This window comes from Mesorhizobium sp. EU05-FHT14A09 (assembly GCF_058790995.1).
Map to the genome: position 1 here is coordinate 510,843 of NZ_JBYTDF010000004.1, position 54,465 is coordinate 565,307.

Here is a 54,465-nt window from a genome sequence, read left to right on the forward strand (position 1 = left end):
GGACGGGGATCGGTGCTTCCGGCGAGATGCGTTCGATCACGCCGCTGACGAAACGGTCGAGGATCAGGTCACCGACCACCAGGACGGTGACATCGGCAAACCGGGCGATCGCGCGGTGAAGGATTTCGGGAGAAGACAGGTGCAACTCGCTCATGGGCCAAGCGGATATACCGCAAACCTGGGCAGCGCAACTGCGGCAATGCTCCTTGCCGATCACAGGACGCCTCTTGTCGACACGCCCTCTCGCCTCTCCTATAAGGACCGCGATCCGCTCAACAATCCGAGGTCCCGATGATCATCGTAACCGGCGGCGCCGGCATGATCGGCTCCAACATCGTCGCCGCGCTGAATGCCGAAGGCCATGACGACATCCTCGTGGTCGACGACCTGACCGACGGCCACAAGATCGTCAACCTGGCCGACCTCAGGATCGCCGACTACCTCGACATGAACGAGTTCCCGGCCGCTTTCGAGGCAGGCAAGCTCGGGCGGATCGAAGCCGTTTTCCACCAAGGCGCCTGCTCGACCACCACCGAGTGGAACGGCAAATTCATGATGGACGTGAATTTCGCCTATTCGAAGCGCCTGCTGCACGCCTGTCTGGAGCAGCGTGTTCCGTTCCTCTATGCGTCATCGGCCTCCGTCTATGGCGGCGGTTCCGTGTTTCGCGAAGAGCAGGACTTCGAGCGGCCGCTCAACGTCTATGCCTGGTCGAAAAAGCTGTTCGACGACTATGTTCGCCGCGTGGTCGGCCCCGGCCACTCGCAGGTCGCCGGCTTGCGCTATTTCAACGTCTATGGCCCGCGCGAGCAGCACAAGGGCACCATGGCCTCGGTCGCCTTCCATCTGTTCAACCAGGTTGGACGCGGCGAAAACCCCAAGCTTTTCGGTGCCTATGACGGTTTCGGTCCGGGCGAGCAGAGCCGCGATTTCATCCATGTCGGCGATGTCGCCGATGTCAATCTGTGGCTCTGGAAGCGCGGCGCCAGCGGCATCTTCAACTGCGGCACCGGCCGCGCCCAGCCTTTCCGTGCCATCGCCGAGACCGTCATCACTTCGCTCGGCAAGGGCAGCGTCGAATACATCGACTTCCCCGACCATCTGAAGGGCAGCTACCAGAGTTTCACCCAAGCTGATATGTCCCGCCTGCGTGCTGCCGGTTACAACGGCGAGTTCCGCAATGTGGAAACCGGCGTGAAAGACTATGTCGAATGGCTGAAAGCCCGACGATCCTCGTGATCGGCCCCCGCTGGGTGGGCGACATGGTCATGGCGCAATGCCTGTTTTCGGCATTGAAAGAGCTCTATCCAAATGCCGGCATCGACGTCATGGCGCCGGCATGGGCCGCCCCATTGGTCGGGCGTATGCCTGAGGTTCGCCAGCAGATCGAAATGCCGGTGCCGTCCGGCAAGCTGGAACTCGGCGTACGGCGCAGATACGGCCGCATGCTGAAGGGCCGCTACGACATGGCCTATGTGCTGCCGGGCAGCTTGAAATCGGCCTTGATCCCGTTCTTTGCCCGGATCCCGAAGCGGGTCGGACATCTGCGCGAAATGCGCTACGGCTTGCTCACCGACATCGTCGGGCAACCCAAGAAGGAAAAGCGCCGCACCGCATACGGTTTCTTTTCTCTGGCGCGTGGCGGCGCCTTCCAGGCGCCGAAGCTGACCGTCGACAAGGCGAACCAGGCAGAACTGCTTGCACGCTACGACCTTGAGGCCGGCAGGTTCGTGGCGATGATGCCGGGGGCGGAATTCGGCCCGGCCAAACGCTGGCCAAGCGCATCCTATGCCGGCTTTGCCCGCGCCATGATGGCAAAGGGTTTCAAGGTCGTGCTGTTCGGCTCGAAGAACGACAGCCCGGTCACGGCGGAAATCGCGACACTGGCACCTGGCTGTGTCGACCTTGCCGGCAAGACCCGCCTGGAAGATGCCATCGATCTCATCGCGGCAGCCAGACTGGCGGTCTCCAACGACAGCGGCCTGATGCATGTCGCGGCAGCCGTCGGCACGCCGATCGTCGCCGTCTACGGGTCGACATCACCGGAAAACACGCCACCGCTCGCCGAGAAACGTGAACTGGTGTGGCTGCAGCTTTCCTGCTCGCCCTGCCACAAGAAGATCTGTCCGCTCGGCCACATGAACTGCCTCAACACGCTCGACGTCGAACGTGTCGTCCAGGCTGCGGATCGCCTGATGGAACAGCCGGCGGCAGCATGAAGGTCCTGATAGTCAAGACCTCGTCGATGGGTGATGTCATCCACACCTTCCCGGCCGTTCAGGATGCCTTGCGCGCCCGGCCGAACATCCGCTTCGACTGGTGTGTCGAGGAGCCGTTCGCCAGCATTGTCGCGTTGCATCCGGCGATCGGCACCGTTCACAAGGTCGCGCTGCGGCGTTGGCGCAGGCAGCTTGCCTCGCCGGCAACATGGCGCGAGGGCCGCGCCCTGCGCGATGCCTTGCGTGCTGCGCACTACGACCTGGTGCTGGATGCGCAGGGCCTGCTGAAATCGGCCTTCGTCGCGAAATTCGCCGGTGCTCCGATCGCCGGCTTCGACAAGACTAGCGCGCGTGAGCCTTCCGCCGCACTTTTCTACAATCAGCGTTATGGCGTCCCGCGCGATCTGCACGCAATTGAGCGTACGCGACGCCTGTTCGCACTGGCTCTCGGCTACGAACCGGATCTGTCGACACTCGATTCCGGTATCGCCGTTCCGCCCGCCAACGCGCCGATCCCGGCTGGACGGGTCGCGACCCTGCTGCACGGCACCAGCCGCGAGGACAAGAAGTGGCCGGCACAGGAATGGATCGCCGCTGCCGAATTGCTGGTCAGGCGAGGATTTACGCCGGTCACGACCTGGTCGAACGACAAGGAGCGGTCCGTGGCCGAGGCGATCGGCAAGGCCGTCCCGGCAACATTGGTGGTGCCGAAATCGCCGTTGTCGGAAGTCGCAGGCCTGATCGGCCGCTCAACGCTGGTGATTGGCGCCGATACCGGCCTTACCCATCTGGCGGCCGCATTCGGCCTGCCCACCGTTGCGATTTTCCTGACGACGGAACCAGGCCTTACCGGCCCACGCGGGCAATATGCCTCGACCCTCGTGGCTCACGGCGACGAGCCGGTAACACCACAGGCTGCGGTCGCCGAGGCGCTGGATTTGCTGAGGCTCAAGGAAAGATAGCCGACGGCGCATGGTCCCAGGAGAACCAAAGACAGCCCTCGGTTCGCCCTGAATACCGGCAGATCCTAGAGCAATTCCAGGAGAAGTGCGTAGCGGTTTTCCGTCTGGAATTGCGCAAAAACAAAGAGTTAGAGCGTTTCCGCGCTTCCGTTAAAACGGAAACCCTCTAGACGAACTGGACCTTGACGATTTCGTAGCCGCGAGCCCCGCCGGGCGCATTGACTTCGATGGCATCGCCGACGCCTTTGCCGATCAACGCACGCGCGATCGGCGAGGAGATCGAAATGCGGCCAGCCTTGACGTCAGCTTCCTGATCGCCAACGATCTGATAAGTCTTCTTTTCTTCCGTATCCTCGTCGACCAGGACAACGGTGGCACCGAACTTGATGGTGCTGCCGGAAAGCTTGGAAACATCGATGACTTCGGCGCGCGCCACCAGATCCTCGAGCTCGCTGACGCGGCCCTCATTGAGGCTCTGCTGTTCCTTGGCAGCGTGATATTCGGCGTTTTCCGAAAGGTCGCCATGCGAACGTGCCTCGGAAATCGCTTCGATGATGCGCGGCCGCTCTTCCTGCTGGCGCCAGCGCAGCTCTTCCTTGAGAGACTCGAAACCTCCGCCTGTCATCGGCACTTTGTTCATCATCACACCTTTTCCTGCCGGCCCCTGAATCGGGACCAACCCTGTCGCTGGGTACAAAAAGAAAACGGTCCGGCAGCTTCTGGCTGACGGAACCGTCTCACCTCAGATTCCCATAATATAGCAAGCTCCAACCGATTTTCATCTCAAAAAAGCGGCTTGGATGCTCCCGTATCGGCAGGTTTATTGCTGCGCCACGCTGTCGAAACGACCAAGGCAAAGCCGAAACCCGCTCAGCTCCTGTCGTAGTGGTCGATCTGCTCGGACAGCATGCCGTACTCGCGCGATTGTTTGCCTGCGCGCTTTTCGATCTCGCCCAGTTGCTCGCGTGCGCCGACGACATCTCCCATCTGCAGGCGTGCCTCGCCCAGATACTCGCGCACCAGCGTGTAGTCCGGGTTCTGCCGCAATGCCTCTTCATAATAACCGAGGCCTACGACGATGCGGCCGGACTTGCGGTGTGAATAGCCGAGATAGTTGAGAATGCGCGGATCCTTCTTGTTGGCCGCAAGCGTCAGCACCGCGATCGCCTCGTCATAGCGACCGGCCATCGCCAGATCGTGCCCGGCCTCGTAGATGTTGCCGTCGTCAAGCATGCCTTGCTTGGGCGCGGCGCATTTCTTGGACTTGGTGTCGTAGACCTCGCCCTTCTTGCATTTGGTGACGGTCGGGCTGGGTGTGTCACTTCCGCCGCCACCGCCGGCGGCTTGAACTTGAATGGTGACGAACGGCATGGCGACAAGAATGGCCGCCGCATGGAACAGAAGTCGCGTGCGCATGGGGAATTCCTCCTGGCCTATCGATGGCAGGATAACGCTGCGCGCGTTCGATTTCATCCCATCACAGCTGAAATCTATCCCTTGAAGATGAACGCCGCGCCACCGGCGATCATCGCGAAACCGATGGCGTGGTTCCAGGTCAGCGATTCCTTGAGATAGAGCACCGAGAACACAGCGAAGACGGTGAGCGTGATCACCTCCTGCATCGTCTTCAGCTCAGCAGCCGAATAGACCTGATTGCCGATGCGGTTCGCCGGCACGGCCAGCCAGTATTCGAAAAAGGCTATCAGCCAGCTGCCCATGACGGCAATCCAGATCGGCGAGCTTTTGAATTTGAGATGCCCGTACCAGGCGAAGGTCATGAAGACATTCGATGCGATGAGCATGAGGATCGGCAGGACACGAGGCGAGAGAATCAGCGACATCGAGGACATCCGGTGAAAGGCTGGAAGCTCATTTCAGGCTAGGCGCCCTGCCAGTCAACCGCCTTGGTGGGGCGCTGGGACGGGTCTTCTGCAACAAGGCCGTAACCCATTGTGAACGAAGACTTCTCGGCGCCAGGCAACCAACATGGCCGGTCACCGTTTGCGTTTCATGACGCTGTTGAAACAACCGCTGGCGGCAATCGGGTTCATACTTCTGGGTGTCGCCACCTTCTTTGACGGCAGCCTTGCCTCAGCAAAGTCCCCGAGACTGCCCGCGACGGCGCCGATCCCTGAAGCCCATCGCCGGGACATGGGCGAAATCACGCCAAAGGCTCCAGAGAGCCGTTCCGACGCGCCGCTGCCGCAGTCGCGCCCCGATGACTCTCCCGACGAGGTCGCGAGCGAGCCGAACGGCCGCAAACCGTTCCAAGGCCCAAAACTGCCTCCGGACTGGAAAAAACCCGCAGCAAAGCAGATGCCCGATCCTCGTTCCGGCATCATACCCGCCGACAAGATGCCAGCGGAGGAAACGGCCTGCCGCGAACGTCTGAAAGCACTGGGCGCCGAGTTCGAGGAGGCAAAAGCAAAACGCGATGACACGCTTGGCTGCTCGCTCCCCTACCCGTTGGTGCTCAGGAAGCTGGGAAACTCAGTCGAGATCACCCCGGATGCCGAACTCGACTGCGCCATGGCCGAAACCATGTCCCGCTTCGTCAAGGATGTGATTGGCCCGGCCGCGAAGGGCGGACTTGGCCAGGAGTTGAAATCCATTTCACAGGCGTCCGGCTATGTCTGCCGTCCCCGCAATGGCAGTTCCAAGCTTTCGGAACATGCCTTTGGCAACGCCCTGGATATCGCCGCGTTCACGCTCGCGGACGACACCGTCGTTGAAGTCGGCAAGACCACCTCGCCGCCGCAGGCGAAATTGATCGAGCAAATCCGCAAGGTGGCCTGCGGCCCTTTCAAGACGGTGCTGGGGCCCGGCAGCGACGCCGATCATACGCTTCACCTGCATCTTGATCTCGCCCCGCGCAGGAATGGCGGCACCTTCTGCCAATAGCCTTTCCGCCGCATTTCCAACACAGCTGTAAACCGCACTGCTGAGCTTTCCTTTACCCTTGAGGCGTAAAACGGCCTTGGCTCGAGGGGCTTGCCCGAGGGACGGGAAGAACGATGGCCGGAGTAACTTTTATCGCCGGGCGACCCAGGCGCGAGCCATGGGCCGCGACAAGACGGCTTGCTGCACTGAGCATTCTGGCGACGGTCGCCGCCTGCACGACCGGCGATGTCTTCGAACTGAAGCCCGCCGTCGATGTCGGCACGACGACGTCTGCGGTACCGAGAATGGCGCCTGCCGCACCAGAATTGTCCGGCATGCAAACCCTGGTGCCGTCCAACCCCTACATGACGGCAGCCTATCCGCGCATGGACGAACCGATGTCGCCCGTGGAGCAGCTGTCCTCGGAAGAAATAGACTGCCGCAACGAACTGAAGCGGCTCGATGTCGCCTACGCCGATCTTTCCCCGATCCGTGAGGGACAGTGCGGCATTGCACATCCGGTCAAGGTCACCGCGATCGGCAGCGTCCAGATGAAGCCGGCGGCAACGCTGACCTGCAACATGGCCGCGACGTTTGCCGCCTGGACCAGGCGAGAACTGGTACCGACCGCACGCTGGCGTTATCTCTCGGGCGTGAAGACGATCCGCCAGGGATCGAGCTATTCCTGCCGCAGGATCGCCGGCGAAGGCGTACTATCCGAACACGGCAAGGGCAACGCGCTCGATGTGATGAGCATCGAGCTCAACAACGGTGAGGACATCGACGTACGCAAGCCCGGCTGGTTCGCCTTCCGCACCAGCGGTTTCCTTGATTCGGTACGATCGGACGGCTGCGACTACTTCACCACCGTGCTCGGCCCCGGCTATAACTACGATCACCGCAACCACTTCCATTTCGACATCAAGAACCGCAGGAACGGCTATCGCGCCTGCCGTTAGAGCAGCGCATGCACCATCAAAGTTCAATACGCCTTGGACAAAACGCCTGCCGCCGCTTTTCGAAGTGGCAGGCGCAATGCTATTGAGCGCGCATGCTTTACGCTGAAATCGCTATCGTGGTCGCTCTCATCTGCGTGAACGGCCTTTTGGCAATGTCCGAACTCGCCATTGTCTCTGCCCGTCCGGCAAGGCTCAAGGCGATGATCGACCGCAATGTCAGTGGTGCAGCGCGTGCGCTGGAACTCGGCGCCAATCCAGGCAAATTCCTGTCTTCGGTGCAGATCGGCATCACGCTGGTCGGCATTCTTTCCGGCGCCTTTTCGGGCGCCACACTGGGCGAACGGCTCGCGGATTTCCTGGCCGATTCCGGTGTCGGCCCGCGTTTCGCCAATCCTGTCGGCGTTGGCATCGTGGTGGCGATCATCACCTACGCATCGCTGATCGTCGGCGAATTGGTGCCAAAGCAGATCGCGCTGCGCGATCCCGAGCGCGTCGCTTCGCGCGCAGCGCCTTTCATGGCGGTGCTTGCCAAGATCGCGGCGCCGATCGTCTTCGTCCTCGATATTTCCGGCCGCGCCGTCCTGTGGCTGCTCGGTTTCCGCGGTGAAAGCGAGGAAAAGGTCACCGACGAAGAGATCAAGATGCTTGTCGCCGAAGCCGAGCACCATGGCACGATCGAGTCGGACGAGCGCCGCATGATCGCCGGCGTGATGCGCCTTGGCGACCGCGCCGTGCGCGCCGTCATGACGCCGCGCACCGATGTCGACTGGATCAACCTGCAGGTTGATGACGCCGCGATCCGCAAGCTGCTGATGGAAACCCAGCATTCGCGCCTGCCGGCGGGCGAAAGTGTCGATGCGATGATTGGCGTCGTGCAGACGAGAGATGTCCTGGCGGCCTTGCTCGCGGGCCGCGCGCTCGACCCACGCAAACACGTCAAGACCGCGCCCATCGTGCACGATCAGGCCGACGCTCTGGACGTGCTTGCAACCTTGCGTGAATCCGAAGTGCCGATGGCGCTCGTCCATGACGAGTACGGCCATTTCGAGGGCATCGTCACGCCGGCTGATATTCTGGAAGCGATCACCGGCGTGTTCCGATCCGACCTCGATGCCGGTGACGAGGAAGAGAGCGCCGTCCAGCGTGAGGACGGCTCCTGGCTGCTCGCTGGCTATATGCCTGCCGACGAGATGGCCGATCTGCTCGGCTTCGGCCTGCCCGAAGACCGCGACTACGAAACCGTTGCCGGTTACCTCCTGTCGCATCTTGCGCATCTGCCCACCACCGGCGAGACCGTCGATGCGCAAGGCTGGCGCTTCGAAGTGGTCGACCTCGATGGCCGCCGCATCGACAAAGTCATCGCGACGCGGCTTGGCGGCGGACAGCAGGGGATGGCTCGCTGATCCAAGCCGCGGGACGAAAGGCAGCAGGCTGCCTTTCGTCGATAAGTTGTCTCAGGCAGCTTCCACGTCGGCCGTCGCGAGATCGGCATCGCGGGCTGCCTTCAGTGCATGCGTATACCAGGACAGCTGATTGAGCATGTCTTCCGCTGCCTGGTTGATGTGCTCGAGTTCCGACAGCTTGGTGCCGCCCTTGATGGCCATGTAGTCAGCCCAAACGATATGAACCGCGGTGCGCACAGGCACCATCTGCAGTTCGATGGCATGCAGGCGCAACTGTTCGATCGCACGGGCTCCGCCGACGCCACCGTAGCCGACGAAACCGACCGGCTTCTTGTTCCATTCGGTGTAGGCGTAATCGAGCGCGTTTTTCAGGACGGCACTCGGTCCATGCGTGTACTCGCTGGCCGTGAAGATGAAGGCATCGAATTCATCGACCTTCTTCTGCCAGCGCTGGGCGATCTCGTTCCTGGACGGCGCCCACAGCGAGGATGCGGCTTCATCGAAGAACGGCATCGGGAAATCGCGCAGGTCGACAAGTTCGACTTCCCACTCGCTGTGCTTGGCGGCAAGTTTGGCAATCCACTCCGCCGGCACATCGGCGAAGCGGGTTGCGCGCGTCGAACCGATCACGACGGCGATCTTGGGTTTTGACATCGGAGGCTCCTTGTAAGGGCAAACTTGGAGTATCATTTGGATACCGACGCTATATCTGATACTGTCAACTCGCTTGGCAAGGAGGCACTTTTTTGAAACCGAGGCACCCGCATGTCACTGGCGACTGCCTGGCAGTCAGCGATATCCTGCAACGCATCGGCGACAAATGGTCGTTGCTGGTCGTGCAGAATCTGGGCGAAGGCCCGCAGCGCTTCAACGAGCTGAAGCATTGCATCGGCAACATCTCCCAGAAGATGCTGACGACGACGTTGCGCAGCCTCGAGCGCGACGGCTTCGTCACACGCACCGTGTTTCCGACCATTCCCCCTCGGGTCGACTACGAGCTGACCGATCTCGGCCGCGAGTTGCTGATTCCAGTCAAGGGACTGGCTGAGTGGGCCATCGCCAATGCAGGCCGGGTCAGCGCAGCCCGCGCCCGTTTCGACGGCGTCAAGGCAGCGGCCTGACGCATTATCTTTTTGTTTTTACGCAATTCCGGACGGAAACCGCTACACGCTTTTCCTGGAATTGCACCACGGGATCATTCGGCAGGCACGGCCTTCGGCTTGCCTTCACCGTCAAGCGCGACCATGACGAAGTCGGCATGCGTAACCATCTCCATCAGGTCCGAGAGGTAGCGCTGCGCCCAGGCTTCGACCTTCAGCGTCATCGAGGTACGGCCGACGCGCTCCACGACCGTATAGATGCAAAGCGTGTCGCCGATCTTCATCGGTTTGGCAAAGGACATCTCCTTCACGGCGGCGGTCACCACCCTGCCCTTGGCCCGCTCGGCTGCACGGATACCGCAGGCCAAGTCCATCTGCGCCATGACCCAGCCTCCGAAAATATCGCCGGCCGCATTGGCATCCGAAGGCATCGCCAGTGTCCGCAGCGTCAGGTCGCCATTCGGTTTTCCATCTGCGTAGTGCACCATGCGAAGATCCCTTGAGCCAGAATGTCATGATGCCGTAGCCGCGCGACGGGAAAGCGTCAACGCCGACGCTCAGACACACCGCCCTTGCGGGAAACGAACAGCCTGCCGCTGTGGTCGTTTTTCTCACACCGCATGCCGGAAGTGCCGGTGATGGCGACGAATGCGACAGCTAGTCTTGGTCAAAAGCAGACTGGGTACCGCCATTCGCCATGCAGACTTATGATTTTATCGTCGTCGGATCCGGCTCGGCCGGCTCGGTCGTGGCGGAGAAACTTTCGGCGTCCGGACGTTTTTCCGTGCTCGTGCTGGAAGCTGGCGGCGGCGACAATCGCTTCTTCGTGCAGATGCCGCTGGGTTACGGCAAGACCTTTTTCGACCCTGCCGTGAACTGGAACTACAAGACCGAGCCTGACCCCGGTCTTGCCGGCAATGTCGATCATTGGCCTCGCGGCAAGATTCTGGGTGGATCGAGCTCGATCAACGCCATGGTCTGGATCCGCGGCGCCCGCGAAGATTTCGACGCCTGGGCAGCCGCCGGCAACCCGGGCTGGGGTTATGACGACGTGCTTCCGGTCTTCAAGGCAATCGAGGATAATGAGGCAGGTGCCGATCAATGGCGCGGTCGCGGCGGCCCGATCCACATTACCGACAATCGGGCGCGGGTCCATCGGCTGACGATCCGCTTCCTGGAGGCTGCCGAACAGGCCGGCCTGCACGCCAATGACGACTTCAACGGCGCAAGCCAGGAAGGCGCCGGCATCTACCAGATCACGACCAAGAACGGTCGCCGCATGTCGACGGCGCGAGGTTTTCTTCGCCCGGCGATGAAACGCGATAATGTCCGTGTCGAAATGAGAGCCCTGGCGACGAAAATCCTCTTCGAAGGCAGGCGTGCGACCGGCATCGAATATGTCCAGAACGGCGAGACCAGAACGGCACGCGCCGGCCGCGAGGTGATCCTGTCCGGCGGCTCGATCAACTCGCCGCAGCTGCTGCAGCTTTCCGGCGTAGGGCCAGCCGACCTGTTGTCCGACCTCGATATTCCGCTCGTTCAGCAGTCGGACAATGTCGGTCGCAATCTGCAGGACCACCAAGGCATCAACTACACCTGGAAGGCCAGATGGCCGACCCTCAATCAGGTCCTGCGGCCATGGTGGGGCAAGCTTCTGGTCGGCCTGCATTACCTCGTACTGCGCTCCGGACCGCTGTCGATGTCGATGAACCAGGGCGGTGGTTTCTTCCGCACGGATCCCGGCCAGCCCCGCCCGAACATGCAGCTCTACTTCCAGGCCTTTTCCACCGTGCTGCCGAAACCCGGCGAGCGGCCGATCCTTTCGCCTGACCCATGGCCAGGCTTTTCCATCGGCCTGTCCAACTGCCGCCCCTCCAGCCGCGGCGAAATCATGATCCGCTCGAAGGATGCGCTCGATCATCCCAGGATCAGCCCCAACGCCTTCTCGACCAACGAAGACGTGTCGGAGATGCTCGACGCCGTGAAGTTCCTGCGTCGGATCGCGGCACAGCCGGCGCTCGCCGACGTGATCGCGGAAGAGGTTTTGCCTGGGCCTTCAATCGCTTCCGACGCTGACCTGATTCAGGATTTCAGGAAGCGCTCCGGCACGGTCTATCACCCCGTATCAACATGCCGCATGGGGTCGGACCCTGCTCGCGCGGTCGTCGACCCACGCCTCAAGGTCCATGGCCTTGGCGGTCTGCGCGTCATCGACGCGTCGATCTTTCCCGACAACATCGCCGGCAACACCAACGCCGCCTCGATCATGACGGGGTGGAAGGGCGCTGAAATGGTTCTGGAGGACAATCGATGAAAATCACCGATGTGAAGACCTGGGTCGTCGGCAATCCGCCACCTGGCATCGGCGGCAAGTATTTCATCTTCGTCAAGCTGACGACCGATGCCAATGTGGTCGGCTATGGCGAGGCCTACAACGCCACCTTCTCCGGGCACGTCACGGCCCGCATGATTGAGGACATGGCCGAACGTTATCTGGTCGGCCGCGACCCACACGATATCGAGAGTTTCTTCCGCCGCTGCTATTCCTCGGGTTTCACCCAAAGACCCGACGTGTCCGGCATGGGCTGTTTCTCGGCTCTTGAAATGGCCTGCTGGGACATCATCGGCAAGGAAGCCGGCCAACCGGTCTACAAGCTGCTCGGCGGCCAAGTGCATGAAAAGCTGCGTTCCTACACCTACCTCTACCCGCATGAAGGCAGCGTCCATTCGGAGGACGCTCGCGGACGCAACGTCTACAACGATCCCGACCTCGCCGCCGAATGCGCCGCACTTTATGTCGAGCAAGGCTTCAATGCCGTGAAGCTCGATCCTGCCGGCCCCTACACCGCCTTTGACGGTCATCAGCCACGTCTTGTCGACATCGACCTCTCAGCCCGCATGATCAAGGCGATCCGCGAAGCGGTCGGCACCCGGGCCGACATCCTGTTTGGCACGCACGGCCAATTCACCGCTTCGGGTGCCCTGCGTATAGCCCGCGCCATCGAGCCCTATGACCCGCTGTGGTTCGAGGAGCCGGTACCGCCGGACATGCCGGAAGTGATGGCGCAGGTGGCGCGTGGCACCTCGATCCCAATCGCCACCGGCGAACGCCTGACCACCAAGTTCGAATTCGCGCGTGTCATCGAGAACCGCGCCGCTACCATCCTGCAGCCGGACCTCGGCCGCTCCGGTGGCATCCTCGAAACCAAGAAGATCGCGGCGATGGCGGAGGCCTATCACATCCAGATCGCACCGCATTGCTATTGCGGTCCGATCGTAGGCGCTGCCAACATCCAGATCGCCGCGACGCTGCCGAACTTCCTCATCCTGGAATCCCTGAAGCAATGGGACGGTTTCCACGCCACCCTGCTCAAGAAAAAGATCGAATGGCAGGACGGCTGGGTCATCCCATCGAAAGAACCCGGCCTCGGCGTCGAACTCGACGAAGCAGTCTGCGAGGCACACCCCTGGAGTGGCAAGCAGCTGCATCTCGAAATGGCACAAGACCCGTTGTTTCCGTAAGATCGACACAGCATCCAACAGAGAACCCAATCATTTCAGCAGCTTGCTGAAGTCTCTGGAATCGGCTCGACAGGCTGCTGACTCAAGACGCGAAGCGCTTTAATCAGCACTTCAGCTTCAAGGCGCCGGGCATGATCTCGAACTCGGCGGGAGCGCGGCCCGGCGCTTCGCCGTCTATATCGATCAACGCACTGTTTTCGAACGCACCACCCGCCGGCTCGACCAGGACCTTCCTGCCACGCAGGATAGTGACCGCCGGGTGGTTGCGATGGCCTCCGGTGTAGAGCAGGCGGATGTCACGCATGAGGGCGATCTTGCCCCCGGCGTGCAGGATGACGATGTCGAACTGTCCGTCGTCCAGCGAGGCGTCCGGTGCAATCATCATGCCGCCACCGAAGAAGGGACCGTTGGCAATCGCTACCAACGCGACGCGTCCCGCGATCGGTTCGCCGTCGTCGATTGTGATCACGACATCGTCGAAGTGGTAGTTGAAGAACTCCGTGACCGTTCGCCACAAAAACAGGGCTTTTGCGGGGATGCGTCCTTTGCGCCTGTCCGCATTCACAGCGCGATCGACATGACCGGACAGGCCGAGGCTGGCGATGTTGATGAAATGCCGGCTGGCTAGGGCGCCGTGATCGTTGATGTAGGAGATGCGCCCGACATCGATCATTCGTATCTCGCAAGCGGCGATCCGCTCGAGCACGCCGTCGACATCGTCCGGCAAGCCGAGCCCGCGCGCGAAATCCGATCCTGTACCGCATGCAAGCAGACCGAGTGCGGCACGATCATACCCCTCCCGTGCCGCCTGAAGCAGGCCATCGGCAGTTTCGGAAGCAGTTCCATCGCCGCCAGCGGCGATGAGCAGATCATACCCCTCGACCGCAAACTCGATTGCCAAGCGCTCTGCATCGCCTTCCGCCTGCGTTTCACGCATTTCGAAACGACCGAGATGTCGTTCGAGCGCGCTGGCGACATCTGCCCAGTCGCGCTTCAGCCGACCGTCACCGGCAATGGGATTGAGAATGATGCCGACCTTCACCCGCCTCTCCCTTTGCGGTGGTCCTATCCGTATGAAAACGCCGCACGCAGAACTCGGCAAGCACGGAGGCGGTTGCACGCAAATTCGCGACTTGGGCAAAACCGTCCCGTTTACCCGAAAAAACCCCTTTTACCACACGTTATTCCCGATAACCCCGGTATTCACAGGCCGACCATGGTTCCGCACACCGATGATCGGGCGTATGGTTAAATCATCTCAGGCGGCCACGGATTGAACGGTCGAAAGACAACGGCAACCACGCGGAACTCCTGAGGCCTGCACTGCGCAGATCAGCAACGGGCTTGCTCGTTGCGAAGTCGAGAGCCGCGATGTGCGGGGCCGCGGAAAGCGTGCGAACGCCAACGGCGGACCGATGCGAGCCATGAAGGCCGGGCAAGACCTTCGATGGCACGTCGACCGAAACCCGCAAGGGCGAGACCGACGTGATCCGGAATGGACGCAGTCCTTTGGGGAGGCGGACGGACGGGTCGTCAAAATCAAGGCCGACAGGTGCAATCTTCTTCGGATATTGCCGCCGCTGAACGGTCCTGGTCTGACAGGGAGGCGCTGGGAGAGATCCCGGCGCCAACTGTTTTTGCCCCTCCGCGTTGGTTACCTCACGCCGTCGTTGCACCGCCCGACAAGCCATGGCTGCACATGGAAACGGAATCGGCTATCGTCCCCCTGTCATTCGAGGAGAGGGACCTTCCATGACGCTGATCCAGAAACTCGCCCTGGCCTATGCCGTGCTGTTCTTCGCCGTCGTGGCGATCGGTTATGTTCCTGCCTTCAACGACGCCAATGGCTATCTTTTCGGTCTCTTCTCCCTGCAGTGGTATGATGACCTGCTGCACGGCTTCTCGGGCGTCTGGGCCGCGGTTGCAGCCTTCATCTCGCATCGCCAGTCGGTGTTTTACTTCAAGCTGTTCGGCTCGGTTTACCTGTTCGATGGCCTCCTCGGCCTCGTCACCGGCTCCGGCTGCCTCGACGGCGGCATCTTCATCAACGGCTTCCGTTCCCTCAACGACATCGAATTCCCGGCGCGCTTCTTCGCCAACCTGCCGCATATCGTGATCGGCGGCATTGCCGTCTATATCGGCTTCCGGCTTGCCAGGCGGGTACATGATCATTTCGCGACAGCTTGACCCATGATCGTGCTGCGTTGGTTGAAACGCATCCTGAAGACGATCGTCTGGCTGATCGTCATCATCCTGCTCATCCCGATCCTCGGCCTCACCTATGGCTGGCTGACCACTTCGAACCTCGACACCGCGCCGCTGCCCGGCATTGCCGAAGGCGCGCCGACCGGGGAACAGGCCAACAGGATCCGCGCCGAGATTCCCGGCTACCAGCGGCCCGAAGAATCGACCTTCCTCACCTACCCGGAATGGGCGATCGTCTATGCCGCTCGCGAATATGCCGGCTATGTGAAAGAGAACCCGCCGAGCGGCTTTCCATATTGGTCCTATATCGGCCGCTTCTGGCAGGATTACGCGATGGTGATCCGCGCCAGTTCCGCCTACCCGTTCAACTGGCAGAACCACCAGATGCTGGCCGTCATCGGTACCAGCCACACGATCGAGCACGGAATCCAGTGGGTCTATGAGAACACCGTTGGCCGCGTCACGGAAGTGGTCGGCGGCCACCGCACGGCGGCCGACAACTATCAGGCCAAGGTCGCGGCAGAGTATGCCGCCTTCCTCGACCAGGTGCCGTGGTACCAGTTTCCCTATGCGGAAAAACGCGCGGGTCTGTTTGACGTCGAGCCTGCCGCAAATGACGGCGTAGTGCGACCAGCCGAACGCAAGCTTGCCTTCGGTCTCGCCGACACCATCAAGCAGAGCTATGCGGATCTGATCAAGCAGGCGCTCGCCGCAACCTCGGATCCAGCCCTGCTCGACATCCATGTCTGGGCCAAAGGACCTGTCGGCGAAGCGACACGCGGTGAGGCTGACACCTTGCTGGAGCGCGATCATGGCGCCGACGGTGCCGTCTTCGTCACCAAGCGCTACCAGGTTTTCACGGAGATGATCCCGCGTCTGATCGAAAAGGGCGTTTCCTTCGTCGAGATCGGCGGCAATGACGAGATCATGGCCACGGTCCTGTCAAACAGCCCGGTTGCCGCCCCAGAAGGCGCGCGCGAGCTCTTCGCCTATCCACTGCCGGCCGCCCCCGCCTTGCGCCGCACCGGCTTCACCGTTGCGGTGCGCAAGCTCCACACGGTCATTCCGGCGCTCATCAAGAATGGCGCCAGGCTGGAGCACGTCTACGATTATTGATCCGTTCGCCACGCTGATTTCACAATCGCAGCGAAATCCTGCCGTGATGCTGAGCGATCTTGCCTCTGATTTCGAGGGGCCAGACCGTGATCAAGACCGCACTTGTCGCCATGACCATCGTGGGATGCGACTGCGACGCCAAGCTTTGCGAGTATATCGGCGAAACGCCGGCCAAATGGTCGAACATCGCCGATTGCGAAGCTGCGATGAAGGACCAGATGCTGCGCCATCGCAAGGGTTTCAGTTACCCGGTGGTCTCCGGCATATGCCGCACCGTCCAACCGCAAACCGCCATGACTGTCTCGACGGCACCGCCGCAGGCGGCATTGGCCCCGCTCGACGATGAAATCGCAGCGCTTGGCCTGCAGCGGCCTGAAAAGCCGGTCGGTCCGCGTCCAGTCCCGGTCGCTGAAATCACCGCGGGTGGCGACGCAATTCTCTACCGGACAGAGAGTGGTTACACGCTGGTCAAGACCAGTCTGGACCGGACTCTTTCGAACACTGCCATGGTCTTGAAACGCTCCGCCGGCTGGCTTTCGGCGCAACTGCAAGGCGGCTGGTAAGGCCTTCGCCTACTCTCCCATGCGAAGCTTCAGACTCTGCCAGAACCGATCGATCATCGGCCGGTCGGCGGCGGCGTTGTCGTCGTCCAGGCTGGTGATCACGACCACTCCCTGGTCCGGCGTTCCATAGCTCATCACTTCATAGGCAACCCGATCGCTACGGGACGTCACCGTCGCTGTCAGCCCCTTCAGCACCTTGCCGTCGGTGAGCTTTCGTGAACCGGCCTTTTGCAGGAGCTTTCCGCCAGCGCGCACCGGCTCCTTGGTGATCTCCTGCAGCATGAGCTGGTTAAGCATCACCGGGTTCATGTCGGAATATTCCTGCACGATGACCATCGAGCCGACCGCAGAGGCCATCAGATGCTGGTCGATCCCCTTGGAGAGATTGGTCTTCGTCACCGTCACGGCGCTCGGATGCACGAAGGAGAAGCTGTTGCTGCTGAAGGTCGCAAATGCGTTGCGCTCCAGCCTGACGCGGACCTTGTCGCCATTCGGCAAGGTCACTGTCGCATCCTCACTCGGATCAATATCGACGGAGACGCCGTCGACGGTGAGTTTGAAGGCCTTGAGATCCTCCGAACTCGCGGGCAGAGAAAAAAGCGTGACAGCAACGAGCACTGCCATCGTCACGCCGTATCGCATCCCGTTCCTCCACTTCATCAGGTTGTTGGGCTGGAGCGCCGCGCGTCCTTTTGGACGCGCAAAGGACGCTCTAACACTTTGATTTGGCGCATGATCCTTTCCGAAATCGATTCCGATTTTCGGGGTCATGCGCTGAGTGCCTTCAAAGCCCGGTAGAAGGTCGAAGAGAACAGTTCTTCCGGATCGTAGCTGCGCTTGCGCGCCAAAAAGAGCGGTAGTTCCGGATAGGAAGCCAGCAATTGCGCGCCGGTATAGTGCAGTTGGTAAGGCAGGAAGAAACGACCACCATATCGGATGGTCACGTCGATCAGTGCGCGCGTCAGTTGCCGCATGAGTGCGTTGCCCTCTTCGGAGGTCGGCTGGTTGATGTAGAGCACCAGCGAGAACGCAGCCTGCGGCGCATAATTCAATGCAATGTCTTCCCTGTGCACCACGCGCACCGACGCGTTCAACACCGGCAGGGGCTGGTTACGCAGGATCGTACGGACCTCGGCGACATAGTCGTTGTAGGCAGCGCGCGGCACGAAATATTCGTGCAGGATGTCAGTTTCGCCGGCCAGATCGTTGAACAGATATGGCACGGAATCATGCATTGGGTTGTTGCGGGTCACCAGGCAGGCTTCGCCCTCGCCCATCGCCGCCGTCCGTGTCACCGTGCAGCTTTCGAAGCGAGGCTCCAGCGTTTTTTCAGTGAACCATTTCAACTCCTGGAACGGGGCGCCTTTTTTCGCCAGGTTCATGATCAGGCGTTTGACACCGACCGCACCGGGTTCGCCGATCGGCGGCTGATCGCCAGGTGCCTGTTCAGCCACCTTCTCGTAGCGATAGACGATCATGTCTTCGAGGAAATTTCCCGGCGCTGTCGAAAGATGGCCGTAGAACAGCCCGATCTCGCGGTTAGGTTTGAGGACTTCGCTGAAAAAGCGCGGAAATTCCTCCGATTTTATGATCTCGCGCGCCGTCCGGTAGATGGCGTTGTCGACGATGTCGAGTGTTGCCTCCAGCATCACTCCGAACAGCCCATAGCCGCCGACGACATGGCGGAACAGGTCGACATTTTCCGAAGCCGAGCACGTCAGCACCGAGCCGTCGGCCAGCATGACGCGCAATGAGCGGATCGAGCCGGCAACCGAGCCGGCCTGATGGTCCATGCCATGCGCATTGACCGATATCGACCCGCCGACGGAAAAGATGTCGGTCGATTGCATGGCCTTCACCGCAAACCGCGGATGCAGGATATTCTGGATGTCATGCCAGGTGGCGCCGGGTTGCACGGTCATCGTCTTTGCCCCGGCGTCGACCGAGACAGCATTGAACTTGCGCATGTCGAGGACGAGCGCGTTATCGTCGAAGGCATGACCGCCCATCGAGTGCCGCACCGCCGCCATCGAAACCTTCAAGCCGTTGGCACGCGCAAAGCTCAGAGCCTGCGCAACATCCTCTTCGTCGCGCACGTCGACGACGCCATAGACGGGTGTGCGCGACAGCCCACTGGCGTCGTTCATCGTACCGCCCTTGCTCAGCCAGGTCAGGCTGGCATCCTGGGTGGGCGCATTTTCCAGCGGCTTGAGGGCCAGCGTGTGACCATCTGCGTCGGCGATACGCCCGGCGTCTTTTGCCGAGGAAGGGTTGCGCATCAGCCGTGCGACCGTGTTCCCACCCCATGCGACGGCACCACCGAGCACCGCAGCTCCGAGCAGCAAGCGCCGCGTCGGTCGCCAGCCGCCCTGCCGATTTCCCATGCCTTGCTCGGCCATGCCGCCCCCCTCATTTCGAAATCGATAGCGCGGGCCTCGTGCAAAGGCCATAGGACGCTCAAGAGGTCAGTCGTCGCCCCGACGCGGGAAAGCCGGCCTGCCGGCCGGCTCTCCTTCAATGGTTCGCGAATTGAAAAGGGGCGTCTATCGTCGCGGTTCAGGACGACTTGACGATCGATGTGACAATGCCTGTCTTGTCGTCGACAGTCACCGCCACCTTGATGCCGACGTGAAGCTTGTCGACCGTCGACTCGGCCGGAAGCTGATAGATCTTGCCATCGTCCAGCGTGAACGACTTGGTGTCCGGGTCGATCGACTTGATCGTGCCCTGCACCGTCGCCGCATAGGCTGAACCGACTAGCCCGAACAAGGCGACTGAGGCCGCCGCAAGGATCGTCTTGGTGGTTTTATTCATGGGTCAAAGCTCCGTTTTTGGGATCGGAAGCGTCCCGGGCAATTGCGCAGGCCCCCAGCGCAAACGGCGGAACATCCAAAACTAAGGAGCTCAAGACGCGGCGACCAAATCACATTGAATGACTTTGTTAAATGAAATCATAGGCTTGTTTCAGCCACAATTGCGCCTTCGAGCGCGCTTCGCCCTCTCCCGCAACAAGATCCAGCCGATTTTTCGTAATGAAAGGAAGCGCTTCGCATCCTGGATGGAAAACGTCCGTAGCATCACAGCCCGGTATCGCCGACGGTTCCCAAAAACCTGCAGCTGAGCGATGAGATGCCGATTTCTGTTTTCTTTCAGCCTGTTAAGACAAAAGGCCGGCATCGAGGAGATTTTTACCTCGATACACCGCCATGAGGTCCAATTCTTCTTTGGTCCAGTTCGCGCCACTCTTCCCAAGAATCGCGCATTCTGGCATATTGGACCGGTTCAATCGGCGCTCCCAGCCGACCTTTCTGAAAGTTGACGTCTTGCACCCCTCGATCGAAATCATCGGCGCGGTCGCTGCCTTCATCACGACGGTTGGCTGGATTCCGCAAGTCGCCAAGATCGCCCGCGAGCGCCGCGCCGGCGATATCTCGCTCGCCACCACCGGCTTCCTTGCCTTCGGCATTCTGCTGTGGGCGCTCTACGGTCTCCTGATCGGCTCCTGGCCGGTTATCCTGGCCAACGCCTTCACATTCATGCTGGTCGGCGCCATCGTCGCCATGAAGTTGCGTTACGGCTGAGCCGACACGCAATCAGGCACTGCATTTCCCAACCGGCGAGGGTTGCCCATGGCCTTGTTCCAACGTCTGGCTCTGCTGCTGTTGCTTGTCGCGATCCCACTGAGCGCCAGTGCCGAGGGCGACGACAAGGTTGTCAATGTCGCGCGCGACGATCCCGATATGACCGCCGCTATCAAACAGGCACGCGCCGGCCTCGATGATTTCCTGAAACTGGCCGAGGCGCCAGCGGCAGGCACGGATGGCTATAAGCTGAAGGTCATGGTTCGCGACGGTGATGCGGTCGAGCATTTCTGGGTCATCCCCTTCCGCCGTACCGAGAAGGGCTTCGAAGGCACGCTGGCGAATGAGCCGCAAGCCGTCAGCAACGTGGTCGCCGGCCAGACCATCCAGTTCGGGCGCGAAGACATCTCCGACTGGGGATACACCCGAGACGGTCATCAGGTCGGCAGCTTCACGGTCTGTGCCATGTTCAAGCAGATGCCGAAGGAAGACGTCGCGTTCTACCGCACCAATTACGGTTTCGACTGCTGATCAGTCCGGCTGATGCCGAGGACTCGCTCGAGCCGCGCTTCGACACGCCCACGCAGCGGCCCAGCAAGGTCCGCCACTGCCATCAGACGCTCGCGATCGCCGTCACGCAGGCGCATGAACGGATGCATCCGGTACGCAGCGACCTTGCCAAGGCTCGCTGGTTCGATGCTTATATCGACGATGAAAATCCCGCCGATGCGCCCCGGCCAGGGCTGACGCGCCAGCGCTGTGCCCAGGAAGTCGCCCAATCCATAAGCAACAGGTACCTGGCCGATGAGATCCACCGGCTGCAGGACATGGGCATGATGTCCGACAATCAGGCCGAAACCGTATTCAACCAGCCGCCGCGCCTGCGCGACCGTTTCCGACTGCGGGAAATGCCGGAATTCCCAGCCCCAGTGCGGCACCGCGCATAAAAGATCCACATCTCCCAAGCTACCGGGGGGCCAGCGTTCCGGGTCGGCTTCAAGCGACACACGACCAGAGAACAGTTGCTCGGCTGCGTTTCGCCATGCGGTGAAGGCGGCGAAGCCGATGGTGAGGCCACCTGCGGTGACCCGCTGCACGGGGCCGCCATGCGCGGTACCGATGGTTTGGATGCCGAGACGTCGCAGCGTGTCGACCGTTTCCTCGAACCCTTCGACGCCCTGGTCGAGCATGTGGTTGTTGGCGAGCGACAGCACCAGCCGGTCATGCCGGATGCCGAGCGCTGACAGGGCATCGACGAGGAAAGCCTCTTCCATCGCGTGATGTGTTCCGATCCACGTGCCGAACCTGGCTCGCACCCGCCTGACGATCGGGCTCTCGCAATTGCCGACCACGAGATCGGCGGATCCCAGCAGCGCCATCAGTGCGGCATCGCACAGCGGAGCACGTCTGGAAGCGACGGCCGAGATATCGCCGATAAAGGCGAGCCGCACATTTCTGTCCAATCGAGGGGATAGTATGTCGGCTGCTGCGGGCCCGAAATGCCCCGCATCACCTTCCAGCGACGGCTTCAGGAATCGCGGCAGCCAGGAGAGCTTATAGGAGAGCGGATAGTTCGACACGCGCAGCCCGGATTTGTTTGCCCCGGTTTATACACTCCACCGCGACGGGTGAAGTGGCGCTGAGGCGCTAGGCGGCCTGGCCGAAGAACTCCCGCCTTGCCCCGTTGTCGATCAGCCGAAGCTTGCCCACGTTGCGCAGCAGGCGCCGTGGCCGCCTCAGCGCTTCCCAGCTCAGGAAATACTTGACCAACAGGCTGGGGGCCTTGCTGTGCGAGCCGGCGTGCCCCACACGATAGACGGCACCGCGGAACGGCAGCGGCGCCAGCGGCGTGCCATTTCCGGCCAGGATGTCGGCAATACGGACGTGGCTGCCAAGCATCGATTTGATCCAGTCCAGTGACGCGTCCTCGAAACGCTCGGGCAGGCCGTAGAGTGCCGCACGGATGATGAGCGAGGTTCCGCACAGATGGCTGAAGTCGTCATATCCGAGCAGGATCTTGCCGCCATCGTCCCAGATGTAGCCTTTGTCGATTGTCCAGCCGTTGGCGTCCTGGTTTTCAGCCACATGTTCGACGATGCGGGCGCTGACGAAATCATCGTCATCGACAATCATGAAGAAGCCGCTGTCGCGCGCGGCCAGCATGCCCATCAACACCCGTCGCCCCTTGTCCGCGCGGAAGGCGTCATAGACATCCTCTCGGTTGGCCTTGTCGATCTCGTGCAGGACGTTTGGCGGGAAGGTCACGCGCACGACGCTGAAGCCTTGCGGCAGATCCGGCAGATCCGCCCCTTCATTGGCCACGATGATCCCTCGCCAGTCACCATGGCTCTGGTTGGAGATCGACGCGACGGTCTGGGTGAGATTTGCCTTGAGCTGCGCCCAGTCGCGGGCGTTGTCTTGGTGACGGACGGGAATGATGAAAGTGACGAGGCTCATTGCAGCGCGCCTCCTTGCGAAACCGGCGACCTCATGCGGCGATCCTCTGCCCGGCCCGGCTGCGCGCCCACGCGATGCCATCGTCGAGCGACGTTGCCTTGTAGGAGAGATCGGTTCCACCCGAGAAGGCGTTCATGAAACGCCGCACCTTGCCATAGCTGTTGTCCAGCACCGCGTGCGGGCGGCCGATCAGCAGCGAGCAGATATGGACATGCAGGCGGTCGGTGACGATCGCCTGCCCACGCGAGATCTGGCGGATGCCACGCTGGAAGCGGTTGTGCGCCGCCGCGTCGAGCTTGCGCAGTCGCACCTCGCCGGGTTTCAGCGTCAGCAAGCCGGATGCCGCGCCGAGCGCCTTGGAAACGCGCACGCTTCGTGCGGATTCGCTTGTCCAGTCCTCGACCGGAATATCGCCATAGGCCGAGAGATCGGCATCGCCGGCCTTCTCCTTGTCGGAGCGCAGCATGGCCAGGACTGGAAACTCGGCGGCAGCCGGTTTTATGGCGCCAATGGCGAAAGCCATGTCCGGGCAGAGGCGAACCTGGCAGTCGAAATGTTTTTCGGCGAACTCCCTGGACTCTTCATCACGCACCAGCAGCACGAAATTCCGGTGCCGCGCGATGGCGCGCGCGCTCTCCGCGATACGCTCGGGCGATGCGTAGTGGATCGACTGCGGAAACTGGATGATCTGGCGGTTCGGAAAACGCTCGAGGATCCGCTCGCGGAAATCCTGGTGCGCAACCCAGATATCGCCGAAATTGCCACCGCCATGGATGAAGATCGGTCCGCTCGGCATCGCCTGCTCCAGCTCTTCCGCCGAAAAATCATCGATGCGCGAGACATAGGCCGGCCGCTTGCCGCCGTAGCGATCCTTCAAATAGGCCATCTCACCCAGCCAGATCGCGGAATCACCGCAGTTGCGGATGTCCGGAAAGTCGAGGATCGCCATCGGCGCGTCCACCGACAGATAGTCCTTGAGGCAATCATGAATCCTGTCCTGCAATTCCTTGATCAGGACCAGGTTTGATTTCGGTGTCATGGATGTCTCCATCTGGCTTGTTGGCCGGCCGCATTCAGCCGCCGTGTTTTGTCAGGCGGGGCGGACTTTCGAATAGATCTTGCCCAGGATTTTCTGGATCTCCGTCTCAGGCCCTTCGGGCCGTCCCATCAGGATCCAGAGCACAAATGTGGAAGCGCAGTACAAAAGGCCCCCAAGGCTCACCAGAACCGCCAGTTGCTTGGCAAGCTCGACCTTGTCCGAGGTGTAGCCCAGATAGTGTGACGCCACAGCGACGCCGGCGGCCATCAATGCGATGCTGGCAAGCGCTCGTACGTTCGCCCAAAGCTGCTTCGACACGCTGACCCCGATGAAACGGCGCACCAGGATCATGTTGACCAGCGCACTGAACAGCCCGGTGAAAACGCGGCCGATGATGACGCCTGGCAGGCCGGCCATGACCAGCCCGAGCACCATCACCGGGACACGCACCAGCAGCATCTGGGTGTCGCGAATGAACAGAAGCCGCGTCTCACCCTTGGCCATGCCGAGCGGCTGCACCAGCGAACCAAGGGTCTGCAAGGCAAAGACCGAGGCAAGCGCCTGGATGATGAAGATCACCGGCGCCCATTTCTCGCCGAGCGTCAGCCGAACCAGCGGGTCTGCGATCACCGCAACGCCGATGCCGGCGGGAAGCGCGATCGCCGCGACCAGCGCCTGCACACGCTGGTAGGCGGCAGCAAGCCGTGCTGGATCCTGGCGGATGCTGGCGAAACCCGGATAAATGGTCTGCGTGAGCGGCATGGTCGCCTCACGCGTCGGCATCATCGCCAGATTGCTGCCCAGCGAATAGTAACCGAGCGCAGAGCCACCGAGCATCTTGCCGACGAGCAGGTAATCGAAGCGCCAATTGAGCGTGTTCACGATCTGGCCAGCGGTGAGCCAGGCCGAAAAGGAGAAGAACTCCTTCATATGCTGGAAGGTGACCCGCGGCCGGAACGGCAGCACCATGTAGGAAACCACCACATTGGTGGCCTGGCTCACCAGCGTTCCGATCACCAGCGCCCAGTAGCTGTGATAGATGATGGCGATCGCCACCGCGGCGACAAACCCCGTGAGCTTCTGCGAGACAGCGAGCACGAATTCCTGCCAGAAGATCAGGTCGCGCTGCAACATGATCCGGCGCGGGTTGACGAGTCCGCCGAGGAAGATGCTAGCGCCAAGCGCCAGCATGACGCCGGTCAGCCGAGGCTCGTTGAACAGCAGCGCTGCCGGATAGGCGAAACCCGCGAACAGCAGCCCAAGCAGCAGGCCGCGCGAGGCGTTCAGCGTCCATGCCGCGCTGAAATGCGATTCACCCGGAGCCTTGTGTCGGATGAGCGCTTCGGAGAGGGAAATCTGCGTGACCGTGTCGACGATCAACAGCATCGTCGTGGCCAGCGCGACGAGGCCGAAATCGGCCGGCGTCAGATACCAGGCCAACACGAAGGTCGAGAGCGTCGCCAAGCCGTTGACGATCGCTCTGGACAGGCTGAGCCACATGCTTCCTTTGACGAGGCGTCCAGTGATGCTGCTCATGCGACGGCGCTCGCTGCATCCGAGGGGGATGTGCGGATCGCCGCGACAGCGTTTCCATTTTTCACGGAAACGCGGAACCGCTCCAACTCTCTATTCTTCCACAATTCCGGGCACAACGACGCTGCGCACCTCTGCCGGAATTGCTCCAGAGCGATCTCCGCCGGTACCAAACCGTACTCCAATCGGAACCGGTCACGGCGGCAATCCAAGATGGATTTCCACACGCGCCTGTCTTTGTTCGCCCCTGCCGCTCACCAAGACGGTCGCAAATTAGGTTCCGCTATGTTGCACCGCAATAGGAACCTGATCACGGTTCATTTCAGGCTTTCGTTATATAACCGCACCAGCGGTTTAACCCTACCGGACAGCCGTCAGCGAGGTCCGAACCTAGGTCGGAAATGTGTCAGGAATGGAGCTTTTGCCGATCGCGACGATTCCCGTAGCTTACGCACGGAGTGGTTCCGGTTCTAATAGCCGATCGTGAACCGCCGCTGGATATGTCGTGGCAACTCGATCTCGTCCAGAATGGCCACTGCCGTATCCTCGAAGGAAATTCGACTTTGTCCGTCTGCGTCCAGCACGGGCTGATCACCGCCAACGCGAAACCGTCCAGTGCGCTCGCCTGGGAAAATCTGTTCGGCCGGGCTGAGATAAGTCCATAGCCGGTTGGACAGACGATAGACGTTCAAGGCATCTCGGTGACCACGCACAGCAACTTCATAGGCTTCCGGCAACCCAAGTTCCGCCAGGCTTGCGCGCAGTTCTGCTGGTGAATCGGCACGCGTTACGCCCGGGTAGATTTCAAGGCTGCCCGCGCCACCCACCACAATCAGACGCAAGCGCAGACGCACCTCCATTGCCTTAAGCAAGGAGCGGGCCGCGGCAGCGTAAACACTCGGATCGCTGATCGAACGTTGCACTGTATCGTTGAAATCTCGCGCAGCGTTTCCCGGCTGATAGGTGCTGACCACGACATCCAGCCCTTGCATCGCCTTGGCAAGCTCGCTCGTGTCGAAGACATCGATCGTCTTCCACACCACACCCTTGGTATCGCTCGGAAAACGGGAGGCGTCACGGGTGAAAGCCGTCACCCGATGACCGCGCTCCAGGGCTTCCGCAACGACTCTCTGGCCGATCCCGCCGGTAGCACCGATAACTCCTATGTCCATTTCCGTTTCCTCTTTCTGGTGATCCGTAATGGATAGTCAGGCTTGATAATCGCAACAATCATGTCAATTTGAGAATGGTATTTTCAATGGTGGGATAATGTCACTCGGTTATGACGATATCGCCGTCTTTCTCGGTGTTGCAGGGGAAGGCAGCTTCGTGTCGGCCGCCAGGAAACTGCAGATGCCGGTCAGCACCGTTAGCCGACGGGTCAGTGCTCTTGAGGGACGCCTTGGTGTTCAGCTCTTGCGCCGGACGACACGGACTGTGCAGTTGACCGATGACGGCCGGGCGTTTGCCGACCGCTGCAGTGCCGCCGTTGCCGAAATCGAGACGGCTACGAACATTCTGTCCGCGAGCAGTGACAGGCTGCGTGGCTCACTGCGCGTGACGGCACCATTTTTCGCCTGCTCGGAAATGTTCGGTCCCTATCTTCTCGAGTTCGCCGCCACCCACCCCGAACTCATGCTCGATCTGAGGCTCACCAACACGATGCCGGACCTGGTCGAGGACGGAATCGATCTGGCCTTCCAGTTCGGCCCTCTTCCCGACAGTCCTCATAAGGCGCGCAAGCTTTGGCCGGTGCGCTATGTCTTGTGCACGAGCCGGTCCTTCTTCGAACGGCACCCCGAAGTGATGGATCTGGATCATCCAGCACGGCTGGCGGATATCCCCTGCGTAATCACGCCGTCGCTGGCGATCTGGAATTTCGAGCGGAACGGTGAAACCATTGAATTCACCCCGCGCCTTCGCGGTGCCACCATCGAAGACCTGCCGCTTGCTGCTATCGCGGTACAACGCGGACTGGGTGTTGGCTACATGCCGGAGAGCCTGTTCTTGCGCGAACAAGCGAATCTGCAACTCCTGACCCCTGGCGGCTGGTCGCCACAAGCGCGCGACCTGTTTGCGATCTACCCGGCGACCCGCCAGCTTTCGCCCAAAGTGCGCGCAGCGATCGACCACGCTGTCGCGGGGCTCGATTGGTACAAGGCGCAACCGCCTCGCGCGTCATCGAACCGCGCCACGTCTTGATGATGCCGTGTCGTCTCAGGCGCTGATCGGCGGGCGCTTGTCCTTCCACGGCATTGCCTGTTCGAGCTGGCTTGAGACCGCGAGCACTGCCGCCTCATCACCATAGCGGCCGACAAGCTGCACACCGATCGGAATGCCTTCCTGCGACCAGCCGAGCGGCAGCGAGATCGCCGGCAGGCCGGAAATGTTGAACGGGTAGGCAAAGCCGGCGTCCGCCCATTTTGCGTTGTAACGGTCGAGATCCGTCATCGACATGTCGTAGTAGCCCATCGGCCGAGGCAGCTGGGTCAAAGTCGGCGTGACATAGATGTCGTAGGGTGAGAGGTCCTGCGCGATCGCGCGGCTGAGCAGGCGCAGCTTCTCGACATCACGCACATGCTCGACGCCGCTGATCGACCGGCCGCGCTCGATAATCGCCCAGGTGATCGGCTCGACATCGTCCCGGGTCACGGTCCGGCCGATGGCTTCGGCCAGATTTTCGAACATCGCTGCCGTCTCGACCGGCCCCATATGGCAATAGGTGCGCCACGCATCATTGCCGTCGAGCGCCATATCGTGCTCTTCGACATCATGCCCGAGACTTTCCAGAGCCTTGGCCGTGGCCAGCACCGCGGCTCTCACCTGGGGATCGACAGGCGTTCCATTGTTGGAGGTGACCGTGTAGCCGACGCGCAGCCGCTTCGGCGCACGACGCGACAGTTCCAGCCAGCTTTCCGTCGCCCTGGGTGGCACATAGGCGTCACCCGGAAGCGCCCCCGCCACCGCGTCGAGATAGGCTGCGGTGTCGCGCACCGTGCGCGAATGGCACAGGAAATAGGCGCCGCCATACCAGAAGTCGCCATCAGGAGCGAGCGTGACGCGACCGCGCGAAGGTTTCAGGCCGACGATGCCGCAGCAGGAAGCGGGAACACGAATGGAACCGGCCCCGTCGCTGGCTTCGCTGATCTGCACCATGCGGGATGCCACCGCCGCGGCGGTGCCGCCGCTGGAGCCACCGGCGGTGATGCCCTCCTTCCAGGGATTGATGGTGGCGCCATGAAGCTTCGGCTCGGTCGAGATCGACCAGCCATTTTCAGGCGCGTTCGACTTGCCGACCAGGACGAGACCCGCCGCCTTGGCGCGCCCCACCGTCACGGAATCGGCCTCTGCGACGAGGTTCTTCATATAGGAGGACGCGTTTGTTCGCGGCGCGCCCTGCCACGCGCTGCCAAGCTCCTTGGCCAGGAACGGAACACCGGCGAACGGCGCCTTGCGGTCGACCTTGGCGGCCGTCGCCCGTCCCATGTCGTAGAGCCGATGGATGACCGCGTTGAGTCTGGGATTGAGCTGCTCGATCAGCGTGATCGCAGTCTCGACGACTTCCAGTGCAGAGACTTCGCCACGCTGCACCAGCTCGGCCACACCGAGCGCATCGGATTGCACATAGACGTCCTGCAGGTTTGTCACGATGTTCTTCCTCCCAGAAGAATGAAGCTGACCGCCCCCAGCCAAATTGGGTTGGGTCCAGCCCCTCACCGTCCCCGATGGAAACAAGATAGGGTCGCTTCACGCCTATCGAATGGAGCAGATGAAGCATCTGTGCCGGGCCAGGCTGCCTTGGCGGTAGGAGAGGCCAGTTCGTGCGGAAAGCTGCACCCCCGGTTTTCCCCTGCGCGCTACCTCCTGACAACCTCATGTCAGGAGCGCCGCGACCACCGCCATCGAAAGGCCGACCGAAGTGTTTCGGCTCTTCCCATTTGCAAGGACTCCTCCCATATTCGGGACATGGCCAAATCCCCTGAAAAGAACCAGCCGCGCAAGCGAGGCAACGGCGTCACCGATTTCCTCGACGCTTCGGAACCGTTGCATCGCGGCGGCGGCTTCGAGGAAACGCAGCAGGCCGAGTTCACCGGCGCACCGCTGAGCGGTTCGATTGCGGATTGGGCCGAGCAGATCTCCAAGGAAGCCGAGAAGGCTGCCCCCAAGCCGAAGAAGGTGCCGGAAAAGAGTTCCGCCCCAACCCGCACCGCGCGCGGCACCTCCATGGGCGGCGCCGCTTCCGCCAAGGAACGGGCCGCCGCCGGTCTCAACCCGGTCGCCGGCCTTGATATCAGTCTCGAAGACGCTGCCTTCCTGTCCAATTCCGGCGTCACAGCGACCGTCCAGGCGCTGGCCGACCTGATCGAGAGCGGCAACCCGCTGCACAAGAACGGCGTGCTGTGGACACCGCACCGCCCCGAACGTCCGGAGAAATCCGAAGGCGGCATCGCCATCAAGATGGAGACTGATTTCACGCCGTCCGGCGACCAGCCGACGGCCATCAAGGATCTGGTCGAGGGCGTTGCCAACGAGGATCGCACCCAGGTGCTGCTCGGCGTCACCGGCTCGGGCAAGACCTTCACCATGGCCAAGGTCATCGAGGAGACGCAGCGCCCTGCCCTGATCCTGGCACCGAACAAGACGCTGGCGGCGCAGCTCTATGCCGAATTCAAGAAATTCTTCCCCGAGAACGCGGTCGAGTATTTCGTTTCCTACTACGATTACTATCAGCCCGAGGCTTACGTTCCGCGCACGGACACCTTTATCGAGAAGGAAAGCTCCATCAACGAGCAGATCGACCGCATGCGCCACTCGGCCACGCGTTCGCTGCTCGAGCGCGACGACGTCATCATCGTAGCGTCGGTGTCCTGCATCTACGGTATCGGTTCGGTCGAAACCTATACGGCGATGACCTTCCAGATGACGATCGGCGACCGCCTCGACCAGCGGCAGCTGCTTGCCGACCTCGTCGCACAGCAATACAAACGCCAGGACGCCAATTTCGTGCGCGGCTCGTTCCGCGTGCGCGGCGACACGATCGAGATCTTCCCCGCCCACCTTGAGGATCGTGCCTGGCGCATCTCCATGTTCGGCGACGAGATCGAGTCGATCACCGAATTCGACCCGTTGACCGGCACCAAGACCGGCGACCTGAAGAGCGTGAAGATTTACGCCAATTCGCACTATGTGACGCCGCGGCCGACGCTCAACCAGGCCATCAAGTCGATCAAGGAAGAATTGCAGCATCGCCTCGTCGAACTCGAGAAGGCCGGGCGCCTGCTGGAAGCCCAGCGGCTGGAGCAGCGCACACGCTTTGACCTCGAAATGCTGGAGGCGACGGGCTCCTGCGCCGGCATCGAGAACTATTCGCGTTACCTTACCGGCCGCAATCCCGGCGATCCGCCGCCGACGCTGTTCGAATACATCCCGGACAACGCGCTGGTCTTTATCGACGAAAGCCACGTCACCGTGCCTCAGATCGGCGGCATGTATCGCGGCGACTTTCGGCGTAAGGCGACGCTGGCCGAATACGGTTTCCGCCTGCCCTCCTGCATGGACAACCGGCCGCTGCGCTTTGAGGAGTGGGACGCCATGCGCCCGCTTACCGTCGGCGTCTCGGCCACGCCCGGTTCCTGGGAGTTGGAGCAGTCGGGCGGTGTCTTCGCGGAGCAGGTCATTCGCCCGACCGGCCTGATCGACCCGCCGGTCGAAGTGCGACCGGCAAAGAGCCAGGTCGACGATGTCGTCGGCGAAATCCGCGAAACTACGGCCAAGGGCTACCGCACGCTGGTGACGGTGTTGACCAAGCGCATGGCCGAGGATTTGACCGAATATCTGCACGAGAACGGCATCCGCGTCCGCTACATGCATTCCGACATCGACACGCTGGAGCGCATCGAGATCCTGCGCGACCTGCGCCTCGGTGCCTTCGACGTGCTGGTCGGCATCAACCTGCTGCGTGAAGGTCTCGACATCCCGGAATGCGGTTTCGTCGCCATCCTCGACGCCGACAAGGAAGGTTTCCTGCGTTCGGAAACCTCGCTGATCCAGACCATCGGCCGCGCCGCGCGCAACGTCGACGGCAAGGTCATCCTGTATGCCGACAACGTCACCGGCTCGATGGAACGTGCGATGGCGGAGACCAATCGCCGCCGCGAAAAGCAGATGGAATACAACACCGCCAATGGCATCACTCCGGAAAGCGTGAAGTCGCGCATCGCCGACATCCTGGACTCGGTCTACGAGAAGGATCACGTCCGCGCCGACATCTCGCAGTTCACAGACAATGCCGGCGCCATGATGGGCAACAACCTCAAGGCCCATCTGGAAGCGCTCGACAAGCAGATGCGCGACGCCGCCGCCAATCTCGACTTCGAAAAGGCCGCCCGAGTCCGCGACGAGATCAAGCGGTTGCGTGAAATGGAACTCGCCATTTCCGACGATCCGCTGGCGCGCGAAGTGGAGGGCCAAAGCCCCGCCTCAGGCCGCGAGAAAGGCAAGCACAACAAAGGTGTCGCCAAGCATCGCACGACCGAGGAACAGGAGCGCTTTCGCAAGCTCGACGAAGCGCGGGCCGCCGAAGAAGCTGCAAAGGCAGCCCGGCCCAATCTGTTCCGCAAGCCGCATCTCGACGAGATGGGCGCCGATGGCGCGGTGCCGGTGAAGAAGCCGCTGTTCCAGAAACCCTCCATCGACGACATGGGCCCGGGCACAGACCAGGAGACCCCGGCCGGCGCGATCTCGCGTTCACTGTTCAAGAAGCAGACCGCTGCTGAAGCCCACGGCTCGGACTACGGCACGCCGGACGATGGCAAATCCCTGTTCCGCAAGAACGCGCTCGACGAGATGACGGTGCGGCGTACGGAAAAACCCGTCGAAGGTACACGTCCAGCCAAGCCGGAAGACGTCAAACCAATCGTGCGCGAACGCGCAGGCATCGGCTCCTACGAGGATCCGGCCGACAAGGCCAGGCAGAAGCGCCGCCCAGGCAAGACGGGCCGGCCCGGGCACTGATTGCCGGGCGGCTACAAGCTCGGCAAAAAATTTTCGCCCCCTTGTCGGGACGCGGTCGCGCCATTCGTTCCTTGGGTGTCGGCACAATGATGTCGCCGCCAACAAAGGGAGAATGCACCATGTCGATCCTGTCATCCATTGGTCGCATCGCGACCGAATACTCGGCGGCACGCTCGCGCGCCCGGACCGAGCGCGTGCTTCGTTCGCTGCCGATCGAGCTGCGCAAGGACATCGGCTGGCCCGAGACCACCGATGGCTGGGCGAACCGGCCATTCGGCCTGCTCGCCCGGGCGAATGCGCTGAACCCGTAAGCTTGAACGAAAAAACGAGAGGAGCCCCCTATGAACGACACAACCGCACAGACCGAGTACCCTCGCCCGAAAGTGCTCGGCGGATTGATCGCCTATCTTCAGGTGGACGGCGCCGCGAAGGCAGCCGAATTCTACAAGCATGCCTTCGGCGCGGAGGAAGTGTTTGCCTATCCGCCGGACGAGCAAGGCCGCACCATGCACATCCATCTCTACATCAACGGTTCTTCGCTGATGTTGTGCGACGCTTATCCCGACCACGGCCATCCGCACCAGCCGGCGCAAGGCTACACGATGCAGCTCATCCTCCAGGCCGACAACATCGATAGCTGGTGGAAGCGTGCGGTGGAAGCCGGCTGCGAGATCGAGAGCCCACTCGCAGATATGTTCTGGGGTGACCGCTGGGGCAGCCTGCGCGATCCGTTCGGCGTCAACTGGGCAATGAACGCCTCCAAGTAGCCGAGGCCGCTTTTCTCCAGACAGGAGGCAGGCTTCCAACCGCCGGATCATGTCCCCAGACGATCCGGCGGTTTGTTTTAGGCGGCTGTTATTTCAGCCGTTCGATCAGCGGATCGAGCCGGTCGCCGTAGCGTTTCCAGAGATCGACTGAACCCTTGTACATCGGCTGGCGCACCTGGGCGGCCGAAGCCGTTCGCACCTGCCGCTCATTCTCGTGGAACGACAGCACCGCATCGTTCCACGGCAGACCGAGATAATCGATCAATGCACGGCTCTGGCCTTCCTGATCGGCGACGAAATCTTCGTAGCGCACATCATGAACGACGCCCGGCAGGACCGCTTGCCAGTGCGCCATCATATCCACATAGAGATTGTGGAAGTCTGCCAGCTCGGCAAGGTCATAGCCGTAAAGATGGCCGTCGCCACGGAAATGCGACTTGAAGATCGACAGGCACGTCGCCACCGCATTGCGGCTGCAATGCACGATCTTGGCCTTCGGCAGCATCAGATGCAGGAAGCCGACCAGCACGAAGTTACCCGGCATCTTGTCGGTGACATGTTTGAAGCCCGGATAACGGGCATGCAGCATGTCGAGATAATCGTGACCGGCATCAGCAAAGGCCTTGTCCGGCATATTGGCGATCCCAGCCGGGAAACCACCCTTCATGTCGAGCGGGAAACCTTTGCCCACGGCCGTCTTCAGGATGACCAGCTCGCCAGCACCGAACACCTGCGGGTGGCTGGCGATGATCTGTTCGACCAGCGTGGTGCCTGAACGTGGCATGCCGACAACGAAGATTGGCGCATCGTCCTCGATCGCGCTCGGCTTGTGTTTTTCGAAGAACTCCCTGGTGAAGGTCGCCTTCATCGCCTCGAAATCGGCGCGCGTCTTCGCGGCATCGTAGGAAATGCCCCTGCGGCGAATGGCATTGCCTTCGGCGAAATAATCGAATGCCTTGTCGTAGACTTTGAGATCATCATGCACCTTGCCGAGACCGAAGGACAGCTGCATGCGCGCCAGACTGTCTGCCGGCGCCTTGGCATGCTGCGCCTCCATGGCGGCCAGCTCGCCGTCACGCTCCCGCTGAGGCTTGACCTGGGCGAGCATCATCCACGACCTGGCCTGTGCCGGGTCTGCCGCCAGCGCGGTGCGGAAGTGATCGGCGGCCTCGGCCAGGCGGCCCTTCTCCATCAATCCGACACCGTAGCCATGATTGAGGTCCGCATCTTTCGGCCGGATGGTCAGCGCCTCCCGAAAGGTAACGAGTGCATCATCGAGCCGGCCAGCCTCCTGCTGTGTCTCGGCGAGCCCTGCCCTTGCGCGCATGTGGAAAGGATTGCGGCCGATCGTGGCGCGGAAGACTTCCTCGGCCGCATCGAAATGGCCGATCTGGCGCAGTGACGAGCCAAGGTTTTCGCGCGCCGCGGCATGGTCGGCCTTCGCCGCAACAGCTTTGCGGAACTGGTCGGCAGCCGCGACGACACGACCCGTATCGCGCAGCACCGTGCCATAGTTGTTGAGGAAATCCGGGTTCCTGGGTTCGGCCCGCAACGACTGCTCGATCAGGACCAGTCCTTCCGCACCACGGCCGGTCTGATGCAGCAGCAGACCGAGGAAATGTGCGGCCGCGGCATGACTGGCCCTGGCAGCGAGAACCTGCTGATAGAGGCCTTCCGCCTCCTGCAACCGCCCCGTCTGGTGCAACTGCAATGCCTGCGCGACGGCACGATCGAGATCGCCGCCCCGAGGAGGTTGCCCGGAGCCGCCAGCTCCACCCTTTGCGCCTTCGCGCCGTCTCAATGCCCGGTTGATGGGACACCTGCCTTGTTCGTCTGAGCCTGTTGCGACCTAGGCTATCAGGCAGGCGCTTTCAAGCTTGGCTTGTTCAATCAATCGCAAAAGGCGCCACCAACCATTGGCCGACAGCGCCCATCTACGGAAGATCAGCACGGCCCATCGTCGACGATGCGCCAACCGGCTGCCCGCGCTTCGCAGCCATTCGGGAAAGTCTGCAATTGCCCGGATCGGCGCGCGCAGACCGGAGCATACTCCCGCGTACAAATCTGCGGACGATCATCGCCGTCGTCCCAGCCGCCGCCGCGACATGCACCGTCGCCGATGACGCGATAGCCGGAACGTCGCGCCATGCAGGCATTGGCGAAGGTCTGCCTGTCGCCGTCTCGCCGCGCGCAGACGGGCTCATATTCCCGCGTGCAGAACTGTGGCCCCGGACCTGGATATGGCGGACGCGGCCGGGGCCCGGGCCCCTCATCGACGACGACGGTACATGCCGCCAGCACGATCGCCAGAACCGCAAGTGCGAGGCCCTGTGGCCGCAGCAGGAATTTCAGAAATGTCATGACCCTCTCTCCATCCCCCAAGCCGGCACATCTGCCGGTGACACGCTTCCGCCTCTGCGTCATCGTATCAGCACCGATTGAATAGACTTTGCGCGGGCTTGCGCAAGCGCCGCCTCGATGCTTGGTGAATGACCCGCCTCTGGCTCTGTGCCTATCTTTCCTGGTCTGTGGCAGATGACCCCGCCTTGTCGAGGGTCTAGTGCGGGCGCAAGCTAGGAGCCCAGTAACCTGCTCCAGCTTGCAACAATCACATTTCCGTGCGATAGATTCCGTGTTCGGGCATTTGCGACCCGGAGACTGGAACGTTTGAACGACCCTTTCCCCGATAGTGTGAATCTCTGACAGCCCCGTTTTTCGGCGGGGGGTTTTGTCATGCGCAAATGCATGAGCGCCGAAAAAACCACCGGGAACTGCCCATCGGCGCAGGACGAAGGGCAGAACCCATCATTGAACGGGTGAGGAGTTATTCCAATGGCCCAGACCGGTACCGTAAAGTTCTTCAACTCCACCAAAGGCTTCGGCTTCATCACGCCCGACAACGGCGACAAGGATGTCTTCGTTCATATTTCCGCGGTCGAGGCCTCCGGCCTGCGCACGCTGCTGGATGGACAGAAGGTCAGTTTCGAAGTCGAACCCGATCGCAAGGGCAAGGGACCGAAGGCGGTCAATCTGACTGCAGCATAAGACTGCGTGCGATCAGCGAGCGGCAACAAATTCGAAAGGCGTGGCGGCTTTCGCCGCGCCTTTTGTCTGAGTGCTCAAGCATTCGCGGCTTGACGGCTAACCAACGGCAAAAGTTTTTCTTGCCGATACCGCCAAAATAAACGACAAATTTCCACTCTGGGTCACCCTGTGCCCGGAGACTGGACTGATGGGGTTCACAAGGAGTTTCCCATGCCGCAGACCGGCACTGTCAAATTCTTCAATCATGCCAAGGGCTTCGGCTTCATTACGCCGGACGACGGAGCGAAGGACGTTTTCGTTCATATTTCCGCCGTGCAGGCATCCGGGCTTCCTGGTCTTGAAGATGGACAGAAAGTGACTTTCGACACCGAGCCGGACAAGCGCGGCAAGGGTCCCAAGGCGGTCAACCTGACGGTCGGTTGAGCCGATCGGTTAAGGACGACTTTGATTGACTGAGCATAGCCCATCGCAAAATGGCGCGGTGGGACTTCTTTGACAGATTTCGCGGCAGCGATTTCGTTCAGCCTCCGTTCAGCCACGACCGCCTATTACTGGCTGCAAGACCGGACGACGCCTCCAACAGAAGCGGCGAACCGGAACGAAGGAGACCGTCATGAACCGATTTGTCAAAGCCGCCATCCTGTCCGTTGCCGTTGGCGCAACGACCCTGGCAACCTTTTCCCCTGCAAGTGCCGATGATTGGCGCTGGCGCCGCCATCACCGCGATCGCGGTGGCGATGCTCTGGCTGCCGGTGTCGTGGGTCTCGCTGCCGGCGCGATCATAGCAGGCGCCCTGTCGCAGCCGCGTTATCGCGAACCGGCCTACTACGATGATTACGATCCGTATTACGAGCCGCGTCCCCGCTATGTGGTACGGCCGCGGCCTGTTGTCCGGCAGTACTATCGCTATGCTGGCGCCATCGAACCCTGGAGCCCTGAATGGTACAGCTATTGCTCGAACCGCTACCGTTCGTTCAACGCGCGCTCAGGCACCTTTACGGGCTATGACGGGCTGCAGCACTTCTGCAACGCCAACTGACCCAAACCAGACGTTCAAGTTCCCTGCCTAGACCCGAAAGCGCCGCCTCCCAGGCGGCGCTTTTTCCATGCGCAATGCCCGCGTTTCAGACGAGGAACGGGTTTGAACGGCGCTCGTCGCCGAAGCGGCTGCCGGGACCATGCCCGCACAGGAAGCCGACATCGTCGCCAAGCGGCAGCAGCTTTTCCTTGATCATGCGGATCAGGGTGTCGTGGTCGCCGCCGGGAAGATCCGTCCGGCCGATCGAGCCGTGGAAAAGCACGTCGCCGACATGGGCAAAACGCGCATCGCGGTTGAAGAAAACGACATGGCCCGGCGCATGTCCCGGGCAATGCAGCACTTCGAACGTATGGCCTCCGAACGACACCGTCTCGCCTTCGGCCAGGAAACGGTCCGGCACACAGTTGCGGATGGTGTCGGTGATGCCGAAGCGGCGGGCCTGGTTCTCAAGATTGTCGAGCAATGGCTTGTCATCTTCATGCGGACCGATGATATCGACACCGAGCGCGTCTTTGAGGTCCATCGCCCCGCCGGCATGATCGATATGGCCGTGCGTGATCCAGATCGCCTCGACCGAAATGCCATTGTCGCGCACGGCCGCCAGGATGCGTTCGACATCGCCACCGGGATCGACCACCACTCCCACCTTGCTCTCGCCATCGAAAAGGATGGTACAGTTCTGTTGGAACGGCGTGACCGGCACGATGCCGGCATTGAGCTGACCCATGATGGCTCCTTGATCTCTTTCCCCTCAACTAGAGGGCGAAAACGTCTGCGTCCAGCTTGTCGACGCACAGGCCGGTCAAGGGCAGCCAAATGAAATGGGCGGCCAAAGCCGCCCATTCTGGAAAATCTGAAAATGCCAGCGCTTACTTTTTCATCGCGTTCATGACCAGGCCGATGACGCCGGTCAGGATCGCGCCGCCGCCGGCACCGCCGACGATGTTGTTGAGGTTGAGTGCGCCGCCCAGGCCGCTCGCCGCCGCCGTGGCCGCAGCCGGGTCAACCGCACCGCCGCCGAGCAGACTGCCGAGGATGGCCGCGCCACCGACGCCGCCGATGGCACCACCGAGGATCTTGGGAAGCTGGGACATTGCCGCCTGCTGCAGCGCTGCACCCACCGCCTGACCGCCGATGATACCAGTGACCACCTGGACGATGATCGGGAGAAGTGTTTCCATTCTTTAGTCCCTCCTTGGATGCCTGCCGCCGCAGGCAGACACCAAAATGAGACCGCGAATCCGTTGAAAGTCAAACGGCAGAAAAAAGCGCGAGCAAAAAAGCAGCGCATAACTGCCTTTTGAACACAAACCGTCAAATTTCCTAGGCAGCTGCGACTGTTTTTGCCGGTTGAACAGCGTCCGCATAGGCTTGAACAAGCGTTCTGCTGATGGCACCGACAGCGAATCGGTATTGTCCGACCTCACTCACAGGCGTGACCTCGGCAGCAGAGCCGGTCAGGAAACATTCGTCAAAGCCGGCGAGTTCTTCTGGCAGAATGGCGCGTTCGACGACGTCGATGTCGCGCTGGCGCGCCAGGTCCATCACCGTGCGTCGCGTGATGCCATCAAGGAAGCAGTCAGCGATCGGCGTGTGCAGCTTGCCGTCCTTGACAAAGAAGACATTGGCGCCGGTCGCTTCGGCCACCTGGCCACGCCAGTCGAGCATCAGGGCATCGGCATAACCCTTGGCCTCGGCCAGGTGCTTCGACATGGTACAGATCATGTAGAGCCCCGAAGCCTTCGATTTCGAAGGGGCGGTACGCGGATCCGGCCGGCGGTACTCCGCCCAGTCGAGTCGCAATCCACGCATTTTGAGCTCCGGGTCGAAATAGCTCGGCCACTGCCAGATGGCGATCGCGCAATGAATACGGTTGTTCTGCGCGCCCACTGACGTCTGCTCGCTGCCGCGCCAGGCGATCGGCCTGACATAGGCGTCCTGGAACCCCTGCATCTTCAGGAGAGTGCGACAGGCCTCGTCGATCTCAGCCACCGAATAGGGAATGGTGTAGCCGAGGATGCGCGCCGATTCATGCAGCCTTTCGCTATGTTCGGTCAGCTTGAAGATCTCGCCGCCATAGGCGCGCTCGCCTTCGAAGACGGCGCCGCCATAATGCAGGCTGTGGGTCAGCACATGAACTTTCGCATCGGCCCATTTGATGAACTGGCCGTTCATCCAGATAAATCCATCCAGTTGGTCGAAGGGAACAGTCGTCATAGAATCCTCCCAGGCGCAGGCAGGCCTGCGCAGCGTTGTCACGTTGCGTTGCTGTCGATCGGCTTGAGGGCAATCTGCGCGATGCTTGCGCAGGCCAGATGCACGCTGATGAAAAGTTAGTCGAAAGCGTTGCCGCCTTGCCTTTTCGTGCGCAATCAGCCCTAAAGCTTATCGAAAATTACCACTGCTCGAAAAATACGTCAATAATGCTGACATATTTTTCGGCTAAATGCAGGACCATCATGGCTGACCGCAAGACCGCTCGAGGAGCGCCGATCAAAACGCCGGTAGGCGAGCAGGACGGCATAGATTTCAGCCTCATCGAGCTGTTTTTCTTCGCCTATCGCGACTTTACTTCCGATCCTGACGAGATCCTTGCCGACTACGGTTTCGGTCGCGCGCACCATCGTGTGCTGCACTTCGTCAACCGCAGGCCGGGCCTCACCGTGGCGGAATTGCTGGATGTGCTCAAGATCACCAAGCAGTCGCTGGCGCGTGTGCTCAAACAGCTCATCGACACCGATCATATCGTGCAACTGCCAGGCCCGCGCGACCGTCGCCAGCGCGAACTCTACCCAACCGAAAAAGGCCGCGCGCTGGCATTGGCGCTGGCGCGGCCACAGTCGCGCCGCATCCATACGGCATTGGGAGATTCCGGTTTAGGGAACCGCGCTTCGATTGAGTTGTTCCTAAAAGCGATGGTCAATCCGGAATTGAGGGCGCAGATTGATATCTTGCCCGCGAACCCTACCCAGCAACGATCAGGGGACGATGATGGAGAACATTGAGAGGACCGACAGGCCGCCCGCGCCGAACGACGACGCGCCGCATCTCCTGGTGGTCGACGACGACACCCGCATCCGCAACCTGCTCAAGCAATATCTGACCGAGAACGGCTTCCGCATCACCGTGGCCGGTAACGCCGACGAGGCAAGACGCAAGCTGGTCGGCCTGGATTTCGACCTTCTGGTGCTGGACATCATGATGCCCGGCGAAAGCGGTGTCGACCTGACCCGCTCACTGCGGACGGACAAGAATGTGCCGATCCTGATGCTGACGGCGCTCTCGGAGACCGACAACCGCATCAGCGGCCTCGAGGCCGGAGCCGACGACTACCTGCCGAAACCCTTCGATCCGCGGGAGCTCATCCTGCGCATCAACAACATCCTGCGCCGTGGCGGCCCAGCCACCACCCCGAAGGTCGAACAGCTGGTATTTGGCCCCTACACCTTCCAGATCGCCAAGCGCGAGCTGAAGAAGGGCGGCGAGGCATTGAAACTGACAGACCGCGAACAGGAGATCCTGGCGATCTTCGCTGCCCGTGCCGGCGAGACAATACCGCGTCACGAACTGGTCGGAGACGATTCGGAGGTTGGCGAGCGCACCATCGACGTCCAGATCAACCGCCTGCGCCGCAAGATAGAGCGCGATCCGGCCAATCCCGTCTGGCTGCAGACCGTGCGCGGTATTGGGTATCGGTTGAGCGTGGAATAGAATGCAACGCCGTCGCTTCGGCGACGGCATCGCGCAAACCGGTAGGTGAATGGCGACTTCGGAATTGCAGAGACCGCAACCGCAAGACGGACGCATTGCGCGCACGTTGGGAGCGCTGCCGCGCGGCTGGCGCAGGTTCTGGCGCCTCGTTTCCTTCTACATGCCGAAGCGGCTCTACGCCCGCTCGCTCATCATCGTCATCGCGCCGATGATCCTGCTGCAGTCTGTCATCGCCTATGTCTTTCTCGAGCGCCACTGGCAGCAGATGACGCAGCGCCTGTCGCAAGCCGTGGTGCGCGACATCGCCGCCGTCGTCGATCTGATGGAGACCTATCCACGCGAGGCTGACTACGCCAACATCATCCGCATGGCGCAGGATCGCATGCAGCTGAAGGTCGATCTTCTGCCGCCCGACCCGTTGCCGCCGCCAGGACCACGGCCGTTCTTCTCCATCCTGGACGATGTGCTCCCGGCTGAAATCACCCGCCAGATCAATCGTCCCTTCTGGATCGACACGGTCGGTAATTCCAACGTCATCGAGGTGCGCATCCAGCTGGAGGACAAGGTGCTGCGTGTCTTCGTGCGTCGCAGCCAGGCCTATGCCTCCAACACCATCGTCTTCCTGATCTGGATGGTCGGCGCTTCGCTGGTGCTCCTGATGATTGCCATCCCCTTCCTGCGCAATCAGATCCGGCCGATCCTGGCGCTTACCGAAGCCGCCGAGAGTTTCGGCAAGGGGCGCCCGATGCCGCGCGACTTCCGGCCGCGCGGCGCCGAGGAAGTGCGGCGCGCCGGCTTTGCCTTCATCCAGATGCGCGAACGCATCGAGCGCCAGATGGAGCAGCGCACGGCGATGCTGACCGGCGTCAGCCATGACCTGCGTACCGTGCTCACCCGTTTCAAGCTGCAGCTGGCGCTGATCGGCGGCAAGCGCACCGATACCGAGGCGCTCAATCAGGACATCCAGGACATGCAGTCGATGCTTGAGGGCTATTTGGCCTTCGCGCGCGGCGAAGCATCCGAGGATCAGGGTGATTTCGACCTGGAAACCTACTTCCAGAAGCTGCGCGACGAAGCCGGCTTGCGCAAACGCAAGCTGACCACCCTCGTCAGCGGACCCAAGCTCGTGCATGTCCGGCCGAACGCCTTCGAACGGCTGCTGTCGAATGTCGCCGGCAATGCGTTCCGTTATGGCAAGACGGTCGACATCAAGGCCGTCAACAGCCGCGGCTCGCTAGTGGTTACGATCGACGACGACGGCCCCGGCATCCCGGAGGACAAGCGGGAAGAGGTTTTCAAACCCTTCGTGCGGCTGGACGAGGCACGCAATCTCGATGCCAGCGGCACCGGCCTCGGTCTTTCCATCGCACGCGACATCGCGCGCACCCATGGCGGCGACATCACCCTCGAAGACAGCCCGCTCGGCGGCTTGCGTGCGATCATCCGGGTGCCGTCCTGAACCCATAAGGCGTCGCGCACCCGCCAGACCCAATTCATCGCCGCGTCATGAAAACATGGTCAAGAGCGCCCATGAAGCGCGCGATTGTCCATGATTCGATCTGGCGCCTGGATCCCGGCGTCCTGCCTGCCAGGCCGGACTGGCGCGAGGATTGGCTGCAGAGCGATTTCCCCCTGCGGCCACGCGCGAACAATTCCCAGCGGCATTGCGGCGAGGTCCCATGCGCATTCTGATGGTCACTGACGCCTGGCGCCCACAGGTCAACGGCGTTGTCCACACGCTGGAACGACTGACCGAAACCCTGAAGGCGCAAGGCGTCGAAACCCAGTTCCTGACCCCCAACACCTTCCGAACCCTGCCCCTGCCGACCTACCCCGACATTCGCCTGGCGCTGACCACACCACGCCATGTCGCCCGGTTGATCACAGACTCCAAGGCCGATCACATCCACATCGTGACCGAAGGTCCGCTGGGCATCATGGCACGTCGCTATTGCCGTGCGCATGGCCGGCCTTTCACCACCAGCTACCACACGCGCTTCCCGGAATATCTGAGTGCCCGCCTGCCCGTCCCGGAACGCTGGGCCTACAACTGGCTGCGCGATTTCCACAATTCCGGCCAGGGCACGCTGGTCGCAACCCAGTCATTGGCTGACGACCTGACCTCGCGGGGCTTCAACAAGCTGAAGCCCTGGACCCGCGGCGTCGACATCGAGCATTTCCGTCCCGACAAGCGCGGCGACCTGCCCTTCCCGCGACCGATTTTCCTGTCGGTCGGCCGCGTCGCCATCGAGAAGAACCTGCCGGCTTTCCTCGATCTCGACTTGCCTGGCAGCAAGGTCATCGTCGGTGAAGGACCGGAACGCGCCAAGCTGACCGCACGTTATCCGAACGCCCATTTCCTCGGCCATCGTCCGAGCGGTGAACTTGCTGAAATCTACGCCTCCGCCGACGTCTTCGTGTTCCCCAGCCGCACCGACACATTCGGCAATGTGATCATCGAGGCGCTGGCCAGCGGCACGCCTGTGGCCGCCTATCCGGTGACCGGCCCGATCGACATCGTCGGCGACGGCATTGGCGGCAAGGTCTCGGACGATCTACGGCAGGCCTGCCTCGATGCCTTGACCGTCAGCCGGGCCGAGGCGCGCGAACGCGCCATGCGCTACACGTGGAAAGCCTGTGCCGACATGTTCATGGAGACGGTCCACGAAGCGCTCGGGAATCGCGAGAAACTCGCCGCCTGACACAGGATGACCGAGCGGCCTGGAGCAATTCCAGGGAAAATGCGCAGAAAAACAAAGAGCTCGCGCGTCAGCGTTTCCGCCAGAAACGGAAACGCTCTAAAAAAGCCGGCCGCCGTCCGGCACCTTGCGTTCGATCGCTCCCAGCACAACCTCACCGTCGCCGTCGGGGAAACCGAGCGTCAGCACTTCCGACATGAACTTGCCGATCTGGCGCGGCGGGAAATTCACCACCGCGAAGACCTGACGGCCGATCACGCTCTCCGGCGTATAATATTTGGTGATCTGCGCCGACGACTTCTTCACGCCGATCTCCGGCCCAAAATCGATCTTCAGCTTGATCGCGGGCTTGCGCGCTTCCGGAAAAGGCTCAGCCTCGACGATCGTGCCGGCACGGATGTCGACACGGTCGAAATCGGCAAAGGTGATATCGGGTTTACGCTCGGTACTGGCAGTCATTTTTCTCGGCGATCAGGCATTGCCATAGGTTTCAAACAGAACGCTCGACAGCGCATCCTTGGCCGAGGTACCCGACCAGACGACAAACTGGAACGCCTGGAAGTAGCATTCGCACGCTTCCAGCGCCGAGGACAACAACACCTCGACCTGCTGGCTCGAAGGTTCGACTCCCCCGGCGAGCAGCAGCGACTGGCGAAACATGATCGCGCCTTCCTGCTCCCAAAGGTCGAAATGGCCGAACAGCATCTGCTCGTTGATCAGCGACAGCAGCCGCATGACTTCGAGCGTGCGGGTCTCCGGAACCTTTATGTCGAAGGCACAGGCAAGATGAAGCGCCTCGAAGTCCTCCATCCAGGAAAAGGACACGTGGTAGTCGGTCCAGGTTCCGGTCACCGAGATCGAGATTTCGTCGTCGCCGGCCCGCTCGAACGACCAGTCATTGTTGTGCGCCACCTGCTCGATCACATCGACCGGATGGATCTCGCGGGAAAATTCGAGTTCGAGAAGTTCCATGGAATGCTTCCTGTCGTTCTGGGAGCGCCACCGCACGCTCCGCGGGGGAGGCACGCACAACGAACAAATGTTCAAGAACTCGGACGGCCTGGACTGCTCGACGCAACACCCCATGACCGGACCCCACCGCCCGGCGCATGACCCCGTTCCGAATCATGCAGCAAATTCAGTCTATTGATCGGGAGTCGCGTGACCAGCCCAATTTTTTGGGGCGGGCAATTCGCATGTGGAAAGCGGAGTCACAAAGAGTCACAGGTCCCCGTTAAGCGATTCACGACAAAGCGCTTTTTCAGACGGCGGGTTGTGGAAAGATTTAACGAATTATTTTTTTTGCGCGTGGCTTCGTGGTGGTGGCCGAAGCTGGTTTTTCAGCCTTGGCGGCGGCGGAGCCGCCAAGCTGCGCTTCCAGCGCATCGATACGGGCCGCCAGTTTGGCGTTTTCCTCACGGGCCTTGGCTGCCATCTCGCGCACCGCCTCGAACTCCTCGCGCTGCACGATCTCCATGGAATTCAGCAGCCGTTCCGCCTGCGCCCGAAAGGCGGTTTCCACCTCGCGGCGCACGCCCTGGGCGGCTCCGGCTGCATCGGTCACCAGCTTGGCGAATTCATCGAGGATGCGGTTCGGTCCGGTCGACATGGCAAAACCCCTGTTGGTTGATTTGACCTAATGAGCCGCATGGCAGAATGCAAGGTTGCTCCGCCTTGACCGCGCCAAAAGCCTGTCCCATGGTCCGCGCCGCAAAGCACGATCCCGAAAACTTACGGGCTTTTCGGACAAGATCGTGCACCAAAACAAAGAGATAGCGCGGGATAGCGGTACAGCGTCGCATTCCGCCCTGGTACGACCCGCATGGGAGATTTCATGAGCGACCTGCTGCCGCTGGCTGCCCTTTCCTTTCCGAACATCGATCCGGTCATCTTCCAGATCGGCCCGTTTTTCGGCTTTGGGCCGTTGAAGGTGCATTGGTACGGCGTCGCCTACGTCGTCGGCATCCTGTTTGCCTGGTGGTATGCTAAGCGCCTGATCACCAACAGCCGGCTTTGGCCTGAGGGCAAACTGCCTATGAAGCCCATCGATATCGATGACTTCGTCGTCTGGGCTGCGGTCGGCATCGTTGCCGGCGGCCGCCTGGGTTACGTGCTCTTCTATAATTTCCCACGCTACTTCAACAATCCAATCGAGATCTTCTACCTGCAGGACGGCGGCATGTCGTTCCACGGCGGCATCACCGGCACCATCCTGGCGATGTATTTCTTCGCCCGCTCGCGCGGCATCCATGTGTGGTCGCTGTTCGACGTGGTGGCTGCCGGCGTGCCTGTCGGCCTCGGCCTCGGTCGGCTCGCCAACTTCATCAACTCCGAGCTTTGGGGACGGCTTACCACAGTGCCATGGGCGGTCGAGTTTCCCAATGGCGGCCCGTTCGCCCGCCATCCCAGCCAGATCTACGAAGCGCTGCTCGAAGGCCTCGTGCTCTTCCTGGTGCTGCGCGTCCTCACTTATTCACGGTTGAAATTGATGACGCCGGGCTTCGTTGCCGGTGCCTTCGTCACTGGCTATGCGCTCTCCCGCATCTTCGTGGAATTCTTCCGCGAGCCCGACCAGCAACTCGGCTATCTCTTCGGTGGCTGGCTCACCATGGGCATGGTGCTGTCGGCGCCGATGGTCCTCATCGGCATCTGGTGCATGGCGACAGCCAGGCCTGTCACGCACACACAGCCGGCATGACCGAGCTGAAACGCCGCATCACCGAACTGGTCACGACGGTCGGCCCGATCCCGACCAGCGAATACATGGCACTTTGCCTGTTCGATCCCGAGGCGGGTTATTACACGACGCGCGAGCCGTTCGGCACCGGTGGTGATTTCACCACGGGGCCCGAGATAAGCCAGATGTTCGGCGAACTGGTAGCGGTCTGGCTCTACGAGGCATGGCGCGCGATCGGCTCGCCGAAGCCCGTCACCCTGGCCGAAATCGGACCGGGCCGTGGCACCTTGATGAAGGACATGCTGCGTACCTTAAAGCGCCTTGATCCGGCTTTTGCTGCGAGCGCCTCGGTCGCGCTGATCGAAACCAGCCCGCGATTGCGCGACGTCCAGAAAGAGACGCTGACCGGCATGGCCGCAAGCGCAGAATGGCATGAGACGACCGCTTCCTTGCCTGATGCGCCGCTGCTGATCGTCGGCAACGAGCTGTTCGATGCCGTTCCGATCCGGCAATTCGTACGCACCAGCGATGGCTGGCGCGAGCGGATGGTTGGGCTGGATGCGACCGGAGACCTCGCCTTTTTTGCCGGGGCGGCCTCGCTTGACCCGGCGCTCCTGCCACCCGATGCGCTGACCGCCTCCGAAGGCGCCATCGCCGAGCTCGCCCCGGCGCGCTCGGCGTTGATGCAGACAATTGCCGAGCGTATCGCCATGCATGGCGGCGCAGGACTGTTCTTCGACTATGGCCACTTGCAGCCTGGGGTCGGCGACACCTTGCAGGCCCTGCGCAATCACCAGTACGAAGATGTTCTGGCGAGCCCCGGCGAGGCCGACCTCACCTCGCATGTCGATTTCGCCGCCCTGGCTGCCTCGGCCCGGGCCACCGGCCTGCGGGCAGACTTCACGACACAAGGTTCGTTTCTGCTGGGCATGGGTTTGCTGGAGCGCGCCGGTCGTCTCGGCGCCGAAGCCGATGACGCCAGCCGAGAGCGCCTGTCGGGCGAAGTCGAACGCCTTGCCGGTCCGCAGGCGATGGGCGAGCTGTTCAAGGTATTGGCCATTGCTGCAAAGGACATCGCGCTGCCGGTGTTCCGCAGCCGCGTCGGCTAAGGGTATGGGCAAGATGCAAACGACACAGGAAACCGAACTCGATGCATTGAAGGCGATCATCATCGCCCGGTTCCCTGACCTGGCCGCATCACGCTTCAGCCTGCTCACCCAGGGCTGGGATTCAATCGCGGTCGATGTCGACGACCGCATGATCTTCAAATTCCCGCGGAACGAGACCGCGGAAAAGTCGCTGATCCGGGAAATCAGCCTGCTCGACGTGATCCGTCCTGCCATCGCCATGCCGGTTCCGGATATCCGGCTGATCGATGCTTCGCAGACCTTCTCGTGCCACCAGAAGCTGAAAGGCAGCTATCTGGAAACGCCTCATTACATGCGCCTGGGCGTGGATGAACGCGAAGACCTGGCACGGCGCCTGGCGCGTTTCTATGTCGACCTGCATGGCCTCGACATCGAGGTGATGCGTGCCGCCGGCGCCGGCCCGGTGGAAGCCTGGTCCGAGCCCGGTGAAGTCCGTGACAAGGCCCTGCCTCTCCTGTCAGGTGACTTGAAAACCCTGGCCGAGCACATCATCGCTTCCTGGGCCGACCTGCCACCCGACCCGTACGGCACGACTTACGGCTTCTTCGATGGTCATGGCTGGAACATGGCCTTCGATCATGAAACCGGTCGTCTCAGCGGCATGTATGATTTCGCAGATTCCGGTTTCGGACCGCTGCACCGCGATTTCATCTATTCGAACTTCATTTCCACAGACCTGACCGAGCGGATCATCACCCACTACGAGGCGCTGTCGGGATGTACGATCGAGCGGAAACGTGTCGAGGTGCTGACCGGCGCGCATCGCCTGTGGGAACTGGCGGAGGCGGTGGATGATGCACCGCGTGTTCCCCTCATGATCGATCATTTCGCGCATTGGTCGGCCGCTTCGCGCTGACCTGTCCAACAGCCGCGCCTCCAATCGCGATTGACTTCGGCCCCCGCCCTGCCCCACTGTCCGCGCTTCGAACCGTCGGCGCATCGCCTTGACGAATCCTGGCCTGACAAAGACAAGACAGACATGCTGAACCAAACGAAGCCGGAGCCGATCCGGTCTCCGATGCTCGAAAAGATGGCGGCGCAAGGCATCCGCCATGGCTATTTCACCCGCGTCGGCGGTGTCTCTGACGGCATCTATCGCGGCCTCAACATCGGCACTGGTTCCCAGGACGACCCGGAGCTGGTGCGCGAAAATCGCCGCCGTGTCGCGGACTGGATGGGCGTGCCCACCACGCATCTGCTGAGTGCGCATCAAGTCCATTCGCCGGACGTCGTTGTTGCGCGCGAGCCTTTTGACGGCGAGCGGCCCAAGGTCGATGCCATCGTTACCGACCGGCCAGGCATCGCCATTGCCGCCACGACCGCGGATTGCGGGCCAGTGCTGTTTGCCGACGCCGGCGCCGGTGTCATCGGCGCCGCGCATGCAGGCTGGAAAGGCGCCTTCACGGGCGTGCTCGAGAATACCGTCGTCGCCATGGAAGGCCTCGGTGCAAGGCGCGAGAACATCGTCGCCGTTCTCGGCCCTTCGATCAGCCCACGCAACTATGAGGTCGGACCGGAATTCGTTGCCCGCTTCGCCGAGGCAGATGCCGGCAACGAGCGATATTTCGCGCCTTCGGGCAAATCCGGTCATGCAATGTTCGACCTCAACCGCTACACGGTCGACCGGCTGCGACAGGCCGGCGTGACCGCAGAGGCGCTCGACCGCTGCACCTATGCGGAAGAAGACCTCTTCTTTTCCTATCGCCGCACCGTCCACCGCAACGAGCCGGACTATGGACGCCAACTCTCGGCGATCGTGCTGGAGGACAACGGCTGATGGCGCTGCATTTCGAACGCTCCGAATACGACGCCCGCCGCGATCGGCTGATGATCGAGATGGCCGAGAAGAAACTCGACGCCATCCTGCTGTTTGCACAGGAAAGCATGTATTGGCTGACCGGATACGACACGTTCGGCTTCTGCTTCTTCCAGTGCCTGGTGGTGAAAGCCGACGGCTCGATGGTGCTGCTCACACGCTCCGCCGACCTGCGCCAGGCCCGGCACACCTCGACCATAGACAACATCGTCGTCTGGATGGACCGCGCCGACGCCAACCCGGCGATCGACCTGCGCAATCTTTTGAACGATCTCGACCTGCTCGGCGCCCGCATCGGCGTCGAATACGACACACACGGCCTGACCGCCTATAACGGCCGACGGCTGGACGAGCAGTTGCAGACCTTCGGCCAGATCGCCGATGCCTCCGGCATCGTCGGACGGCTTCGCCTGTTCAAGAGCCCTGCCGAGATCGCCAAGGCTGAAAAGGCCGCGGCGTTGAGCGACGACGCGCTGGACGCGGCCTTGCCGCTGATCAAGCAAGGCGGCGACGAGGCGCAGATCCTGGCCGCCATGCAGGGTGCGGTCTTTTCGGGCGGCGGCGACTATCCCGCCAATGAGTTCATCATCGGCTCCGGCGCAGACGCCCTGCTCTGCCGCTACAAGGCGGGCCGCCGCAAGCTCAACAAGAACGACCAGCTCACGCTGGAATGGGCCGGCGTCTTCCACCACTACCATGCACCGATGATGCGCACGGCGCTTACCGGCAAGGTCTCCAAGCGCCACCAGGACCTGTTCGATGCCTCCCGCGCCGCTCTGCTCGCGGTCGAAAAGGCGATGACGCCGGGCAACAGCTTCGGCGATGTCTTCGACGCCCACGCCCGCACCCTGGAGACACACGGGCTTACCCGGCACCGGCTCAACGCCTGCGGCTATTCGGTCGGCGCCCGCTTCACGCCGTCATGGATGGACATGCCGATGTTCTACCAGGGCAATCCGGAGCCGATTGCCCCCAACATGACCTTGTTCGCGCACATGATCATCATGGACTCCGAAACGGAGACCGCGATGACGCTTGGCCGCACCTATCTGACGACCGAATCGCAGCCGAAGCCGCTTTCGCGCCATGATCTCGACTTGATCGTGCGCTGAATCGATGCCGGGAAGGGCATTTGTTCGTCGCCGAGGAGTTCGTCAGTCGATGAGGCGATCATGCCTGACCATCGCGCCATTGCTGTTTGCTCTGGCGCTGTCGGCTTGCAACCGGGCCAACGACGCGCTGCAACCGACCACGCCAGCGACGACACAAACCGCGCAGGGCGCGCCGCCTGCGGCGGCCACCGTGCAGCCCGCTACGCTTGCGAACCCGACCGCCGGCGCTTCGGTGCCTGCCGCTGCCAGCGTCACCACGCCAGCCCCGACGCCGGCACAGGCTGCCGCCATGCTCGGCAAGGCCCGGCTGCAGATCGCTCCCATCGTCGGCGCCACGGTGGAGGCGGCCACCCCGCTCACCCAACGCCTTGCGGCGCGTGCCAAGGAAAGCGGCATCACCCTCGCCGGCAGCGCCGGCCAGGGTGCGACCCATGTGCTGAAGGGCTATTTCTCGACCATATCCGAGGGCAAGGAAACGACCGTCATCTACGTCTGGGACGTCTATGACCCGGCGGGTACCCGCGTGCACCGCATCAACGGTCAGCAGAAAGCGCCAACTGTCAGCGGCGCCGAGGGCTGGGCAGCCGTACCGCCCGCCACCATGCAGGCGATCGCCGACCAGACCATTGCCCAGTTGACCAACTGGCTCGCCGGCCGCCCTGCCGGCTGATTCTGGAGCGTTTTCGTTTTTCTCGGAAACGCGAAAATCCTCTGACTTTTTGCAGGCGCAATTCCGCACGCAAAACCGCTACGCACGTTTTGCTGGAATTGCTCCGGGAATCTAGCCGGCTAGCAGCACGATACGCTTTCCCCTGGGTTACACCTTTGTTGGGATTCCATTGCGGATTCCGCAATACGGCGCTTGCAATACCGGCACGGCTGGTTAAAAGCCCCCTTAAACTCCACCACCAGGTACGGTGCATGAAACTCTTCGCGGGCAATTCCAACAGGGTGCTGGCCGAAGCGGTCGCTCGCTATCTCAACATTCCGTTGGGCAAGGCAAGCGTCAGGCGTTTCGCCGACCAGGAGATCTTTGTCGAGATCCAGGAAAATGTGCGCGGCGAGGATGTCTTCATCCTGCAGTCGACATCCTATCCGACCAACGATCACCTGATGGAACTGCTCATCATGATCGATGCCTTCATGCGCTCGTCGGCCCGGCGCATCACGGCGGTGATCCCCTATTTCGGTTATGCCCGCCAGGACCGTCGCGCATCAGGCCGTACGCCGATCTCGGCCAAGCTGGTCGCCAACATGATCGCCCGCGCCGGCGCCGACCGCGTGCTCACGCTCGACCTGCACGCCGGCCAGATCCAAGGCTTCTTCGACATACCGACGGACAACCTCTTCGCCGTGCCGGTGATGGCGCGCGACGTGAAAGCCAAATACAAGCAGCTCGGCAACGTCATGGTGGTGTCGCCGGACGTCGGCGGCGTGGTGCGTGCGCGTGCGCTTGCCAAGCGCATCGACGCCCAGCTCGCCATCGTCGACAAGCGCCGCGAGCGGCCCGGTGAATCCGAAGTGATGAACGTCATCGGCGACGTGCGCGGCAAGGACTGCTTGCTGATCGACGACATCGTCGATTCCGGCGGCACGCTGTGCAACGCGGCCGATGCCCTGCTTGCCAACGGCGCCACCAGCGTCACGGCATACATCACCCACGGCGTGCTTTCGGGCGGCGCGGTAGCCCGCATCACCGGCTCCAAGCTGCAGGAACTGGTCATCACCGACTCGATCCAGCCGACGCAGGCCGTGATCGACGCCCACAATATCCGCGTCATCTCGATTGGCGACCTGATGGGCGAAGCCATCTCGCGCACCGCCACGGAAGAATCGGTGTCCAGCCTGTTTGATTAGGCCTCTGCGCGCGTCCATTCGGACGCGAAAGGACGCTTCAACGTTTTAGACGCCCTGTTTATCGCAACAGCCCGTCCAGCACCGGCAAACTGATCAGAGCCGAAAGCGCTATCAGCCCGAAACACAGCCTGCGGAAGGTCTGCTCGCTGGCCATGCCGAACATATGCGCGCCGAGCCACAACCCTAGACCATAAGCGGGGGCAGCGATGACGGCCAATGCAACGATCGGTGCCGTGATCAGGCCGCCCCAGAGATAGCTGACCGCCGTGATCACCGTGGACACGGCGAAATAGAGAATAATGTTGGCCCGGACGGTGTTGCCGACAAAGCCGCCGCCCAGCCAATAGGCCACGACCGGCGGCCCGCCGACCTGCGCTGCACCGGAGAAAATGCCCGATATCGCTCCGACCGCGATGGTGAGATAGGCTTTGGGGCGACCGTAGTAGCGCCAGCCTGACATCAGGAGCAGCAGAAGCGCAACGACGACGACGACGATCGACCAACGGATCGTCAACGGGTCGAGATGTGCCAGTGCATAGGTGCCGAGCGGCACGCCGACCAGTGCACCAAGTGCCATGACAAGGACATTGGTCTTGTCGGCCTGCCGCCACGCCCCCGGCACAAAGCCAGCGGCCATCACGCCGTCCACCACCAACAGCAGCGGCGCCGCGACCTTGGGACCGACCACGGAACTCGCCAACGGCACGAAGATGAGCGCGGCCCCGAAGCCCGAAAAGCCACGCGCCAGTCCTGCGATCAAAGCGATCGCAACAATGGCGAACACGGCCTGGTTCGAAACACCGGCGAGAAGAGATTGAAGCATCGGGAGCGAAAGTCCGAAGACAAATCCTTGATCTTCTTAGCTATCCCTCCCACTCGTGGATAGAGGACAGAGCATTGCTACGGATGGCGCAGAAGTTAGAGGCTGCGCCGGCTGTTCCTATCTTCAGCCCACCTCACGAGCGCCCCTCAGATAGCCGCGCGGCGAGAGCCCCAGCATGCGCTTGAACATGGTGGTGAAGGCCGGCACGCTGTCATAGCCGAGATCGAGCGCCACGCGTGTGACCGGTTCGCCATCGGTAAGCCGCGGCAGGGCGGCAAGCAGCAGCGCCTGCTGGCGCCAGGTCGACAAGGACAATCCGGTCTCGCGGTGGAAGACGCGGGTGAAAGTGCGCCGGCTCATGCCGACGGTCTCAGCCCAGTCGTCGATCGTGGCATGCGGTGATGGGTCGGCGACGAAGCGTCGGCACAATGCCGCGATGCGCGGATCGTGCGGGAACGGCAGACCGAGCGGCCGTTCTTCCATGGCCGGGATTTCGTGCAGGAGCAGCGCCATCAAGAGAGCGGCGCGCTCGCTGGGCGGTTCGTCCGTCGGCAGCGTGACTGCCTCGATGATCAGGCTGCGCATCAGGTCGCTGACGCCAACGACACGCAGGTTCGTTGGCAGGCCGGCTACCGAGTCGGGCGCGACATAGACCGAGCGCATCGAGACACTGCCCTGCATCTCCACCGCATGCTTGATGCCGGCCGGGATCCACATGGCATGGTCAGGCGGGACCATCCAGCGGCCGAAATGCGTCTTCACCAGGACCACACCGGTCAGGGCGTGCAGGAGCTGGCTGCGGTTGTGACGATGGTCGGGGACGGTGTAGCCGTCCGGATATTCCGACGGCAATGCGATCACGAGGTCGCGGGCGCGGTCCAGCCATTCCAGCCGCTCGCGGTGGCGACGATGCAGATCGGTGACCGGCGCTTCGAGATAGGAGACACTCGTTGGCATGGTTTGGCCCACTTGCGTAATAAATGGACCAAACCACGAAAGAAGCAGCGCAGCAACAGGATTATAAGCGCCTCCGCGGCGGCAATTTCCGTCCGCGACAAGGGTGCGGCTCGATTCAAGCCAGGACGCGCCGGAATTGGTCAGCTTTCACAGCCGCAGCGCGGCAGCACGCGTTTGAACACGCGAGCACCGGAAGCGCGCAAAGCTGCCATTCACAGGCCCGCCTCGTTTGAACATCAACGCACCGTAGCAAGGAGCATG

The 54,465-nt window shown here is 61.8% G+C and carries 59 protein-coding genes (2 of these 59 running past the window's edge); 33 read left to right on the forward strand and 26 right to left on the reverse strand.

Annotated features, from left to right (window positions below; translation table 11 throughout):
- Nucleotides 1-154, reverse strand: the 5' end (the start) of a protein-coding gene (gene rfaE1 / locus AC3WTO_RS17450; protein ID WP_492462008.1) for a D-glycero-beta-D-manno-heptose-7-phosphate kinase. 1,334 nt of this gene lie to the left of the window's left edge; only the first 154 of its 1,488 coding nucleotides appear in the window; it begins with the start codon at nucleotides 152-154; the stop codon falls past the left edge of the window.
- Nucleotides 155-291: 137 nt separating this feature from the next.
- Between rfaE1 and rfaD the strand changes: the two genes are divergently transcribed.
- Genes rfaD through waaC form a run of 3 tightly spaced genes read left to right on the forward strand, consistent with a single transcriptional unit; the run spans nucleotide 292 to nucleotide 3,181 of the window.
- A complete protein-coding gene (rfaD, locus tag AC3WTO_RS17455; RefSeq protein ID WP_492462009.1) occupies nucleotides 292-1,239 on the forward strand; it encodes an ADP-glyceromanno-heptose 6-epimerase in 948 nt (315 codons plus the stop codon).
- On the forward strand, nucleotides 1,212-2,219 hold the full coding sequence (gene waaF, locus AC3WTO_RS17460; protein WP_492462010.1) for a lipopolysaccharide heptosyltransferase II: 1,008 nt from the start codon (nucleotides 1,212-1,214) through the stop codon (nucleotides 2,217-2,219). Before rfaD ends, waaF begins: the two co-directional genes overlap by 28 nt.
- The gene (gene waaC / locus AC3WTO_RS17465; protein ID WP_492462011.1) at nucleotides 2,216-3,181 is read left to right on the forward strand and encodes a lipopolysaccharide heptosyltransferase I; all 966 of its coding nucleotides are present in this window, start codon (nucleotides 2,216-2,218) and stop codon (nucleotides 3,179-3,181) included. The genes waaF and waaC overlap by 4 nt, the downstream gene beginning before the upstream one ends.
- A gap of 166 nt (nucleotides 3,182-3,347) precedes the next feature.
- On the opposite strand, the gene greA is transcribed toward waaC, so the two are convergent.
- From greA to AC3WTO_RS17480, 3 genes are all read right to left on the reverse strand, one after another.
- Complete coding sequence (greA, locus tag AC3WTO_RS17470; protein WP_326893991.1) at nucleotides 3,348-3,821, reverse strand: transcription elongation factor GreA; 474 nt, start codon at nucleotides 3,819-3,821, stop codon at nucleotides 3,348-3,350.
- Between the two features lie 230 nt (nucleotides 3,822-4,051).
- A complete protein-coding gene (locus tag AC3WTO_RS17475; RefSeq protein ID WP_492462012.1) occupies nucleotides 4,052-4,597 on the reverse strand; it encodes a tetratricopeptide repeat protein in 546 nt (181 codons plus the stop codon).
- A 74-nt stretch (nucleotides 4,598-4,671) separates the two neighbouring features.
- On the reverse strand, nucleotides 4,672-5,022 hold the full coding sequence (locus AC3WTO_RS17480; protein WP_492462013.1) for a DMT family protein: 351 nt from the start codon (nucleotides 5,020-5,022) through the stop codon (nucleotides 4,672-4,674).
- Nucleotides 5,023-5,191: 169 nt separating this feature from the next.
- Between AC3WTO_RS17480 and AC3WTO_RS17485 the strand changes: the two genes are divergently transcribed.
- From AC3WTO_RS17485 to AC3WTO_RS17495, 3 genes are all read left to right on the forward strand, one after another.
- Nucleotides 5,192-6,082 carry an extensin-like domain-containing protein gene (locus AC3WTO_RS17485; protein WP_492462014.1) on the forward strand — a complete coding sequence of 297 codons (891 nt, stop codon included), beginning with the start codon at nucleotides 5,192-5,194 and terminating at the stop codon, nucleotides 6,080-6,082.
- A gap of 113 nt (nucleotides 6,083-6,195) precedes the next feature.
- The gene (locus tag AC3WTO_RS17490) at nucleotides 6,196-7,020 is read left to right on the forward strand and encodes an extensin-like domain-containing protein (protein WP_492462015.1); all 825 of its coding nucleotides are present in this window, start codon (nucleotides 6,196-6,198) and stop codon (nucleotides 7,018-7,020) included.
- Nucleotides 7,021-7,112: 92 nt separating this feature from the next.
- A complete protein-coding gene (locus AC3WTO_RS17495; protein ID WP_492462016.1) occupies nucleotides 7,113-8,423 on the forward strand; it encodes a hemolysin family protein in 1,311 nt (436 codons plus the stop codon).
- A gap of 51 nt (nucleotides 8,424-8,474) precedes the next feature.
- Here AC3WTO_RS17495 and AC3WTO_RS17500 read toward each other — a convergent pair whose 3' ends face one another.
- The gene (locus AC3WTO_RS17500) at nucleotides 8,475-9,077 is read right to left on the reverse strand and encodes an NADPH-dependent FMN reductase (protein WP_492462017.1); all 603 of its coding nucleotides are present in this window, start codon (nucleotides 9,075-9,077) and stop codon (nucleotides 8,475-8,477) included.
- A 92-nt stretch (nucleotides 9,078-9,169) separates the two neighbouring features.
- Between AC3WTO_RS17500 and AC3WTO_RS17505 the strand changes: the two genes are divergently transcribed.
- Complete coding sequence (locus AC3WTO_RS17505; protein WP_144224843.1) at nucleotides 9,170-9,544, forward strand: winged helix-turn-helix transcriptional regulator; 375 nt, start codon at nucleotides 9,170-9,172, stop codon at nucleotides 9,542-9,544.
- A 74-nt stretch (nucleotides 9,545-9,618) separates the two neighbouring features.
- On the opposite strand, the gene AC3WTO_RS17510 is transcribed toward AC3WTO_RS17505, so the two are convergent.
- Complete coding sequence (locus AC3WTO_RS17510; protein WP_448116860.1) at nucleotides 9,619-10,011, reverse strand: acyl-CoA thioesterase; 393 nt, start codon at nucleotides 10,009-10,011, stop codon at nucleotides 9,619-9,621.
- A gap of 209 nt (nucleotides 10,012-10,220) precedes the next feature.
- Here AC3WTO_RS17510 and AC3WTO_RS17515 point away from each other — a divergent pair, with 209 nt between their 5' ends.
- Nucleotides 10,221-11,837, forward strand: coding sequence for a GMC family oxidoreductase (locus tag AC3WTO_RS17515; RefSeq protein ID WP_492462018.1), 1,617 nt, complete (start codon nucleotides 10,221-10,223; stop codon nucleotides 11,835-11,837).
- Complete coding sequence (locus AC3WTO_RS17520) at nucleotides 11,834-13,045, forward strand: mandelate racemase/muconate lactonizing enzyme family protein (protein ID WP_492462019.1); 1,212 nt, start codon at nucleotides 11,834-11,836, stop codon at nucleotides 13,043-13,045. The genes AC3WTO_RS17515 and AC3WTO_RS17520 overlap by 4 nt, the downstream gene beginning before the upstream one ends.
- A gap of 103 nt (nucleotides 13,046-13,148) precedes the next feature.
- Here AC3WTO_RS17520 and AC3WTO_RS17525 read toward each other — a convergent pair whose 3' ends face one another.
- Nucleotides 13,149-14,087: a diacylglycerol/lipid kinase family protein gene (locus AC3WTO_RS17525; protein ID WP_492462020.1), complete on the reverse strand. Its 939-nt coding sequence runs from the start codon at nucleotides 14,085-14,087 to the stop codon at nucleotides 13,149-13,151.
- A 710-nt stretch (nucleotides 14,088-14,797) separates the two neighbouring features.
- On the opposite strand from AC3WTO_RS17525, the gene AC3WTO_RS17530 reads away from it, so the two are divergent.
- The 3 genes from AC3WTO_RS17530 (at nucleotide 14,798) to AC3WTO_RS17540 (ending at nucleotide 16,929) form a co-directional block, all read left to right on the forward strand.
- Nucleotides 14,798-15,232, forward strand: coding sequence for a hypothetical protein (locus AC3WTO_RS17530; protein WP_492462021.1), 435 nt, complete (start codon nucleotides 14,798-14,800; stop codon nucleotides 15,230-15,232).
- Nucleotides 15,233-15,235: 3 nt separating this feature from the next.
- A complete protein-coding gene (locus tag AC3WTO_RS17535; RefSeq protein WP_492462022.1) occupies nucleotides 15,236-16,366 on the forward strand; it encodes a hypothetical protein in 1,131 nt (376 codons plus the stop codon).
- An 86-nt stretch (nucleotides 16,367-16,452) separates the two neighbouring features.
- Nucleotides 16,453-16,929 (forward strand): hypothetical protein, encoded by a 477-nt coding sequence (locus AC3WTO_RS17540; RefSeq protein ID WP_492462023.1) that lies wholly within the window; start codon nucleotides 16,453-16,455, stop codon nucleotides 16,927-16,929.
- Nucleotides 16,930-16,938: 9 nt separating this feature from the next.
- On the opposite strand, the gene AC3WTO_RS17545 is transcribed toward AC3WTO_RS17540, so the two are convergent.
- From AC3WTO_RS17545 to AC3WTO_RS17555, 3 genes are all read right to left on the reverse strand, one after another.
- Nucleotides 16,939-17,700, reverse strand: coding sequence for a hypothetical protein (locus tag AC3WTO_RS17545; RefSeq protein WP_492462024.1), 762 nt, complete (start codon nucleotides 17,698-17,700; stop codon nucleotides 16,939-16,941).
- The gene (locus AC3WTO_RS17550; protein ID WP_492462025.1) at nucleotides 17,697-19,328 is read right to left on the reverse strand and encodes an FAD-binding oxidoreductase; all 1,632 of its coding nucleotides are present in this window, start codon (nucleotides 19,326-19,328) and stop codon (nucleotides 17,697-17,699) included. The genes AC3WTO_RS17545 and AC3WTO_RS17550 overlap by 4 nt, the downstream gene beginning before the upstream one ends.
- Nucleotides 19,329-19,485: 157 nt before the next feature.
- Complete coding sequence (locus AC3WTO_RS17555) at nucleotides 19,486-19,743, reverse strand: DUF1344 domain-containing protein (RefSeq protein ID WP_492462026.1); 258 nt, start codon at nucleotides 19,741-19,743, stop codon at nucleotides 19,486-19,488.
- A 509-nt stretch (nucleotides 19,744-20,252) separates the two neighbouring features.
- On the opposite strand from AC3WTO_RS17555, the gene AC3WTO_RS17560 reads away from it, so the two are divergent.
- Complete coding sequence (locus tag AC3WTO_RS17560) at nucleotides 20,253-20,510, forward strand: SemiSWEET family sugar transporter (RefSeq protein WP_492462027.1); 258 nt, start codon at nucleotides 20,253-20,255, stop codon at nucleotides 20,508-20,510.
- A gap of 48 nt (nucleotides 20,511-20,558) precedes the next feature.
- A complete protein-coding gene (locus AC3WTO_RS17565) occupies nucleotides 20,559-21,041 on the forward strand; it encodes a YegJ family protein (RefSeq protein WP_492462028.1) in 483 nt (160 codons plus the stop codon).
- On the opposite strand, the gene AC3WTO_RS17570 is transcribed toward AC3WTO_RS17565, so the two are convergent.
- From AC3WTO_RS17570 to AC3WTO_RS17590, 5 genes are all read right to left on the reverse strand, one after another.
- Nucleotides 21,023-21,961: a CapA family protein gene (locus AC3WTO_RS17570; protein WP_492462029.1), complete on the reverse strand. Its 939-nt coding sequence runs from the start codon at nucleotides 21,959-21,961 to the stop codon at nucleotides 21,023-21,025. The two genes, AC3WTO_RS17565 and AC3WTO_RS17570, sit on opposite strands and share 19 nt — an antisense overlap.
- 196 nt (nucleotides 21,962-22,157) lie before the next feature.
- Nucleotides 22,158-22,967 carry a galactosyl transferase gene (locus tag AC3WTO_RS17575; protein ID WP_492462030.1) on the reverse strand — a complete coding sequence of 270 codons (810 nt, stop codon included), beginning with the start codon at nucleotides 22,965-22,967 and terminating at the stop codon, nucleotides 22,158-22,160.
- A gap of 31 nt (nucleotides 22,968-22,998) precedes the next feature.
- Nucleotides 22,999-24,006, reverse strand: a complete 1,008-nt coding sequence (locus AC3WTO_RS17580; protein WP_492462031.1) for a polysaccharide pyruvyl transferase family protein — start codon at nucleotides 24,004-24,006, stop codon at nucleotides 22,999-23,001.
- Nucleotides 24,007-24,057: 51 nt separating this feature from the next.
- A complete protein-coding gene (locus AC3WTO_RS17585; RefSeq protein ID WP_492462032.1) occupies nucleotides 24,058-25,542 on the reverse strand; it encodes a lipopolysaccharide biosynthesis protein in 1,485 nt (494 codons plus the stop codon).
- Nucleotides 25,543-26,009: 467 nt separating this feature from the next.
- Entirely contained in the window at nucleotides 26,010-26,711 is a 702-nt protein-coding gene (locus tag AC3WTO_RS17590; RefSeq protein WP_492462033.1) for an NAD(P)-dependent oxidoreductase, read from the reverse strand.
- Nucleotides 26,712-26,808: 97 nt separating this feature from the next.
- Between AC3WTO_RS17590 and AC3WTO_RS17595 the strand changes: the two genes are divergently transcribed.
- The gene (locus AC3WTO_RS17595; RefSeq protein ID WP_492462034.1) at nucleotides 26,809-27,741 is read left to right on the forward strand and encodes a LysR family transcriptional regulator; all 933 of its coding nucleotides are present in this window, start codon (nucleotides 26,809-26,811) and stop codon (nucleotides 27,739-27,741) included.
- Nucleotides 27,742-27,756: 15 nt separating this feature from the next.
- On the opposite strand, the gene AC3WTO_RS17600 is transcribed toward AC3WTO_RS17595, so the two are convergent.
- Nucleotides 27,757-29,187, reverse strand: a complete 1,431-nt coding sequence (locus tag AC3WTO_RS17600) for an amidase (protein ID WP_492462035.1) — start codon at nucleotides 29,185-29,187, stop codon at nucleotides 27,757-27,759.
- A gap of 318 nt (nucleotides 29,188-29,505) precedes the next feature.
- On the opposite strand from AC3WTO_RS17600, the gene uvrB reads away from it, so the two are divergent.
- The 3 genes from uvrB (at nucleotide 29,506) to AC3WTO_RS17615 (ending at nucleotide 33,320) form a co-directional block, all read left to right on the forward strand.
- Entirely contained in the window at nucleotides 29,506-32,553 is a 3,048-nt protein-coding gene (gene uvrB, locus AC3WTO_RS17605) for an excinuclease ABC subunit UvrB (RefSeq protein WP_492462036.1), read from the forward strand.
- A 119-nt stretch (nucleotides 32,554-32,672) separates the two neighbouring features.
- Nucleotides 32,673-32,864: a hypothetical protein gene (locus AC3WTO_RS17610; protein WP_492462037.1), complete on the forward strand. Its 192-nt coding sequence runs from the start codon at nucleotides 32,673-32,675 to the stop codon at nucleotides 32,862-32,864.
- Nucleotides 32,865-32,894: 30 nt separating this feature from the next.
- Nucleotides 32,895-33,320, forward strand: coding sequence for a VOC family protein (locus AC3WTO_RS17615; protein ID WP_492462038.1), 426 nt, complete (start codon nucleotides 32,895-32,897; stop codon nucleotides 33,318-33,320).
- A gap of 88 nt (nucleotides 33,321-33,408) precedes the next feature.
- Here AC3WTO_RS17615 and AC3WTO_RS17620 read toward each other — a convergent pair whose 3' ends face one another.
- Together AC3WTO_RS17620 and AC3WTO_RS17625 are read right to left on the reverse strand one after the other, a co-directional pair.
- Entirely contained in the window at nucleotides 33,409-35,121 is a 1,713-nt protein-coding gene (locus tag AC3WTO_RS17620; protein ID WP_492462039.1) for a tetratricopeptide repeat-containing sulfotransferase family protein, read from the reverse strand.
- A gap of 143 nt (nucleotides 35,122-35,264) precedes the next feature.
- Nucleotides 35,265-35,681, reverse strand: coding sequence for a Kazal-type serine protease inhibitor domain-containing protein (locus AC3WTO_RS17625; protein ID WP_492462040.1), 417 nt, complete (start codon nucleotides 35,679-35,681; stop codon nucleotides 35,265-35,267).
- A gap of 471 nt (nucleotides 35,682-36,152) precedes the next feature.
- Here AC3WTO_RS17625 and AC3WTO_RS17630 point away from each other — a divergent pair, with 471 nt between their 5' ends.
- The 3 genes from AC3WTO_RS17630 (at nucleotide 36,153) to AC3WTO_RS17640 (ending at nucleotide 37,404) form a co-directional block, all read left to right on the forward strand.
- The gene (locus AC3WTO_RS17630; protein WP_129413846.1) at nucleotides 36,153-36,365 is read left to right on the forward strand and encodes a cold-shock protein; all 213 of its coding nucleotides are present in this window, start codon (nucleotides 36,153-36,155) and stop codon (nucleotides 36,363-36,365) included.
- Nucleotides 36,366-36,575: 210 nt separating this feature from the next.
- On the forward strand, nucleotides 36,576-36,788 hold the full coding sequence (locus AC3WTO_RS17635; RefSeq protein ID WP_024925394.1) for a cold-shock protein: 213 nt from the start codon (nucleotides 36,576-36,578) through the stop codon (nucleotides 36,786-36,788).
- Between the two features lie 190 nt (nucleotides 36,789-36,978).
- Complete coding sequence (locus AC3WTO_RS17640) at nucleotides 36,979-37,404, forward strand: BA14K family protein (protein ID WP_129413845.1); 426 nt, start codon at nucleotides 36,979-36,981, stop codon at nucleotides 37,402-37,404.
- A gap of 85 nt (nucleotides 37,405-37,489) precedes the next feature.
- On the opposite strand, the gene AC3WTO_RS17645 is transcribed toward AC3WTO_RS17640, so the two are convergent.
- From AC3WTO_RS17645 to AC3WTO_RS17655, 3 genes are all read right to left on the reverse strand, one after another.
- Nucleotides 37,490-38,131 carry an MBL fold metallo-hydrolase gene (locus tag AC3WTO_RS17645; protein ID WP_492462041.1) on the reverse strand — a complete coding sequence of 214 codons (642 nt, stop codon included), beginning with the start codon at nucleotides 38,129-38,131 and terminating at the stop codon, nucleotides 37,490-37,492.
- A gap of 142 nt (nucleotides 38,132-38,273) precedes the next feature.
- Nucleotides 38,274-38,585 carry a hypothetical protein gene (locus tag AC3WTO_RS17650; RefSeq protein ID WP_492462042.1) on the reverse strand — a complete coding sequence of 104 codons (312 nt, stop codon included), beginning with the start codon at nucleotides 38,583-38,585 and terminating at the stop codon, nucleotides 38,274-38,276.
- 142 nt (nucleotides 38,586-38,727) lie between these two features.
- Complete coding sequence (locus AC3WTO_RS17655; protein WP_492462043.1) at nucleotides 38,728-39,621, reverse strand: branched-chain amino acid aminotransferase; 894 nt, start codon at nucleotides 39,619-39,621, stop codon at nucleotides 38,728-38,730.
- A gap of 242 nt (nucleotides 39,622-39,863) precedes the next feature.
- Between AC3WTO_RS17655 and AC3WTO_RS17660 the strand changes: the two genes are divergently transcribed.
- The 4 genes from AC3WTO_RS17660 to AC3WTO_RS17675 all read left to right on the forward strand — a co-directional run bounded on the left by AC3WTO_RS17660 (nucleotide 39,864) and on the right by AC3WTO_RS17675 (nucleotide 43,817).
- Complete coding sequence (locus tag AC3WTO_RS17660) at nucleotides 39,864-40,409, forward strand: MarR family winged helix-turn-helix transcriptional regulator (protein WP_129413841.1); 546 nt, start codon at nucleotides 39,864-39,866, stop codon at nucleotides 40,407-40,409.
- Nucleotides 40,396-41,115 carry a response regulator gene (locus AC3WTO_RS17665; RefSeq protein WP_144377105.1) on the forward strand — a complete coding sequence of 240 codons (720 nt, stop codon included), beginning with the start codon at nucleotides 40,396-40,398 and terminating at the stop codon, nucleotides 41,113-41,115. The genes AC3WTO_RS17660 and AC3WTO_RS17665 overlap by 14 nt, the downstream gene beginning before the upstream one ends.
- A 49-nt stretch (nucleotides 41,116-41,164) precedes the next feature.
- A complete protein-coding gene (locus AC3WTO_RS17670; protein ID WP_492462044.1) occupies nucleotides 41,165-42,574 on the forward strand; it encodes an ATP-binding protein in 1,410 nt (469 codons plus the stop codon).
- A 220-nt stretch (nucleotides 42,575-42,794) separates the two neighbouring features.
- Nucleotides 42,795-43,817, forward strand: coding sequence for a glycosyltransferase family 4 protein (locus AC3WTO_RS17675; protein WP_492462045.1), 1,023 nt, complete (start codon nucleotides 42,795-42,797; stop codon nucleotides 43,815-43,817).
- Nucleotides 43,818-43,913: 96 nt separating this feature from the next.
- Here AC3WTO_RS17675 and AC3WTO_RS17680 read toward each other — a convergent pair whose 3' ends face one another.
- The 3 genes from AC3WTO_RS17680 to AC3WTO_RS17690 all read right to left on the reverse strand — a co-directional run bounded on the left by AC3WTO_RS17680 (nucleotide 43,914) and on the right by AC3WTO_RS17690 (nucleotide 45,423).
- Complete coding sequence (locus AC3WTO_RS17680; protein ID WP_492462046.1) at nucleotides 43,914-44,273, reverse strand: tRNA-binding protein; 360 nt, start codon at nucleotides 44,271-44,273, stop codon at nucleotides 43,914-43,916.
- A gap of 12 nt (nucleotides 44,274-44,285) precedes the next feature.
- Nucleotides 44,286-44,786, reverse strand: coding sequence for a type III secretion system chaperone family protein (locus AC3WTO_RS17685; RefSeq protein WP_492462047.1), 501 nt, complete (start codon nucleotides 44,784-44,786; stop codon nucleotides 44,286-44,288).
- Nucleotides 44,787-45,099: 313 nt separating this feature from the next.
- A complete protein-coding gene (locus tag AC3WTO_RS17690; RefSeq protein ID WP_492462048.1) occupies nucleotides 45,100-45,423 on the reverse strand; it encodes an accessory factor UbiK family protein in 324 nt (107 codons plus the stop codon).
- Between the two features lie 225 nt (nucleotides 45,424-45,648).
- On the opposite strand from AC3WTO_RS17690, the gene lgt reads away from it, so the two are divergent.
- From lgt to AC3WTO_RS17725, 7 genes are all read left to right on the forward strand, one after another.
- Nucleotides 45,649-46,512, forward strand: coding sequence for a prolipoprotein diacylglyceryl transferase (lgt, locus tag AC3WTO_RS17695; protein WP_492462049.1), 864 nt, complete (start codon nucleotides 45,649-45,651; stop codon nucleotides 46,510-46,512).
- A complete protein-coding gene (locus AC3WTO_RS17700; protein WP_492462050.1) occupies nucleotides 46,509-47,600 on the forward strand; it encodes a class I SAM-dependent methyltransferase in 1,092 nt (363 codons plus the stop codon). The genes lgt and AC3WTO_RS17700 overlap by 4 nt, the downstream gene beginning before the upstream one ends.
- Nucleotides 47,601-47,613: 13 nt before the next feature.
- A complete protein-coding gene (locus AC3WTO_RS17705; protein ID WP_492462051.1) occupies nucleotides 47,614-48,495 on the forward strand; it encodes a phosphotransferase family protein in 882 nt (293 codons plus the stop codon).
- A gap of 30 nt (nucleotides 48,496-48,525) precedes the next feature.
- A complete protein-coding gene (pgeF, locus tag AC3WTO_RS17710) occupies nucleotides 48,526-49,416 on the forward strand; it encodes a peptidoglycan editing factor PgeF (RefSeq protein WP_492462052.1) in 891 nt (296 codons plus the stop codon).
- Nucleotides 49,416-50,567 (forward strand): M24 family metallopeptidase, encoded by a 1,152-nt coding sequence (locus AC3WTO_RS17715; RefSeq protein WP_492462053.1) that lies wholly within the window; start codon nucleotides 49,416-49,418, stop codon nucleotides 50,565-50,567. The genes pgeF and AC3WTO_RS17715 overlap by 1 nt, the downstream gene beginning before the upstream one ends.
- Nucleotides 50,568-50,616: 49 nt before the next feature.
- Nucleotides 50,617-51,237, forward strand: coding sequence for a hypothetical protein (locus AC3WTO_RS17720; RefSeq protein ID WP_492462054.1), 621 nt, complete (start codon nucleotides 50,617-50,619; stop codon nucleotides 51,235-51,237).
- A gap of 251 nt (nucleotides 51,238-51,488) precedes the next feature.
- Complete coding sequence (locus AC3WTO_RS17725; RefSeq protein ID WP_492462055.1) at nucleotides 51,489-52,424, forward strand: ribose-phosphate pyrophosphokinase; 936 nt, start codon at nucleotides 51,489-51,491, stop codon at nucleotides 52,422-52,424.
- A gap of 58 nt (nucleotides 52,425-52,482) precedes the next feature.
- On the opposite strand, the gene AC3WTO_RS17730 is transcribed toward AC3WTO_RS17725, so the two are convergent.
- Both AC3WTO_RS17730 and AC3WTO_RS17735 read right to left on the reverse strand, forming a co-directional pair.
- Nucleotides 52,483-53,247, reverse strand: a complete 765-nt coding sequence (locus AC3WTO_RS17730; protein ID WP_492462056.1) for a sulfite exporter TauE/SafE family protein — start codon at nucleotides 53,245-53,247, stop codon at nucleotides 52,483-52,485.
- 123 nt (nucleotides 53,248-53,370) lie between these two features.
- Entirely contained in the window at nucleotides 53,371-54,204 is an 834-nt protein-coding gene (locus AC3WTO_RS17735; protein WP_492462057.1) for an AraC family transcriptional regulator, read from the reverse strand.
- A gap of 258 nt (nucleotides 54,205-54,462) precedes the next feature.
- Here AC3WTO_RS17735 and AC3WTO_RS17740 point away from each other — a divergent pair, with 258 nt between their 5' ends.
- Nucleotides 54,463-54,465: the start of an MFS transporter gene (locus AC3WTO_RS17740; protein ID WP_492462058.1), read on the forward strand. It continues 1,224 nt past the right edge of the window; only the first 3 of its 1,227 coding nucleotides appear in the window; the start codon lies at nucleotides 54,463-54,465; the stop codon falls past the right edge of the window.

What these genes read in the sequence shown, in the direction of transcription:
- AC3WTO_RS17700 (WP_492462050.1), top strand. Translation starts at nt 46,509, where the DNA reads ATGACCGAGCTGAAACGCCGCATCACCGAACTGGTCACGACGGTCGGC.
- AC3WTO_RS17735 (WP_492462057.1), bottom strand. Translation starts at nt 54,204, where the DNA reads ATGCCAACGAGTGTCTCCTATCTCGAAGCGCCGGTCACCGATCTGCAT.
- AC3WTO_RS17670 (WP_492462044.1), top strand. Translation starts at nt 41,165, where the DNA reads ATGGCGACTTCGGAATTGCAGAGACCGCAACCGCAAGACGGACGCATT.
- AC3WTO_RS17595 (WP_492462034.1), top strand. Translation starts at nt 26,809, where the DNA reads ATGTCACTCGGTTATGACGATATCGCCGTCTTTCTCGGTGTTGCAGGG.
- AC3WTO_RS17610 (WP_492462037.1), top strand. Translation starts at nt 32,673, where the DNA reads ATGTCGATCCTGTCATCCATTGGTCGCATCGCGACCGAATACTCGGCG.
- AC3WTO_RS17495 (WP_492462016.1), top strand. Translation starts at nt 7,113, where the DNA reads ATGCTTTACGCTGAAATCGCTATCGTGGTCGCTCTCATCTGCGTGAAC.
- AC3WTO_RS17715 (WP_492462053.1), top strand. Translation starts at nt 49,416, where the DNA reads ATGGCGCTGCATTTCGAACGCTCCGAATACGACGCCCGCCGCGATCGG.
- AC3WTO_RS17585 (WP_492462032.1), bottom strand. Translation starts at nt 25,542, where the DNA reads ATGAGCAGCATCACTGGACGCCTCGTCAAAGGAAGCATGTGGCTCAGC.
- AC3WTO_RS17535 (WP_492462022.1), top strand. Translation starts at nt 15,236, where the DNA reads ATGATCGTGCTGCGTTGGTTGAAACGCATCCTGAAGACGATCGTCTGG.
- rfaD (WP_492462009.1), top strand. Translation starts at nt 292, where the DNA reads ATGATCATCGTAACCGGCGGCGCCGGCATGATCGGCTCCAACATCGTC.
- AC3WTO_RS17720 (WP_492462054.1), top strand. Translation starts at nt 50,617, where the DNA reads ATGAGGCGATCATGCCTGACCATCGCGCCATTGCTGTTTGCTCTGGCG.
- AC3WTO_RS17530 (WP_492462021.1), top strand. Translation starts at nt 14,798, where the DNA reads ATGACGCTGATCCAGAAACTCGCCCTGGCCTATGCCGTGCTGTTCTTC.
- AC3WTO_RS17725 (WP_492462055.1), top strand. Translation starts at nt 51,489, where the DNA reads ATGAAACTCTTCGCGGGCAATTCCAACAGGGTGCTGGCCGAAGCGGTC.
- AC3WTO_RS17690 (WP_492462048.1), bottom strand. Translation starts at nt 45,423, where the DNA reads ATGTCGACCGGACCGAACCGCATCCTCGATGAATTCGCCAAGCTGGTG.
- AC3WTO_RS17475 (WP_492462012.1), bottom strand. Translation starts at nt 4,597, where the DNA reads ATGCGCACGCGACTTCTGTTCCATGCGGCGGCCATTCTTGTCGCCATG.
- AC3WTO_RS17660 (WP_129413841.1), top strand. Translation starts at nt 39,864, where the DNA reads ATGGCTGACCGCAAGACCGCTCGAGGAGCGCCGATCAAAACGCCGGTA.
- AC3WTO_RS17685 (WP_492462047.1), bottom strand. Translation starts at nt 44,786, where the DNA reads ATGGAACTTCTCGAACTCGAATTTTCCCGCGAGATCCATCCGGTCGAT.
- AC3WTO_RS17655 (WP_492462043.1), bottom strand. Translation starts at nt 39,621, where the DNA reads ATGACGACTGTTCCCTTCGACCAACTGGATGGATTTATCTGGATGAAC.
- AC3WTO_RS17680 (WP_492462046.1), bottom strand. Translation starts at nt 44,273, where the DNA reads ATGACTGCCAGTACCGAGCGTAAACCCGATATCACCTTTGCCGATTTC.
- AC3WTO_RS17580 (WP_492462031.1), bottom strand. Translation starts at nt 24,006, where the DNA reads ATGACACCGAAATCAAACCTGGTCCTGATCAAGGAATTGCAGGACAGG.
- AC3WTO_RS17555 (WP_492462026.1), bottom strand. Translation starts at nt 19,743, where the DNA reads ATGAATAAAACCACCAAGACGATCCTTGCGGCGGCCTCAGTCGCCTTG.
- AC3WTO_RS17630 (WP_129413846.1), top strand. Translation starts at nt 36,153, where the DNA reads ATGGCCCAGACCGGTACCGTAAAGTTCTTCAACTCCACCAAAGGCTTC.
- AC3WTO_RS17665 (WP_144377105.1), top strand. Translation starts at nt 40,396, where the DNA reads ATGGAGAACATTGAGAGGACCGACAGGCCGCCCGCGCCGAACGACGAC.
- AC3WTO_RS17730 (WP_492462056.1), bottom strand. Translation starts at nt 53,247, where the DNA reads ATGCTTCAATCTCTTCTCGCCGGTGTTTCGAACCAGGCCGTGTTCGCC.
- AC3WTO_RS17485 (WP_492462014.1), top strand. Translation starts at nt 5,192, where the DNA reads ATGACGCTGTTGAAACAACCGCTGGCGGCAATCGGGTTCATACTTCTG.
- AC3WTO_RS17705 (WP_492462051.1), top strand. Translation starts at nt 47,614, where the DNA reads ATGCAAACGACACAGGAAACCGAACTCGATGCATTGAAGGCGATCATC.
- AC3WTO_RS17635 (WP_024925394.1), top strand. Translation starts at nt 36,576, where the DNA reads ATGCCGCAGACCGGCACTGTCAAATTCTTCAATCATGCCAAGGGCTTC.
- waaC (WP_492462011.1), top strand. Translation starts at nt 2,216, where the DNA reads ATGAAGGTCCTGATAGTCAAGACCTCGTCGATGGGTGATGTCATCCAC.
- AC3WTO_RS17645 (WP_492462041.1), bottom strand. Translation starts at nt 38,131, where the DNA reads ATGGGTCAGCTCAATGCCGGCATCGTGCCGGTCACGCCGTTCCAACAG.
- AC3WTO_RS17575 (WP_492462030.1), bottom strand. Translation starts at nt 22,967, where the DNA reads ATGAGCCTCGTCACTTTCATCATTCCCGTCCGTCACCAAGACAACGCC.
- AC3WTO_RS17590 (WP_492462033.1), bottom strand. Translation starts at nt 26,711, where the DNA reads ATGGACATAGGAGTTATCGGTGCTACCGGCGGGATCGGCCAGAGAGTC.
- AC3WTO_RS17500 (WP_492462017.1), bottom strand. Translation starts at nt 9,077, where the DNA reads ATGTCAAAACCCAAGATCGCCGTCGTGATCGGTTCGACGCGCGCAACC.
- AC3WTO_RS17640 (WP_129413845.1), top strand. Translation starts at nt 36,979, where the DNA reads ATGAACCGATTTGTCAAAGCCGCCATCCTGTCCGTTGCCGTTGGCGCA.
- AC3WTO_RS17650 (WP_492462042.1), bottom strand. Translation starts at nt 38,585, where the DNA reads ATGGAAACACTTCTCCCGATCATCGTCCAGGTGGTCACTGGTATCATC.
- AC3WTO_RS17625 (WP_492462040.1), bottom strand. Translation starts at nt 35,681, where the DNA reads ATGACATTTCTGAAATTCCTGCTGCGGCCACAGGGCCTCGCACTTGCG.
- AC3WTO_RS17510 (WP_448116860.1), bottom strand. Translation starts at nt 10,011, where the DNA reads ATGGTGCACTACGCAGATGGAAAACCGAATGGCGACCTGACGCTGCGG.
- AC3WTO_RS17490 (WP_492462015.1), top strand. Translation starts at nt 6,196, where the DNA reads ATGGCCGGAGTAACTTTTATCGCCGGGCGACCCAGGCGCGAGCCATGG.
- AC3WTO_RS17480 (WP_492462013.1), bottom strand. Translation starts at nt 5,022, where the DNA reads ATGTCGCTGATTCTCTCGCCTCGTGTCCTGCCGATCCTCATGCTCATC.
- AC3WTO_RS17515 (WP_492462018.1), top strand. Translation starts at nt 10,221, where the DNA reads ATGCAGACTTATGATTTTATCGTCGTCGGATCCGGCTCGGCCGGCTCG.
- uvrB (WP_492462036.1), top strand. Translation starts at nt 29,506, where the DNA reads ATGGCCAAATCCCCTGAAAAGAACCAGCCGCGCAAGCGAGGCAACGGC.
- AC3WTO_RS17675 (WP_492462045.1), top strand. Translation starts at nt 42,795, where the DNA reads ATGCGCATTCTGATGGTCACTGACGCCTGGCGCCCACAGGTCAACGGC.
- AC3WTO_RS17615 (WP_492462038.1), top strand. Translation starts at nt 32,895, where the DNA reads ATGAACGACACAACCGCACAGACCGAGTACCCTCGCCCGAAAGTGCTC.
- AC3WTO_RS17520 (WP_492462019.1), top strand. Translation starts at nt 11,834, where the DNA reads ATGAAAATCACCGATGTGAAGACCTGGGTCGTCGGCAATCCGCCACCT.
- waaF (WP_492462010.1), top strand. Translation starts at nt 1,212, where the DNA reads ATGGCTGAAAGCCCGACGATCCTCGTGATCGGCCCCCGCTGGGTGGGC.
- greA (WP_326893991.1), bottom strand. Translation starts at nt 3,821, where the DNA reads ATGAACAAAGTGCCGATGACAGGCGGAGGTTTCGAGTCTCTCAAGGAA.
- AC3WTO_RS17550 (WP_492462025.1), bottom strand. Translation starts at nt 19,328, where the DNA reads ATGGCCGAGCAAGGCATGGGAAATCGGCAGGGCGGCTGGCGACCGACG.
- AC3WTO_RS17565 (WP_492462028.1), top strand. Translation starts at nt 20,559, where the DNA reads ATGGCCTTGTTCCAACGTCTGGCTCTGCTGCTGTTGCTTGTCGCGATC.
- lgt (WP_492462049.1), top strand. Translation starts at nt 45,649, where the DNA reads ATGAGCGACCTGCTGCCGCTGGCTGCCCTTTCCTTTCCGAACATCGAT.
- AC3WTO_RS17545 (WP_492462024.1), bottom strand. Translation starts at nt 17,700, where the DNA reads ATGACCCCGAAAATCGGAATCGATTTCGGAAAGGATCATGCGCCAAAT.